The 54174-nt window shown below is 67.8% G+C and carries 60 protein-coding genes (1 of these 60 cut by a window edge); 33 read left to right on the top strand and 27 right to left on the bottom strand.

Going from position 1 to position 54174, the window contains the following annotated elements:
- Positions 1 to 171 precede the first annotated feature (171 nt).
- Positions 172 to 1308, bottom strand: a complete 1137-nt coding sequence (locus D6850_RS07265) for a TIGR03364 family FAD-dependent oxidoreductase (protein WP_166434017.1) — start codon at positions 1306 to 1308, stop codon at positions 172 to 174.
- A 124-nt stretch (positions 1309 to 1432) separates the two neighbouring features.
- Between D6850_RS07265 and ispH the strand changes: the two genes are divergently transcribed.
- From ispH to D6850_RS07240, 5 genes are read left to right on the top strand one after another with little or no spacing between them, the layout of a single operon-like run.
- A complete protein-coding gene (gene ispH / locus D6850_RS07260) occupies positions 1433 to 2383 on the top strand; it encodes a 4-hydroxy-3-methylbut-2-enyl diphosphate reductase (protein ID WP_121165386.1) in 951 nt (316 codons plus the stop codon).
- Entirely contained in the window at positions 2380 to 2829 is a 450-nt protein-coding gene (locus tag D6850_RS07255; RefSeq protein WP_121165384.1) for a DUF3429 domain-containing protein, read from the top strand. Before ispH ends, D6850_RS07255 begins: the two co-directional genes overlap by 4 nt.
- Entirely contained in the window at positions 2826 to 3422 is a 597-nt protein-coding gene (locus D6850_RS07250; protein WP_121165382.1) for a methyltransferase domain-containing protein, read from the top strand. Before D6850_RS07255 ends, D6850_RS07250 begins: the two co-directional genes overlap by 4 nt.
- A complete protein-coding gene (rnhA, locus tag D6850_RS07245; protein ID WP_121165380.1) occupies positions 3415 to 3885 on the top strand; it encodes a ribonuclease HI in 471 nt (156 codons plus the stop codon). The genes D6850_RS07250 and rnhA overlap by 8 nt, the downstream gene beginning before the upstream one ends.
- Entirely contained in the window at positions 3882 to 4523 is a 642-nt protein-coding gene (locus D6850_RS07240; protein WP_121165378.1) for a trimeric intracellular cation channel family protein, read from the top strand. The genes rnhA and D6850_RS07240 overlap by 4 nt, the downstream gene beginning before the upstream one ends.
- A gap of 6 nt (positions 4524 to 4529) precedes the next feature.
- Here the strand turns inward: D6850_RS07240 and D6850_RS07235 are convergent, their stop codons facing one another.
- The 4 genes from D6850_RS07235 to def (D6850_RS07220) form a co-directional block, all read right to left on the bottom strand.
- The gene (locus tag D6850_RS07235) at positions 4530 to 4772 is read right to left on the bottom strand and encodes a hypothetical protein (RefSeq protein ID WP_121165376.1); all 243 of its coding nucleotides are present in this window, start codon (positions 4770 to 4772) and stop codon (positions 4530 to 4532) included.
- 17 nt (positions 4773 to 4789) lie between these two features.
- Entirely contained in the window at positions 4790 to 5695 is a 906-nt protein-coding gene (gene fmt, locus D6850_RS07230) for a methionyl-tRNA formyltransferase (protein WP_121165374.1), read from the bottom strand.
- Between the two features lie 89 nt (positions 5696 to 5784).
- A complete protein-coding gene (gene def / locus D6850_RS07225; protein WP_121165372.1) occupies positions 5785 to 6279 on the bottom strand; it encodes a peptide deformylase in 495 nt (164 codons plus the stop codon).
- 4 nt (positions 6280 to 6283) lie between these two features.
- Complete coding sequence (gene def / locus D6850_RS07220) at positions 6284 to 6802, bottom strand: peptide deformylase (protein ID WP_121165370.1); 519 nt, start codon at positions 6800 to 6802, stop codon at positions 6284 to 6286.
- A gap of 96 nt (positions 6803 to 6898) precedes the next feature.
- On the opposite strand from def (D6850_RS07220), the gene D6850_RS07215 reads away from it, so the two are divergent.
- Complete coding sequence (locus tag D6850_RS07215; protein ID WP_121165368.1) at positions 6899 to 8068, top strand: MalY/PatB family protein; 1170 nt, start codon at positions 6899 to 6901, stop codon at positions 8066 to 8068.
- An 86-nt stretch (positions 8069 to 8154) separates the two neighbouring features.
- On the opposite strand, the gene D6850_RS07210 is transcribed toward D6850_RS07215, so the two are convergent.
- On the bottom strand, positions 8155 to 8508 hold the full coding sequence (locus D6850_RS07210; protein ID WP_121165366.1) for a hypothetical protein: 354 nt from the start codon (positions 8506 to 8508) through the stop codon (positions 8155 to 8157).
- Positions 8509 to 8721: 213 nt separating this feature from the next.
- On the opposite strand from D6850_RS07210, the gene D6850_RS07205 reads away from it, so the two are divergent.
- On the top strand, positions 8722 to 9696 hold the full coding sequence (locus D6850_RS07205) for a glutathione S-transferase family protein (protein ID WP_121165364.1): 975 nt from the start codon (positions 8722 to 8724) through the stop codon (positions 9694 to 9696).
- Positions 9697 to 9708: 12 nt separating this feature from the next.
- On the opposite strand, the gene D6850_RS07200 is transcribed toward D6850_RS07205, so the two are convergent.
- The gene (locus D6850_RS07200; RefSeq protein WP_121165362.1) at positions 9709 to 10077 is read right to left on the bottom strand and encodes a helix-turn-helix domain-containing protein; all 369 of its coding nucleotides are present in this window, start codon (positions 10075 to 10077) and stop codon (positions 9709 to 9711) included.
- A gap of 262 nt (positions 10078 to 10339) precedes the next feature.
- Between D6850_RS07200 and D6850_RS07195 the strand changes: the two genes are divergently transcribed.
- Together D6850_RS07195 and D6850_RS07190 are read left to right on the top strand one after the other, a co-directional pair.
- Positions 10340 to 11515 carry a lytic murein transglycosylase gene (locus D6850_RS07195; RefSeq protein ID WP_121165360.1) on the top strand — a complete coding sequence of 392 codons (1176 nt, stop codon included), beginning with the start codon at positions 10340 to 10342 and terminating at the stop codon, positions 11513 to 11515.
- Positions 11516 to 11654: 139 nt separating this feature from the next.
- Positions 11655 to 12077, top strand: a complete 423-nt coding sequence (locus tag D6850_RS07190; RefSeq protein ID WP_121165358.1) for a CHRD domain-containing protein — start codon at positions 11655 to 11657, stop codon at positions 12075 to 12077.
- A gap of 100 nt (positions 12078 to 12177) precedes the next feature.
- Here the strand turns inward: D6850_RS07190 and smc are convergent, their stop codons facing one another.
- The gene (gene smc / locus D6850_RS07185) at positions 12178 to 15633 is read right to left on the bottom strand and encodes a chromosome segregation protein SMC (protein ID WP_121165356.1); all 3456 of its coding nucleotides are present in this window, start codon (positions 15631 to 15633) and stop codon (positions 12178 to 12180) included.
- Between the two features lie 252 nt (positions 15634 to 15885).
- Here smc and D6850_RS07180 point away from each other — a divergent pair, with 252 nt between their 5' ends.
- The 5 genes from D6850_RS07180 to D6850_RS07160 all read left to right on the top strand — a co-directional run bounded on the left by D6850_RS07180 (position 15886) and on the right by D6850_RS07160 (position 19015).
- The gene (locus D6850_RS07180) at positions 15886 to 17145 is read left to right on the top strand and encodes a D-amino acid dehydrogenase (protein WP_121165354.1); all 1260 of its coding nucleotides are present in this window, start codon (positions 15886 to 15888) and stop codon (positions 17143 to 17145) included.
- Positions 17146 to 17213: 68 nt separating this feature from the next.
- Positions 17214 to 17378, top strand: coding sequence for a CbtB domain-containing protein (locus tag D6850_RS07175; protein ID WP_121165352.1), 165 nt, complete (start codon positions 17214 to 17216; stop codon positions 17376 to 17378).
- A gap of 4 nt (positions 17379 to 17382) precedes the next feature.
- Positions 17383 to 18057: a CbtA family protein gene (locus D6850_RS07170; protein WP_121165350.1), complete on the top strand. Its 675-nt coding sequence runs from the start codon at positions 17383 to 17385 to the stop codon at positions 18055 to 18057.
- 3 nt (positions 18058 to 18060) lie between these two features.
- Positions 18061 to 18534, top strand: coding sequence for a hypothetical protein (locus D6850_RS07165; protein WP_121165348.1), 474 nt, complete (start codon positions 18061 to 18063; stop codon positions 18532 to 18534).
- Between the two features lie 28 nt (positions 18535 to 18562).
- Positions 18563 to 19015: a GNAT family N-acetyltransferase gene (locus D6850_RS07160; protein ID WP_121165346.1), complete on the top strand. Its 453-nt coding sequence runs from the start codon at positions 18563 to 18565 to the stop codon at positions 19013 to 19015.
- 27 nt (positions 19016 to 19042) lie between these two features.
- Here the strand turns inward: D6850_RS07160 and D6850_RS07155 are convergent, their stop codons facing one another.
- Together D6850_RS07155 and D6850_RS07150 are read right to left on the bottom strand one after the other, a co-directional pair.
- On the bottom strand, positions 19043 to 19435 hold the full coding sequence (locus tag D6850_RS07155; protein WP_121165344.1) for a hypothetical protein: 393 nt from the start codon (positions 19433 to 19435) through the stop codon (positions 19043 to 19045).
- Between the two features lie 66 nt (positions 19436 to 19501).
- Positions 19502 to 19999, bottom strand: a complete 498-nt coding sequence (locus D6850_RS07150; RefSeq protein WP_147438873.1) for a translation initiation factor 2 — start codon at positions 19997 to 19999, stop codon at positions 19502 to 19504.
- 234 nt (positions 20000 to 20233) lie between these two features.
- Between D6850_RS07150 and D6850_RS07145 the strand changes: the two genes are divergently transcribed.
- A complete protein-coding gene (locus tag D6850_RS07145) occupies positions 20234 to 21562 on the top strand; it encodes an NAD(P)-dependent oxidoreductase (RefSeq protein ID WP_121166820.1) in 1329 nt (442 codons plus the stop codon).
- Between the two features lie 33 nt (positions 21563 to 21595).
- On the top strand, positions 21596 to 22900 hold the full coding sequence (preA, locus tag D6850_RS07140) for an NAD-dependent dihydropyrimidine dehydrogenase subunit PreA (protein WP_121165340.1): 1305 nt from the start codon (positions 21596 to 21598) through the stop codon (positions 22898 to 22900).
- A 51-nt stretch (positions 22901 to 22951) separates the two neighbouring features.
- Here the strand turns inward: preA and D6850_RS07135 are convergent, their stop codons facing one another.
- Both D6850_RS07135 and D6850_RS07130 read right to left on the bottom strand, forming a co-directional pair.
- On the bottom strand, positions 22952 to 23173 hold the full coding sequence (locus D6850_RS07135) for an N-(5'-phosphoribosyl)anthranilate isomerase (RefSeq protein ID WP_245964125.1): 222 nt from the start codon (positions 23171 to 23173) through the stop codon (positions 22952 to 22954).
- Between the two features lie 41 nt (positions 23174 to 23214).
- A complete protein-coding gene (locus tag D6850_RS07130) occupies positions 23215 to 23835 on the bottom strand; it encodes a TetR family transcriptional regulator C-terminal domain-containing protein (RefSeq protein ID WP_121165336.1) in 621 nt (206 codons plus the stop codon).
- Positions 23836 to 24008: 173 nt separating this feature from the next.
- Here D6850_RS07130 and D6850_RS07125 point away from each other — a divergent pair, with 173 nt between their 5' ends.
- From D6850_RS07125 to D6850_RS07095, 7 genes are all read left to right on the top strand, one after another.
- Positions 24009 to 25265, top strand: coding sequence for a Zn-dependent hydrolase (locus D6850_RS07125; RefSeq protein WP_121165334.1), 1257 nt, complete (start codon positions 24009 to 24011; stop codon positions 25263 to 25265).
- Positions 25266 to 25345: 80 nt separating this feature from the next.
- Complete coding sequence (gene hydA / locus D6850_RS07120; RefSeq protein ID WP_121165332.1) at positions 25346 to 26809, top strand: dihydropyrimidinase; 1464 nt, start codon at positions 25346 to 25348, stop codon at positions 26807 to 26809.
- 5 nt (positions 26810 to 26814) lie between these two features.
- Entirely contained in the window at positions 26815 to 27237 is a 423-nt protein-coding gene (locus tag D6850_RS07115; protein WP_121165330.1) for a VOC family protein, read from the top strand.
- Complete coding sequence (locus D6850_RS07110) at positions 27234 to 28013, top strand: ABC transporter ATP-binding protein (protein ID WP_121165328.1); 780 nt, start codon at positions 27234 to 27236, stop codon at positions 28011 to 28013. Before D6850_RS07115 ends, D6850_RS07110 begins: the two co-directional genes overlap by 4 nt.
- A 267-nt stretch (positions 28014 to 28280) precedes the next feature.
- Complete coding sequence (locus D6850_RS07105; RefSeq protein WP_121165326.1) at positions 28281 to 29156, top strand: ABC transporter permease; 876 nt, start codon at positions 28281 to 28283, stop codon at positions 29154 to 29156.
- Positions 29156 to 30004: an ABC transporter permease gene (locus D6850_RS07100; RefSeq protein ID WP_121165324.1), complete on the top strand. Its 849-nt coding sequence runs from the start codon at positions 29156 to 29158 to the stop codon at positions 30002 to 30004. The genes D6850_RS07105 and D6850_RS07100 overlap by 1 nt, the downstream gene beginning before the upstream one ends.
- 43 nt (positions 30005 to 30047) lie before the next feature.
- Complete coding sequence (locus D6850_RS07095) at positions 30048 to 31046, top strand: ABC transporter substrate-binding protein (protein ID WP_121165322.1); 999 nt, start codon at positions 30048 to 30050, stop codon at positions 31044 to 31046.
- Positions 31047 to 31275: 229 nt separating this feature from the next.
- Here the strand turns inward: D6850_RS07095 and aroA are convergent, their stop codons facing one another.
- The 9 genes from aroA to D6850_RS07050 all read right to left on the bottom strand — a co-directional run bounded on the left by aroA (position 31276) and on the right by D6850_RS07050 (position 38503).
- Positions 31276 to 32625, bottom strand: a complete 1350-nt coding sequence (gene aroA, locus D6850_RS07090) for a 3-phosphoshikimate 1-carboxyvinyltransferase (protein ID WP_121165320.1) — start codon at positions 32623 to 32625, stop codon at positions 31276 to 31278.
- Between the two features lie 83 nt (positions 32626 to 32708).
- Positions 32709 to 33077 carry a RidA family protein gene (locus D6850_RS07085; RefSeq protein WP_121165317.1) on the bottom strand — a complete coding sequence of 123 codons (369 nt, stop codon included), beginning with the start codon at positions 33075 to 33077 and terminating at the stop codon, positions 32709 to 32711.
- Positions 33074 to 34009, bottom strand: coding sequence for a lysophospholipid acyltransferase family protein (locus D6850_RS07080; RefSeq protein ID WP_121165315.1), 936 nt, complete (start codon positions 34007 to 34009; stop codon positions 33074 to 33076). Before D6850_RS07080 ends, D6850_RS07085 begins: the two co-directional genes overlap by 4 nt.
- Before the next feature lie 11 nt (positions 34010 to 34020).
- Positions 34021 to 34299 carry an HPr family phosphocarrier protein gene (locus D6850_RS07075; RefSeq protein WP_206019229.1) on the bottom strand — a complete coding sequence of 93 codons (279 nt, stop codon included), beginning with the start codon at positions 34297 to 34299 and terminating at the stop codon, positions 34021 to 34023.
- Between the two features lie 2 nt (positions 34300 to 34301).
- Positions 34302 to 34694, bottom strand: a complete 393-nt coding sequence (locus tag D6850_RS07070; RefSeq protein ID WP_121165313.1) for a PTS sugar transporter subunit IIA — start codon at positions 34692 to 34694, stop codon at positions 34302 to 34304.
- A gap of 14 nt (positions 34695 to 34708) precedes the next feature.
- The gene (gene rapZ / locus D6850_RS07065) at positions 34709 to 35620 is read right to left on the bottom strand and encodes an RNase adapter RapZ (protein ID WP_121165311.1); all 912 of its coding nucleotides are present in this window, start codon (positions 35618 to 35620) and stop codon (positions 34709 to 34711) included.
- 13 nt (positions 35621 to 35633) lie between these two features.
- Positions 35634 to 36065: an HPr kinase/phosphorylase gene (locus tag D6850_RS07060; protein ID WP_121165309.1), complete on the bottom strand. Its 432-nt coding sequence runs from the start codon at positions 36063 to 36065 to the stop codon at positions 35634 to 35636.
- A gap of 21 nt (positions 36066 to 36086) precedes the next feature.
- The gene (locus D6850_RS07055; RefSeq protein ID WP_121165307.1) at positions 36087 to 37796 is read right to left on the bottom strand and encodes a sensor histidine kinase; all 1710 of its coding nucleotides are present in this window, start codon (positions 37794 to 37796) and stop codon (positions 36087 to 36089) included.
- A 2-nt stretch (positions 37797 to 37798) separates the two neighbouring features.
- The gene (locus tag D6850_RS07050) at positions 37799 to 38503 is read right to left on the bottom strand and encodes a response regulator transcription factor (RefSeq protein WP_121165305.1); all 705 of its coding nucleotides are present in this window, start codon (positions 38501 to 38503) and stop codon (positions 37799 to 37801) included.
- A gap of 375 nt (positions 38504 to 38878) precedes the next feature.
- On the opposite strand from D6850_RS07050, the gene D6850_RS07045 reads away from it, so the two are divergent.
- Entirely contained in the window at positions 38879 to 40477 is a 1599-nt protein-coding gene (locus tag D6850_RS07045) for a phosphoenolpyruvate carboxykinase (RefSeq protein WP_121165303.1), read from the top strand.
- Positions 40478 to 40574: 97 nt separating this feature from the next.
- Here the strand turns inward: D6850_RS07045 and D6850_RS07040 are convergent, their stop codons facing one another.
- The gene (locus D6850_RS07040; protein ID WP_121165301.1) at positions 40575 to 40901 is read right to left on the bottom strand and encodes an AzlD domain-containing protein; all 327 of its coding nucleotides are present in this window, start codon (positions 40899 to 40901) and stop codon (positions 40575 to 40577) included.
- Positions 40898 to 41596 (bottom strand): AzlC family ABC transporter permease, encoded by a 699-nt coding sequence (locus tag D6850_RS07035; protein ID WP_121165299.1) that lies wholly within the window; start codon positions 41594 to 41596, stop codon positions 40898 to 40900. The genes D6850_RS07040 and D6850_RS07035 overlap by 4 nt, the downstream gene beginning before the upstream one ends.
- A 62-nt stretch (positions 41597 to 41658) precedes the next feature.
- Here D6850_RS07035 and D6850_RS07030 point away from each other — a divergent pair, with 62 nt between their 5' ends.
- Genes D6850_RS07030 through D6850_RS07015 form a run of 4 tightly spaced genes read left to right on the top strand, consistent with a single transcriptional unit; the run spans position 41659 to position 45759 of the window.
- Positions 41659 to 42546, top strand: coding sequence for a formate dehydrogenase accessory sulfurtransferase FdhD (locus D6850_RS07030; protein WP_121165297.1), 888 nt, complete (start codon positions 41659 to 41661; stop codon positions 42544 to 42546).
- Positions 42543 to 43142 (top strand): molybdenum cofactor guanylyltransferase MobA, encoded by a 600-nt coding sequence (mobA, locus tag D6850_RS07025; protein WP_121165295.1) that lies wholly within the window; start codon positions 42543 to 42545, stop codon positions 43140 to 43142. Before D6850_RS07030 ends, mobA begins: the two co-directional genes overlap by 4 nt.
- Complete coding sequence (gene mobB / locus D6850_RS07020) at positions 43139 to 43630, top strand: molybdopterin-guanine dinucleotide biosynthesis protein B (RefSeq protein WP_121165293.1); 492 nt, start codon at positions 43139 to 43141, stop codon at positions 43628 to 43630. Before mobA ends, mobB begins: the two co-directional genes overlap by 4 nt.
- Positions 43627 to 45759 (top strand): molybdopterin-binding protein, encoded by a 2133-nt coding sequence (locus D6850_RS07015; protein ID WP_121165291.1) that lies wholly within the window; start codon positions 43627 to 43629, stop codon positions 45757 to 45759. The genes mobB and D6850_RS07015 overlap by 4 nt, the downstream gene beginning before the upstream one ends.
- Before the next feature lie 105 nt (positions 45760 to 45864).
- Here D6850_RS07015 and D6850_RS07010 read toward each other — a convergent pair whose 3' ends face one another.
- Both D6850_RS07010 and greA read right to left on the bottom strand, forming a co-directional pair.
- Positions 45865 to 46884, bottom strand: a complete 1020-nt coding sequence (locus D6850_RS07010) for a hypothetical protein (protein ID WP_121165289.1) — start codon at positions 46882 to 46884, stop codon at positions 45865 to 45867.
- A gap of 13 nt (positions 46885 to 46897) precedes the next feature.
- Positions 46898 to 47368 carry a transcription elongation factor GreA gene (gene greA, locus D6850_RS07005; protein WP_121165287.1) on the bottom strand — a complete coding sequence of 157 codons (471 nt, stop codon included), beginning with the start codon at positions 47366 to 47368 and terminating at the stop codon, positions 46898 to 46900.
- 258 nt (positions 47369 to 47626) lie between these two features.
- On the opposite strand from greA, the gene D6850_RS07000 reads away from it, so the two are divergent.
- The 3 genes from D6850_RS07000 (at position 47627) to D6850_RS06990 (ending at position 51963) form a co-directional block, all read left to right on the top strand.
- Positions 47627 to 49276, top strand: a complete 1650-nt coding sequence (locus D6850_RS07000; RefSeq protein WP_121165282.1) for an electron transfer flavoprotein-ubiquinone oxidoreductase — start codon at positions 47627 to 47629, stop codon at positions 49274 to 49276.
- A gap of 96 nt (positions 49277 to 49372) precedes the next feature.
- Complete coding sequence (locus D6850_RS06995) at positions 49373 to 51094, top strand: tetratricopeptide repeat protein (protein ID WP_121165280.1); 1722 nt, start codon at positions 49373 to 49375, stop codon at positions 51092 to 51094.
- A 5-nt stretch (positions 51095 to 51099) separates the two neighbouring features.
- Positions 51100 to 51963 (top strand): 4-(cytidine 5'-diphospho)-2-C-methyl-D-erythritol kinase, encoded by an 864-nt coding sequence (locus tag D6850_RS06990; protein ID WP_121166816.1) that lies wholly within the window; start codon positions 51100 to 51102, stop codon positions 51961 to 51963.
- A gap of 23 nt (positions 51964 to 51986) precedes the next feature.
- Here D6850_RS06990 and D6850_RS06985 read toward each other — a convergent pair whose 3' ends face one another.
- Positions 51987 to 52988, bottom strand: a complete 1002-nt coding sequence (locus D6850_RS06985) for a polyprenyl synthetase family protein (RefSeq protein WP_121165278.1) — start codon at positions 52986 to 52988, stop codon at positions 51987 to 51989.
- A gap of 54 nt (positions 52989 to 53042) precedes the next feature.
- On the opposite strand from D6850_RS06985, the gene D6850_RS06980 reads away from it, so the two are divergent.
- Positions 53043 to 53264, top strand: a complete 222-nt coding sequence (locus D6850_RS06980) for a putative signal transducing protein (protein ID WP_121165276.1) — start codon at positions 53043 to 53045, stop codon at positions 53262 to 53264.
- Positions 53265 to 53530: 266 nt separating this feature from the next.
- On the top strand, positions 53531 to 53701 hold the full coding sequence (locus D6850_RS06975; RefSeq protein WP_121165274.1) for a YdcH family protein: 171 nt from the start codon (positions 53531 to 53533) through the stop codon (positions 53699 to 53701).
- 63 nt (positions 53702 to 53764) lie between these two features.
- On the opposite strand, the gene yddG is transcribed toward D6850_RS06975, so the two are convergent.
- Positions 53765 to 54174 carry the final stretch of an aromatic amino acid exporter YddG gene (gene yddG / locus D6850_RS06970; RefSeq protein WP_121165272.1) on the bottom strand. Its footprint extends 457 nt past the window's final position, so only the last 410 of its 867 coding nucleotides appear in the window; the start codon falls outside the window, past its right edge; the stop codon is at positions 53765 to 53767.

The following is a 54174-nucleotide window of genomic DNA, read 5'->3' as shown; positions in this document are numbered from 1 at the left end:
CCGTCGCCTGTGCGCCGGGGGCGATCTTTCTTTTCGCGGCCCGAAATTTTTTGATTCCTGACGGACAATTCCGTGACGTGCGCGTGACCGGCGAGCGTGGCATCGGGCACTACCAAAAAAGCCGATAGCCGTGTCGCGTGTCTCGGTCTGGCATCTTCTGAGGCGCGCGAATCACGCCTGCTTCACGATCCCGGCGATCGTCCGCGCGGCGATGGTGAACCCGTGGGTCATCCCCTGACCGTTCGTCACGGTGACCGCCGTGACGCCCTTCGCCGGGGCGAGCGTCAGCACCTCCTGCCCCGGAAGATGCGCGTAACGGCCGACCCAGCGCCGCGCGATGGCGGGTTCCGGCAGGTCCAGCATCCCGCCGAATTCGCGCAGGATGATTTCGTCGACCTCAGCCGGATCGGCCGGCGCGGCGTCCGCGCCGTAATGATGCGAATCGCCCAGCGTGACGCTTCCGTCCTCTTCCTGGGCGGCGATGACATGCACGCCATGCGCCAGCGCATCCGCCTGATGCGCCTGCTGATGCGCGCGCAGCTGGGGCAGGCCGGGGCAATCGGCAAAGGCGTCGTAGCGCGCGAGGCTGAGCCCGCCGAGCACGAACGGCCCGAGCCGCCAGCCCGCCGGCTGCGGCGCGGTGCGCAGCATCTGCAACCGGCAGACGTCGACGCCGCTCTGCGCCCAGGCGTCCGGGAAGAGCGTGGCGAAGTCTTCGCCGCCGCACAGCACGACGTGATCCGCGCCGAAACTGCCGGCGGCCGTCTCGACCCGGCCCTCCCCCGCCGCCAACACCTCGGTTCCGAAATGGAACGCGACGCCGTGGGCGCGCGCCAGCCAGTCCGAGAGCCGGGCCAGCGCGCCCCGCTGATCGAGCTTCCAGGCGTCCGGGCTGTACAGCCCGCCCAGCACCGTGTCCCGCCGCAAACCCGGCGCGCGGGCATGGGCCGCCTCGGCGTCGAGCAGCGTGAAATCATGGCCTTGCGATCCGGCCTGCGCCGCGCCCTCCTCGAGCACCGTCATCTCGGCGTCGTGGCGCGCGACGAACAGGCAGCCCGCCCGGCGCATCGCGATGCCCGCCGCCGCCGCGACCTCCTGCCATGTCGACAGCGCGGCGCGCGCGCTGTCCAGCTGCGCGCCCGGGCGCTGCGCGACAATCGCCAACATGCCGAAGTTGCGCACCGATGCGCCGTCGGCGCGCGCGCCGCGCTCCAACACCGCCACGCGCAGGCCCGCGCGCGCGCCGTGCAACGCGTGCGCCAGCCCCAGGATGCCGCCGCCAACAATGGCCAGGTCGTATCGCTGCATCTTTGCCTCCTTCTGCGCCTGCCGCCCGCCCATCGTTGCGCGGCGAATGCGGGGGACGTCAAGGCGCATCGCCTCTGGACGATAGCGGCCATAGCCCTTACCTCTGCCGCCAAGGAGTGCCGTCATGACCAAGCAACCCCTCACCCTCTACCTCGCGGCGCCGCGCGGCTTCTGCGCCGGCGTGGATCGGGCGATCAAGATCGTGGAAATGGCGATCGGCAAATGGGGGGCGCCGGTCTATGTCCGGCACGAGATCGTGCACAACAAATACGTGGTGGACGACCTGCGGGCCAAGGGCGCGGTGTTTGTCGAGACGCTCGAGGAATGTCCCGACGACCGCCCGGTGATCTTTTCCGCCCACGGCGTGCCCAAGGCCGTTCCGGCCGAGGCCGCGCGGCGCGAGATGGTCTATGTCGACGCCACCTGCCCGCTGGTCTCCAAGGTGCATATCGAGGCGGCGCGCCACCATGAGGCGGGCTTGCAGATCGTGATGATCGGCCATGCCGGCCACCCCGAGACGATCGGCACGATGGGGCAGTTGCCCGAGGGCGCGGTGCTGCTGGTCGAAACGCCCGAGGATGTGGCCACGCTCGAGGTGCGCGACGCAGACGAGCTCGCCTACGTGACGCAGACGACGCTGTCGATCGACGACACCGCCGGGATCGTAGCCGCGCTCAGGGCGCGGTTCCCATCCATCCGCGGGCCGCACAAGGAAGACATCTGCTACGCCACCACCAACCGGCAGGAGGCCGTCAAGGCGATGGCGCCGCATGTCGACGCAATCCTTGTCGTGGGGGCGCCCAATTCGTCCAACTCCCGCCGCCTGGTCGAGGTGGGCGCGCGCGCAGGGTGTTCCTATGCGCAACTGGTGCAGCGCGCCGGCGATATCGACTGGCGCGCGCTTGACGGGATACGCAGCCTCGGGCTGACCGCCGGGGCGTCGGCCCCCGAGGTGCTGGTCAACGAGGTGATCGAGACCGTGCAGGCGCGCTATGACGTGACCGTGACCGAGATCGAGACCGCCACCGAGAACGTCGAGTTCAAGGTGCCCCGCATACTGAGAGAGCCTGCGTGAGCATCCCCCGCGCGCCCCTGCTTCTCGGCCTCGCCGGGCTGATCCCTTTCGTCTGGGGGGCGGTGACGGTGTTGCTGCCCGATCTGGGGATGTGGACCGTCAGAAATATCGGGGCGCGGTTTGCGGGCCCCTACGTCATGTTGTTCTACGGCGCGATCATCCTCGCCTTCATGTCCGGCGTGCTCTGGGGATTCGCGGCGAAGCTGGACGCGGCGCGGGCGCCGACGGGTTACGCGCTCTCGGTGATCCCCGCGCTCTGGGCGTTCCTGATGACCGGGGGCGGGCCAACCGGGGCGGGCATTTCGCTCATGGCCGGGTTCATCGGGCTGCTGGGCCTTGACTGGCTGTTCTGGCGCCACGGCGCGACGCCGCCCTGGTGGATGGAGTTGCGCGTGATGCTGAGCGCGGTCGTGCTGGCCTGCCTCGCCGTCGGGGCCTTTGCATGAGCGCGGATGACGAAACCCTCGCGGTTTACGGCGCGAAGGCCGATGACTACGCCGCGCTGTTCGAGGCGGACGCCGAGACCAACCGCCACCTTGCCCGGTTCATGGCCGCGCTTCCTGCGGGGGGGCGCGCGCTTGACCTCGGCTGCGGCCCCGGCGGAGCGGCGGCGGCGCTGGCCGATGCGGGGTTCCGGGTGGACGCGATCGACGCGGTCGCGGAGATGGTCGCGATGGCGGCGCGCCATCCCGGCGTGACCGCGTGGCGGGCGCGATTCGACGACATCGCGGGCGACGCTCTCTACGACGGGATATGGGCCAATTTCAGCCTGCTGCACGCCGCCCGGGCGGACCTGCCCCGGCATCTGGCGGCGCTGCGGACGGCGCTGAAACCGGGCGGCGTGTTTCACATCGGGATGAAGACCGGCCGCAGCGAACGCCGCGATTCGCTGGGCCGGCTCTATACCTATTACACCGAGGCCGAGCTGCGCGCGCTGTTGCGGGATGCCGGGTTCGTGCCCGGCCCCGGCGTCACTGGCCGCGGCAAGGGGCTTAGCGGCAGCGACGACCCCTGGGTCGTGATCCTCGCGGATGGTTGAACTTGTCGCCTATACCGACGGCGCCTGTTCGGGCAATCCCGGCCCCGGCGGCTGGGGCGTGCTGATGCGGGCGGTCGACGACGGTCGCGTGGTCAAGGAGCGCGAGCTGAGCGGCGGCGCGCCCGAGACGACCAACAACCAGATGGAGCTGATGGCGGCGATTTCCGCGCTGGAAGTGCTCGACCGGCCCAGCACGCTTACCATCGTGACGGACAGCCAATACGTTAAGAACGGCGTCACCGGCTGGATCCACGGCTGGAAGCGCAACGGCTGGCGCACCTCGGCGAAGAAGCCGGTGAAGAACGCCGAGTTGTGGCAGCGCCTTGACGCAGCACAGGCGCGCCATGAGGTGACATGGGAATGGGTCAAGGGGCACGCCGGCCACCCCGAGAACGAGCGCGCGGACGAACTCGCCCGTGCGGGGATGGCGCCGTTCAAGCCCGCCCGGAACCCCGAAACATGAGCGCCCTGCCCGTCTTCGCCTATGCGCAGTATCTCGATTACGCCGCGGTGCTGGTCTTTGCGCTGACCGGCGCGCTGGTGGCCAGCCGCGCGCAGCTCGACCTTGTCGGATTCGCCTTTATCGCCTGTCTCACGGCGGTGGGCGGCGGGACTTTGCGCGACGTGGTGATCCAGCGCGATCCGGTTTTCTGGATCGGTGACCCGACCTATATCCTGATCGCCGTGGCGGCGGCGCTGGTGGTGTTCTTCACCGCGCACCTTGTCGAGAGCCGCAAGCGGTGGCTGATATGGCTGGACAGTTTCGCCCTTGCCGTGGCGGTGCCCGCCGGGGTCGCCGTGGCGCTGGCGATGGCGCAGCCGCCGCTGATCGTGGTCTTGATGGGCATCATGACCGGCTGCATGGGCGGGCTGATGCGCGACGTGGTGGTAGGCGAGGTGCCCCTCGTGCTGCACCAGGGCGAACTCTATGTCAGTGCGGCCTTTGCGGGCGCGCTGCTGGCGGCGCTGCTGGACGGAGGCGGGATCGACCGGGTCGTGGCGCTCGGGGCGTGCGGTCTGGCGACCTGGGCGTTGCGTGCGGGATCGCTGTTGTTCGGCTGGTCCCTGCCGGTCTACAAGGGACGCCCGCCGCGCGCCTGAGCGGCCTCAGCGCCGCCCGCGCCAATGGGTCGGCACGATGATCAACGCGCCGATGGAGGACAGGACCGCGTCGATTCCGGGCGTCCCGAACCTGATGCCGAACATGATCCGCACGAAATAGAACAGAAAAGCGCCGCCCACGCAGATGATGATGGATTGCAGGTAACCATTGCGGGTGAACCCGGTTTTCTCCGAAAGGTAGCCGACGATTCCGGCGATCACCACTGTGCCGATCAAGACTGGAAACATGCCATGTCCTTTCGTGTTCAGATCCGCGCGCCGCGCGGTACGCTCATGCCGCGCAGGAAGGTTTCTGCATCCTGCGCCGCGCGCCCCGCGCGTTGCAGCCGCAAGAGCCGCACCGCCCCCCGCCCGCAGGCGATCGAGAGCTCGTCGTCCAGCACCTCGCCCGGCGCGCCCTCGCCCTCCGCCAGCTTCGAGCCCAGCAGTTTGACCCGCTGGCCATCGATCTCGCACCAGGCGCCCGGGAAGGGTGAAAGGCCGCGGATCAGCCGGTCCACCTCGACCGCATCCCGCGTCCAGTCGACGCGCGCCTCGGCCTTGTCGATCTTGGCGGCATAGGTCACGCCTTCTGCCGGTTGCGGCTCCGGCTCGAGCGTGTCGAACTGCGCCAGCGCTTCCGTGATGAGCCGCGCGCCCATCCCTGAAAGCCTGTCATGCAGCGCGCCGGTCGTCTCTTCCTCCCCGATCGGCGTCGCCTCGCGCAAGAGCACCGGCCCGGTGTCGAGCCCCGCCTCCATCCGCATGATACAAACGCCGGTCTCGGCGTCGCCGGCCAGGATCGCGCGATGGATCGGCGCCGCCCCGCGCCAGCGCGGCAGGAGCGAGGCGTGAATGTTGAGACAGCCATGCGCCGGAGCGTCGAGCACCCCCTGCGGCAGGATCAGCCCGTAGGCCACCACCACCGCGATATCGGCTTCGAGCGCGGCGAATGCCGCCTGCGCCTCGGGCGTCTTCAGCGAAACCGGGTGGCGCACCTGCAGCCCCAGCGCTTCGGCGCGGGCGTGCACCGGGGTCGGGCGATCCTTCTTGCCGCGCCCGGCGGGGCGGGGCGGCTGGCTGTAGACGGCGGCGATCTCGTGCCCGGCCGCGACCAGCGCGTCGAGCGCCGGAACCGCGAAATCCGGCGTTCCCATGAAGATCACCCGCATCACACCCTCCCCGGCGGCCCGCCTGCCGCCCTGTTGCAGTTGAGTATTTGCAGAATACTCGAATCCGGCGTTCGCGACAGGCGCATCGCTCAGCCCTTCTTGCGCGCCCGGCGCAGCAGCATGTCGCGTTTCACGCGGCCCAGCCGGTCGAAAAACATCCGCCCTTCGAGATGGTCGATCTGATGCTGCGCCGAGGTGGCCCGGAGGCCGACGAAGTCGCGCTCCTCGATCTCGCCCGCCGCGTTCAGGAAGCGCAGGGTGACGGCGCGGGGGCGCTCGATTTTGGCCGAGACGCCGGGCAGGTTCGGGCTGGCCTCCTCGTGGCTGCGCAGATGAACGCTTGCGTGCAGGATCTCGGGGTTGGCCATGCACACCGCCTGCCCGCGCGTCTCGCTCGCGTCGATGACCGCAAGGCGCAGCATCACCCCGATCTGCGGCGCGGCGAGGCCGACGCCCGGCATCGCCTCCATCGTGTCGATCATGTCGGCCCAGGTGGCGCGGATCGCGTCGGTGATCGCCTCCACCGGAGGGGCGGGGGTGCGCAGCCGCGCGTCCGGCCAGGGCAGGCAGCGGCGCACGGCCACGAAATCAGGCCCGCGCCTTTTCGCGCTTGAGCTTCTGCATCCGCCGCGTGATCATCTGACGTTTCATCGGGCCGAGGTAATCGATGAAGAGGCGGCCGTCGAGATGGTCGATCTCGTGCTGCACGCAGGTCGCCCAGAGCCCGTCGAACCCCGCGCTCTGCGGCTTGCCGTCCTTGTCGATCCAGCGCACCTCGACCTCGGCCGGGCGGGTGACCTCGGCGAATTCATCGGGGATCGACAGGCAACCTTCCTCGTAGGTGTTGAGCGCATCGGAGCGCGCCGTGACTTCGGGGTTGAACATCACGAGCGGACGCGGCGGCTCACCCTCGTCCTTCACGCAGTCGAGCACGATCAGCCGCGCGTTCACCCCGACCTGCGGCGCGGCGAGCCCGATGCCCGGCGCGGCATACATCGTCTCAAGCATGTTTTCGGCCAGCGCGTTCAGTTCGCCGTCGACGTCGTCGACGGGCGCGCAGGCCTTTTTCAGCCGGGGATCGGGATGGATGAGGATCGGAAGCTTCATGTCGCTCGATGTAGGCCAAGCGGCGCGGGTCTGCAACGCCCTTGCGCTCGGGGCGCGATCGGTTAGCGTGCGGCGCGCACAAGGCTGGAGACCAACATGAATTTCGACGAGATCATCGACCGGGTGGGCACCCATTCCTCCAAGTGGGACATGATGGAGCCGCTATACGGCGTCTCCCCCGAAGACGGGATCGCGATGTGGGTCGCGGACATGGACTTCCGCCCGCCGCAGCGCGTCTCTGACGCGGTGAAGGCGATGCATGATCACGGGATCTATGGCTATTACGGGGATGAGCGCAGCTATCGCGCCGCAATCCAGTGGTGGATGCAGGAGCGCCACGGCTGGCGGATCGAGCCGGAGTGGATCTTCACCACCCACGGCCTTGTCAACGGGACGGCGATGTGCGTGGACGCCTACACCGCCCCGGGCGACGGGGTGGTGCTGATGACCCCCGTTTACCACGCTTTCGCCAGGGTGATCCGCGCCGCCGGGCGCGAAGTGGTGGAATGCCCGCTGGCGCTGCGCGACGGTCGCTACGAGATGGATTTCGACGCCTGGGACGCGCAGATGAAGGGGGGCGAGAGGATGCTGATCCTCTGCTCGCCGCACAATCCGGGCGGGCGGGTCTGGAGCCGCGCCGAATTGCAGGGGGTCGCGGATTTCGCGCGCCGGCACGACCTGGTGCTCGTCTCGGACGAAATCCACCATGACCTGGTGATGCCCGGCCATCAGCATATTCCGATGGCGCATTTCGGCGGCGTCGAGGATCGGCTGGTGATGATGAGCGCGACCACCAAGACCTTCAACATGGCCGGCTCGCATGTCGGGAACGTGATCGTCGCGGACCCCGAACTGCGCGCGCGTTTCGCCACGCGGATGGCCGCGCTGGGGCTGTCGCCCAATTCCTTCGGCATCGTCATGGCCGAGGCGGCCTATTCGCCCGAGGGCGCGGAATGGGTCGATGCGCTGGTCGGCTATCTCGACGGCAACCGGCGGCTGTTCGACGAGGGCGTGAACGCCATTCCGGGGGTTGCGTCGATGCCGCTCGAGGCGACCTACCTGGCGTGGGTGGATTTCGCCGGGACCGGCATGGAGCGCGACGAGGTTCTCCGCCGCGTGCAGGAGGACGCCCGCATCGCCGCCAACCACGGCCCGACCTTCGGCAAGGGCGGCGAAAGCTGGCTGCGCTTCAACCTGGCGACGCCGAGGGCGCGGGTGGCCGAGGCGGTGGAGAGATTGCAGGCGGCGTTTTCGGATTTGCAGTAGCGATCGGCGCGCGTGCCGGACCGGACCGCACGGGGCCGGCGGCCTTCGGCGAGGATATTTTCGCAAGAAACAGCGGCGCGAGGCTGTCAGCCGTCCTTTTCGATCAGGGCGGCGGGCGCATCCGGCGCGCGGTGGAAATCGAGCGGCTGTTCGCCCGAGGCGTCGGTGCTCAGCTTGTAATCAAAGGCGATCTCGCCGTTTTCCTCGCCCAGCGCCACGACGAGGCAGCGCGACAGGTGACGCCCTCCTTCATAAAGATCGACCAGCCCGCGCCGGGGCGGCGCATCGGCCGCATTGAGCGCAAAGCCGCCGGGCCAGGTGCGCAGCACCCGGTAGGCGGTGTCGTCCACCACGACGCGCAGGCGGCCGGATTTACGCGCCGCCAGCTTGCGCGCGGCGTCGAGCCCGGCCTGAACGTCGGCGGGCAGATGGGTGATCATGGCGCGTTCCTTCGTTCGGATTCGCAGCGATGGTGCCCGATCCGGCGTTTCGATCAAGTGAAGTTTAGAAGAAGGTTACGCAACGTCACCCATTTGCCGCCCCTGCCCCGGCAGGGTTGTGCGCGGATGCAGGGACGATGCGCGCGCATCGGGCTGGCCAGCCGGTGCGCCGCGCCCTAGGTCCGGACGCAGGAATACAAGGAGGCCGCAGAGATGGGCAAGCTGGTAGAAGGCGTGTGGCGCGACACCTGGTACGACACCGACAAGACCGGGGGCGCCTTCGTGCGCGACACGTCGGAGTTCCGCAACTGGATCACCCCGGATGGCGCGCCGGGCCCCTCTGGCGAGGGCGGCTTCGCCGCCGAAAGCGGGCGCTATCACCTCTATGTCTCTTATGCCTGCCCGTGGGCGCATCGCACGCTGATCTTCCGCGTGCTGAAGGGCCTCGGCGATCATATCGGCGTATCGGTGGTGCATCCGCACATGCTTGGCGACGGGTGGAGCTTTGATGCGAATTTCCCCGGCGCGACCGGCGACAGGCTCTACGACCTGCCGTTTCTGCGCGATCTCTATGTCAAGACGAAGCCCGACGTGTCCGGCCGGGTGACGGTGCCGGTCCTCTGGGACAGCGCGCGCGAGACGATCGTGTCAAACGAATCCTCCGAGATCATCCGCATGTTCAACAGCGCCTTCGACGATCTCACCGGCAATACCGACGATTACTGGCCCGAGGCGCTGCGCGACGCGATCGAGCCGGTCAACGCGCGCGTCTACGACACCGTCAACAACGGCGTCTACAAGGCCGGTTTCGCCACCTCTCAATCCGCCTATGAAGAGGCGGCGCACGCGCTTTTCGACAGTTTCGACTGGCTCGAGGCGCGGTTGGGCGAATATCGCTACCTGATGGGCGAACACGTGACCGAGGCGGACTGGCGGCTCTTTACCACGTTGATCCGGTTCGACCCGGTCTACCACACGCATTTCAAATGCAACCGGGCGCGAATCGTCGACTATCCCAACCTTTGGAGCTACCTGCGCGAACTCTACCAGTGGGAGGGCGTCGCGCAGACCGTGCATTTCGATCATATCGTGCAGCACTACTACTACAGCCACGACACGATCAATCCGCACCGCATCGTCCCCGTCGGCCCCGTCATGGACCTCACCGCGCCCCATGGGCGCGGCTGAGCGGGCATCGGATCAGGACGGCAGGCGCGCGCCGTAATGCTCAACCATCGCGGTCAGATCCTCGGGCGGGGTGTCGGACTGCACGAAAGCGCGGGTGTTGGCGCTGAGTTGAAAGACCGACCCGTCGGAGAAGAAGGACGTGTCGGTGACGAACACGATCTGCGTATCCGGGTGGCGATAGCTGGCGAAATCCGCGATCGCGAGCGCGCTGCCCCTCTCGATCACGAGGTTGAGCACGATGATGTCATAAGCGTGCGTCTGCAACGCCTTGATCGCGCCGGGCTGCCCCTGTTCAAGCCGCACCTCCATGCCCTGGCGCTGCATGTGACGCTGCCACAGGCCGCCCAGGTTCGGGTTGCTCTCGACGATCAGGACGTTCATTTCAGCTCCAATCCCGTTTCCGGCCTGGCCGCCCGGTGGCGGAGGCGCAAAGCTATGCCGCCTTCCTGTGCGCAATAGGTTAACAATCCCTTAACGGATCCCAGCAATTTTCCGTGAATGAGGCGGATAGGCTTCTCGCGGCTTGTTAGCCGGGCGCAAAGCCGCCCTTGGATTGCTGCGCGGCGCGGGCGCAAATCAGTGATACAGTTCCAGTGCGAAAACCACTAGTGTGCTGGCAAACACCCATTGTCACGAGGTTGCCATGCGTCCGCTTTTCGCCCTGTTCCCCGCCCTTCTCCTGATCCTCGCGCCGCCGGCCGCACGCGCGGAATGCGGCGGATCCTTTGGCGGGTTCGTCCAGAACCTCGCCAACGAGGCGGTGGCGCGGGGGCATGATCCGGCCAAGGTCACGCAGTTCTTCGCCTCCGTGCGCCAGGATCAGAGCGTGATCCGCGCCGACCGCAAGCAGGGCGTCTTTCAAAAGCCGTTCATCGAGTTCGCCCAGCATCTCATCAGTTCGAACCGGCTCAATACCGGGCGGTCCAAGGCGCGGCAATATGACCGCATTTTCGACCGGATCGAGCGCACCTACGGCGTGAACCGGGGCGTGCTGCTGGCCTTTTGGGCGTTCGAGACGGATTTTGGCGGCTTCCAGGGCGATTTCAACACGCTGAACGCGCTTGTCACGCTCAGCCACGACTGCCGGCGGCCACAGCTTTTCCGCCCGCAGGTCTTCGCCGCGCTCGAGCTCTACGAGAAGGGCGATTTCAGCCCGACCCGCACCACCGGCGCCTGGGCGGGCGAGATCGGGATGGTGCAGATGCTGCCGCGCGATATCATCGAGAACGGGGTCGACGGCGACGGCGACGGGCACGTGTCGCTCAAGACCTCGGCCCCCGATGCGCTGATGTCGGGAGGCAAGATGCTGGCCGGCCTTGGTTGGCGCAAGGGTGAGCCGTGGTTGCAGGAGGTGGCGGTTCCCGCCGATTTTGACTGGTCCCAGACCGGGCTACGCACGCGCAAGCGCGCGAGCGAATGGGCCGCGCTCGGCGTGCGGTCGCGCCACGGCACGCTGGCGGGAAACCTCCCGGCAAGCATCCTGCTGCCGCAGGGGCGCAAGGGGCCGGCCTTCATCGCCTATCCCAATTTCAGCGTCTTCTTCGAGTGGAACCAGAGCTTTACCTATGTGCTGACCGCCGCCTATTTCGCCAACCGGCTGAACGGCGCGCCGCCGATGACCCGCGGCGCCCCCGAGCGCGGGCTGTCAGGGAGCCAGATGAAGCAGCTCCAGCAGAAACTGGCGCGGCGCGGCTATGACGTGGGCAAGATCGACGGCATCCTCGGGGCGGGCACGCGCGCGGCGGTGCAGGACATCCAGCAAAAACTGGGCCTGCCGGCGGACGCCTGGCCGACGCGCGCGCTGTTGTCTCGGCTGTAACCGGGAGGCGCGCGGCGCTCCTTGAAGCGGCCATTGCGCGGATTTCCGCCGTGGCCCGGTGGCGACTTGTTCCGCACCGGAACACGCGCCGCCGCGTTTCGTTCACCCCATAGATCGAAACATGAAAGGAACTATCCAGATGTTCGGTATCACACACACCACCGCCACGATTGCCGCATGCGCCATGCTGGCGCTGCCGGCCTATGCGGAACAGATGAACTTCACCGCCGATCTGTCGGGCCAGAACGAAGTGCCCGCCAATGACAGCGCGGCCACCGGCACGGCCGATGTGGCCGTCGACACCGACGCGATGACCGTGTCCTGGACGGTGGACGTGCAGGACCTGAGCGACGACGCCACGGCGGCGCATATCCACGGCCCCGCCGGCGCGGATGAAAACGCCGCACCCGTCATCGACATGTCCGAGGCGATCATGGAAGGCGAGGCCGAGATCACGCAGGACCAGATCGACGCCCTGAAGGACGGCAAGTACTACGTGAACGTCCACACTGAGAAGTTCCCGAAGGGCGAAGTCCGCGGGCAACTCGCACCCGCGCAATAACCGATCGGGGACGATCTTTGGCTCCTGCCTGCGGGCGGGGTCTACCGGCTACCGGCGCCAGCCGGTAGCCGGATTTCGTTCAACAACAGGCGTCGGTCGCTCAGGCGACCATCGCCTCGGCCTTCTGAAGATCGACCGAGACGAGCTGGCTCACCCCCTGCTCGGCCATGGTGACGCCGAACAGGCGGTCCATGCGCGACATCGTCACCGCGTTGTGAGTGATGATGAGAAAGCGCGTGTCGGTGCGGCGGCACATCTCGTCGAGCATGTCGCAGAACCGCGCCACGTTGGCGTCGTCGAGCGGCGCGTCGACCTCGTCGAGCACGCAGATCGGCGCCGGATTGGCGAGGAACACCGCAAATATCAGCGCCAGCGCGGTCAGCGTCTGTTCGCCCCCCGACAGCAGGCTGAGAACGCTCAGCTTCTTGCCCGGCGGCTGGCACATGATCTCGAGCCCCGCCTCGAGCGGATCGTCGCTCTCGACCAGCACGAGGTTCGCCTCGCCCCCGCCGAAAAGATGGCCGAAGAGCAGGGCGAAGTTGCTGTTGACCTGCTCGAACGCCGTCAGCAGACGCTCGCGCCCCTCGCGGTTGAGGCTGGCGATGCCGTGGCGCAGGGCCTTGATCGCCTCTTCGAGATCGGTCTTTTCGGCGGCCAGCGCGGCGTGTTCCTCTTCGACCTCCTTCGCATCCTCCTCGGCGCGCAGGTTGACCGCGCCGAGCGCGTCGCGCTGGCGTTTCAGGCGGTTCACGTCGGCCTCGATCTTCTCGGAGGCGGGCATCTGCGCGGGGTCCGCGTCGAGCGTCTCCAGCAGCGCCTCGGGCGTGGTTTCTGTTTCCTCGCCGATGCGCGCCGCGGCGGCCTCGCGCGCCTCGCGCGCAGCGTCGGTGCGGGCCTCGGCGCGTGCGCGGGCCTCGCGCGCGTCCGAGGCGGCGCGCTCTGCCTCGCGCTCGGCCACGGCGGCGTTGCGCGCGGCCCCCTCGCCCGCCGACAGCGCGTCGCGCGCGGCGGCGACGCGGGTCTCGGCCTGCGTGATCTTGCCGGCAAGCTCGGCGCGGCTCTCTTCGATGCGGTCGGGCACGGCGACGGCCTCGGCCAGATCGGTCTCGGCGGCCACCTTGCGCTCGGCGAGTTCCCCGCCGCGCTTCTCGGCCGTTTCGAGCCGGTGCCGCCAGCCGCTGATCTCCTTCGTGACCTCCTGCGCGCGCCGGGTGCGCGCCTCGCCCTCGCGGCGCAGTTCGTCATGGGCCGAACGGCGCGACATCATGGTGATGCGCGCGGCCTCGACCGTCATCTTGATGTCATCGACGCGGGCGCGCATCGCGTCCAGGTCCCCGAGACCGGCCAGCGTCTCCTCGGCCTCCTTCAATTGCGCGCGCGCCGCCATGGCCTCTTCATCGTGGCGGGTGACGGCAAGGCCAAGGGATTCGAGCTTGGAGGCGGCGAGGTTGCGGTCAGCCTCGGCGCGCGACAGGGCGCGGGCGGCCTCGTTCACGGCGACGTCGGCCGCGCGCCGCGCGCCGCGTGCGTCCTTGTCGGCCTGCACATCCGCGGCCAGTTGCGCGGTCAGCGCCTCATGCGCGGCGCGCGCCCCGTCCGCGCGGGCGGTGGCGTGTTCGAGCAGTTGCTTCAGCTCTTCCAGCCGGTTGAGCTGTTCCAGCCGTAGCGCCGCGGCGGTCGGGGCGTCCTCGGCCCAGGCGCGGAACCCGTCCCAGCGCCAGAGATCGCCCTGAAGGCTCACGAGGCGCTGGCCGGGCAGCAGCAGGGGTTGCAGGTCGGGGCCGTCCTCCTGCTCGATCAGGCCGATCTGGCTCATCCGGCGGGCGAGCACGCCGGGCGCCGTCACATGCCGGGTGAACGGGGTGATCCCGCCGGGGAGCGCCTGCTCGGCCTCGTAGGGCGCGAGCGTCGCCCAGCCGGAAGGACCGTCGCCCCCGACCTCGGGCGCGCGCAGATCGTCCGACAACGCCGCGCCCAGCGCCTTTTCAAAGCCCGGTTCCACCTGGAGCCGGTCGAGGATCTGTCCGCCGTCGCCGGTGTCGCGGTCCACCAGCCGGGCGAGTGCCGAGACCTCGGCGCTGAGCGCGTTGACCTCGCCCTCGGCTTCGGAACGTTCGGCGCGGGCTTCGGCCTCGCGCGCCTGGCTCTCGGCGCGGGCCTCGTCGGCGGCGATCAGCGCGGCCTCGGCGGCCTCGGCGGCCTTCGTCGCCTCGGCCTCGGCCTTCTCGGCCCCGGCGTGGTCCTGTCCCGCGCGCTCGAGCGCGTCGCGCGCGGCGGCGGCGCTGGCGCGGGCGCGCTCGGCCTCCGCCTCGCTCCGGCCGAGCAGCGTGCGGCTGTCGGCCACCAGCCGCTGCGCCGACTGGTGCCGCGCGGCAAGGCGCGCGACGTCCTCGGTCAGCGTGCCGAGATCGCCCTCGCGCTCCTGCAACACGGCGGCCGCGTCATGCGCCTCGGCGGCGGCGGTGGCGAGACGGTCCTCGTGCCCTTCGCCCGCCTTGGCGAGTTCGCCCGCCTCCCATTCCAGCCGCTCGATCGTCTCGCCCGCGTCGCGGTTCAGCCCGGCCTCGCGCTCGATGTCATGCGCAAGCTGCCCGATGCGCGATTGCAGCGTCTCGATCCGCGCGCGCGCCGCCGCCTCCTGGTCGTCGAGCGTGTCGCGCTGCACCTGGAGCCGTTGCAGGATCGCGCCCGCGATCGCCTCTTCCTCGCGCAGCGCCGGCAGGGCCTCGTCCGCCTGCGCATGGGCCTTGGCGGCCTCGCGCGCCGCGGATTCGGCGCGGGCGGCGGCGGTGGTGCGCTCGCGCAACTCCTCCTGCGCGCGGGCGAGCGCCTCGTCCGCCTCCTTCCAGCGACGGTAGAGCAGCAGCCCCTCGGCCTGGCGCAGTTCCTCGCCGATGGCGCGATAGCGCGCCGCATGCCGCGCCTGCCGCGCCAGTTGCGCAAGCTGCGCGGCCAACTGCTCGATCACGTCATCGACGCGGGTGAGGTTGGTCTCGGCCCCCTTCAGCTTCAGCTCGGCCTCGTGCCGGCGCTGGTAGAGGCCGGAAATCCCCGCCGCCTCCTCGAGGATGCGCCGGCGCGCCTTGGGCTTGGCGTTGATCAGTTCCGAGATCTGCCCCTGCCGCACGAGCGCGGGTGAATGCGCGCCGGTCGAGGCGTCGGCAAAGAGCATCTGCACATCCCGCGCGCGCACGTCCTTGCCGTTGGCGTTATAGGCGCTGCCGATGTCGCGGGTGATGCGGCGGGTGATCTCGATCTGGTCGGAATCGTTGAACCCGGCGGGCGCGAGGCGGTCGGAATTGTCGATCTGGAGCGTCACCTCGGCGAAGTTGCGCGCCGGGCGCGACGCGGCGCCGGCAAAGATCACGTCCTCCATCCCGCCGCCGCGCATGGCCGTGGGACGGTTTTCGCCCATCACCCAGCGCAGCGCCTCGAGCAGGTTCGACTTGCCGCAGCCGTTCGGCCCGACCACGCCGGTGCGCCCCTCGGCGATGAGAAGGTCGGTCGGATCGACGAAGCTCTTGAACCCCGTCAGCCTGAGTTTGGAAAAGCGCACGATGCCTGCCCGTGGTGATTCCTCTGCGTGGCACCCAATGTGCAAAGGCGCGGGGGCGGGTGTCAACGCAAAACCCCACGATATGGAAGCGATCAGGCATTTATCCACAAGATATTGCGCAGGACAAGGGCGCCCGGCCCCATGTTTCAGCCAGCGTCACGCGCGCGAGAAGCAGCCCGGCCCGCCGCCGCTTGTAGTCCGCCGGCGATCGCACCATGCTGTGCGAAACCTCGCATGCGGAGACGGCAAGAGATGAAGATCATCGTGATGGGCGCGGGCGTGATCGGTGTCACCACCGCCTACTACCTGGCGAAACAGGGGGCGGAGGTCGTCGTGCTCGACCGGCAGGACGGACCGGGGCGCGAGACGAGCTACGCCAACGCGGGGCAACTGAGCTACGGCATGTCCTCGCCCTGGGCGGCGCCGGGCATCCCGTGGAAGGCGGTGAAGTGGCTCTTCATGAAGCGTCGTCCGCTGTTCATCTGGCCGCTCATCAGTCCGACCATGTGGAAATGGTGCGCGCAGATGCTGCGCAACTGCAACGAGGAAAGCTACCGCGTGAACAAGGGCCGGATGGTGCGCGTCTCGAGCTATTCGCGCGACGTGATGCCGGACCTCGTGGCCGAGACCGGGATCGCGTATGACGGCAAGCGCGAGGGCACGCTCCAGCTTTTCCGCACCGAAAAGCAGGTCAAGGCGTCGAAGGCCGACCAGGAAATCCTCGACGAATACGACTCCCCCTACGAGGTGCTGGACCGCGACGGCTGCATCCGCGTGGAGCCGGGGCTTGCGCAGGTGCGCGAGAAATTCGTCGGCGGGCTCAGGCTCAAGGCGGACGGCACCGGCGATTGCCGGATGTTCACGATCGGCCTGACCGAGAAATGCGTCGAGATGGGGGTGCAGTTCCTCTATGGCCAGCCGATCCGTTCGATCGCGATCGAGGGGGACCGCGTCGTGGGCGTGGATACCGAGATCGCCGGGCGCATCACCGGCGACGCATATGTCTGCGCGATGGGCAGCTACGCGGTGCGGGTGCTGAACCCCATCGGGATCCGCCTGCCGGTCTACCCGGTCAAGGGCTACTCCGTCACGCTTCCGGTCACCGACGACGCGCACGCGCCGCAGTCGACGCTGATGGACGAAACCCACAAGGTCGCGATCACGCGCCTCGGGGATCGCATCCGCGTGGCCGGCACCGCCGAGATCGCGGGCTATTCAGACCGGCTGGGGCCCCATGCGACCGATACCGTGAAACACGTGATCGGCGACCTCTTTCCGCGCGGCGGCGATCTGTCGCGCGCCGAAGGCTGGACCGGGCTGCGCCCGATGACGCCGGACGGCACGCCGGTGCTGGGGCCGTCGCGCTATGACAACCTGTTTCTCAACACCGGACACGGCACGCTGGGCTGGACGATGGCCGCCGGGTCGGGCCGCGCGGTGGCCGACGTGGTGCTGGGCAGGACGCCCGACATCTCGTTCGACGGGCTGACGGCGGAACGCTATGCGCGCTGATCCTGCGCGCAGTGTTGACCCGCGCGCCGCGCAGGGGTCATATCGGCATATGCAAGGGAGATGACGACATGACCGCGCTTGCCCGATCGACCGCGAAATCCACCCTCCTGCCCGCGCTCATGGCGTTTGGCCTCGGGCTTGGCGTCATCACCGTCGCCGGGCATGTCCAGGCGACTGCGCTGCATGACGCGGCCCATGACGCGCGCCACGCCAACGGCTTTCCCTGTCATTGAGGGCATGTTCACGCGTATCCTGAGCAGCGCGCTTCTGGCCGGGTTCTGCGCCGGGTTGGTCGCCGCAGCACTTCAGTTGCTGTTCGTGCAGCCGGTTCTGCTTCATGCCGAACTCTATGAATCGGGCGCGCTCACGCATTTCGGCGCGGCGGGCGCGCCGCCCGGCGCCGGCGGGATCGAGCTGAAGCGCGACGCGCTGTCGGTCCTGTTCATGGCGCTCACCTATGTCGGCCATGCGCTGATTCTCGTCGCGGGGATGAGCGTGGCGGCCGAGAACCGCGTCGCCATCACGCCGCGCGCCGGGATCGTCTGGGGCGTCGCGGGGTTCGCCGCCTCGCAGCTCGCGCCGGCGTTCTCGTTGCCGCCCGAAGTGCCGGGAGTCGCCGCCGCCGACCTGGCCGCGCGCCAGGTCTGGTGGTGGGGAACGGTTGCCGCGGCGGGAGCCGCGCTGGCGCTGATCGCCTTTTCCCGCAAGCCGCTGTTCTGGGCGCTGGCTGTGGCGCTGATCGTCGCGCCACACCTTGTCGGCGCGCCGCAGCCCGACAGCCTGACCGGCCCCGTCCCGCCTGAAATCGCCGCGCTCTTCGCCGCCCGCGCGCTCGGCGTCGGGATGGCGGCCTGGGCGGTGCTGGGGTTGCTCTGCGCGTGGTTCTGGCAGCGCGAAACGGCAGGAGGCTGACGGATGCCCAAGCGGTTCGTCTTCCTGCTGATCGGCCTCTTCTTCGGCGCTGGTTTCGGTTTTCTGCTGGGGGCGTCGCCCGGGGCCGACCGCGCCGGGCACGACCACGGCGCGCATGACCACGGCGGCGGCGACCACATGGGCCACGGCGCGCTGGTCGAGGCCGGAACGCCTGCGCCGACGCTGACGCTGCACGTGCTGCCCGATGGCGCGCAGAGCCGGAACCTGCATCTCGTGACGACGGATTTCACCTTTGCGCCCGAACGTGTGAACGGCCCGCATGTCCCCGGGGAGGGACACGCCCATGTCTACGTGAACGGGGTCAAGCAGCCGCGCGTCTATGCTCCTTACGTCCACCTCGACGCGCTGGCGAGAGGCACGCATGACATCCGCGTTACGCTGAACGCCAACGATCACCGGCTACTGGCGGTGGACGGCGCGCCGATCATGGCCGAGACGAGGATCACGATCCCATGACGCCGCCGCCGCTCAACAGGACCGCGCCATGCTGATCGTGGAACCCGCCCACCCGCTCGATGACGGTCCCCGCGCTTTGCTCGAACAGAGCCATGCGCTGATGGTCTCGTTGTTTCCGCCCGAGGACAATTACTTCCTGGGACTCGACGCGCTCTGCGCCCCCGAGGTGCATTTCATCATCGCCCGGATCGGCGCCGAGATCCTCGGCGCCGCAGCGCTGGTCGACAAGGGCGCCTATGGCGAGATCAAGTCGATGTTCACCAGCCCCGCCGCGCGCGGGAGGGGCGTCGGCGCGGCGCTGCTCCGCGCGCTCGAAGATCATGCGCGCGACAATGGCTTGGCGGTGCTCAAGCTCGAAACCGCGCGGGAACTGCCCGAGGCAATCCGCCTCTACGAGCGCCACGGCTTTACCAGTTGCGACCGTTTCGGCGAATATGCACCCAACGAAACATCCTATTTCATGCAAAAGCCGCTCGAGTGAAAGTGTCTTTCAATGTTCCGAGAATACTCAATAAACCGGATCGCAGATGAACTCGGCAGAGCCCTCATCGAGGTCCACTGACCCGCAATCGAGGTATTTCGGCCGCTCCGGCGGCAGCGGGCGCGGCGCGCCGCCGCAATCCAGATCGGCCGTCATCATCGCCTGGTCGCCGCGCAGGCGCCGCACCTTGCAGCGCGACACGCGCTCGATCGCCGCAACGCCGCCCGGAGCGGTCGCCGCGAGGCGCGGCGCCCATTCACCATTGACGCGGATTGCTTCCGCCCGCGCGCCGCTGACCCGGACGTCGAACCGGCTCAGCCCGATCTCGACGCGATGGGGCGCGATTCCGCGAAATTCAGGCGACGGCGCATCGCAGCCCGCAAGAACCATGACGAGAATCAGGAGAACAACCCGGATCATGCGGAGCAGCTTGCGCGCCGAGAGTTAACAAATCCCTTCCCCCGGCAGCGCGCAGAGGTCGCGGCGTCAGCTATTGGGCGAGCGCCCCGGCTTGGCCGCCTTGCGTGTTTCGGCATGTTCCTTCGCACTGGCCTTGGTGATCGCCCTGGCGTTGGCCTCGGCAGCGGCCTGGGCCTGGGATTGCGGTCTCGAGAAGTCGGCATGCACCGGGTTCGGCAAATGATCGAGCGTGGCGCCGGTCGAAGCGTCGACGGCGACCCCGATCAGCCCGCCGATGATAACGTTGCCCGCACCCGTGGCGATCCCCGCGCCGGCGACCCGGCTGTGAACGCGGATGGTCCGGCTGTCCCGGCCGTGCCTGAAGACAGCGGTAAAGGCTTGTTTACGCTTGATATCCAGAGTGCATGGCGTGGTGCAGGTCAGCCCGATCGATGTCTCGAGCTTCGCGCCGGGCGGCGCGGAGGTAAAGGTCACATCCTCGGAATTGCCGCGCGTGACGGTGGCGCAGGCGCTTGTCGCGAGGGCGAGGGCGGTCATCGCGACCGGTAGGGAAAAACGTGGCATTCTTTACTCTCACTTCAATGAGGCCGCGCGTTGCGAGCCGGTCGGACGCAGCCAGAGGGGAATCGCGTGACCGGGCATGGACTGAATGGCAGAGGGACGTTTCGAACGGGTAAAGACGCGCCCGACGCCATCGGCGCGAAGTCATTTTTTGACCATTTGATAAAATAATTTTGAGATTATCGTTTTCTGTGAGATAGTCGTTGCGACATATTATTGCAGCCGGAGGCCACAGACGTGTCACGAAATGCCCTTACCCCCGGAATCGCCGCCGGGCGGCTCGCGCCGCAGGACTATGCCGAGAACTTCTCGGATCTTCATCCTAAGCTTGACGATCACGAGGCGCTGGTCGCCGCCGACCGCTGCTATTTCTGCCACGACGCGCCCTGCGTCACCGCCTGCCCGACGGATATCGACATCCCGCTCTTCATCCGCCAGATCGCGACCGGCACGCCCGAGGCGGCGGCGCGCACGATCTTCACGCAGAACATCATGGGCGGCATGTGCGCCCGCGTCTGCCCGGTCGAAACCCTGTGCGAGGAGGCCTGCGTGCGCGAGGCCGCCGAGGGCAAGCCGGTCATAATCGGTCAGTTGCAACGCTACGCCACCGACACGCTGATGGAGAAGGGCGTCCACCCGTTCACGCGCGCGCCCGAGACCGGCAAGCGCGTGGCCGTCGTCGGCGCCGGACCGGCGGGGCTCGCCTGCGCGCACCGGCTCGCGATGCACGGGCATGACGTGACCGTGTTCGATGCGCGGGAGAAGCCCGGCGGGCTTAACGAATACGGCATCGCCAGCTACAAGACGGTGGACGATTTCGCCGCGCGCGAGGTCGACTGGCTGCTCGGGATCGGCGGCATCACGATCGAGACCGGCAAGGCGCTGGGGCGGGATGTGACGCTCGACGCGCTGCGCGAAGGGTTCGACGCGGTCTTCCTCGGGATCGGGCTAGGTGATGTGAACGCGCTCGGCCTTGAAGGCGAGAACCGCGATGGGCTGCGCGACGCGGTCGATTTCATCGCGGACCTGCGCCAGGCGGGCGATCTGGAGAATGTCCCCATCGGGCGCGAGGTGGTGGTGATCGGCGGCGGCATGACGGCGGTGGACGCCGCGGTGCAGGCGAAGCTGCTGGGCGCGCTCAACGTCAGCCTCGTCTATCGCCGTGGCCGCGAGCGGATGAACGCGAGCGTCTATGAACAGGATCTCGCCGCCTCGCACGGAGTGCGCATCATCACCAACGCAAGCCCCGTCGCGATCCACGGCAACGGCGCCCTGCGCGAGATCGAGTTCGAATATACCGATGACGATCTGACCCCCACCGGCCAGACCTTCCGCCTGCCCGCCGACCAGGTGTTCCGCGCCATCGGGCAGACGCTGACCGGCGACGACCTGCCTCGGCTCGACGGTCGCAAGATCGCCGTGAGCGGCGCCGGGCGCACCTCGGTCGAAGGGGTCTGGGCCGGCGGGGACTGCACCGGCGATGGCGAGGATTTGACCGTGACGGCGGTGGCGCAGGGCCGCGATGCCGCCGAGGACATTCATGAAAGTCTGACGAAGACGGGCTGAGGCCCGATACGCAAGACGACAGGGAGAGAAAAGATGGCTGACCTCACAAGCGACTTCATCGGGATCAAGTCCCCCAACCCGTTCTGGCTGGCCTCTGCGCCGCCCACGGACAAGGAATACAACGTCCGCCGCGCCTTTGACGCCGGCTGGGGCGGCGTCGTCTGGAAAACGCTGGGCGAGGCCGGGCCGCCGGTCGTCAACGTGAACGGCCCGCGCTACGGCGTGATCTACGGCGCCGACCGGCGGGTGCTGGGGATCAACAACATCGAGCTCATTACCGACCGCCCGCTCGAGGTGAACCTCGAGGAGATGACGCGGGTGAAGAGGGATTATCCCGATCACGCGCTGATCGCCTCGCTGATGGTGCCGGTGAACGAGGACGCGTGGCGCGATATCCTGCACCGGGTCGAGGACACCGGCTGCGACGGGGTGGAGCTCAACTTCGGCTGCCCCCACGGGATGAGCGAGCGCGGCATGGGCTCTGCCGTGGGCCAGGTGCCGGAATACATCGGCCAGATCGCGCATTGGTGCAAGAAACACAGCGACCTGCCGGTGATCGTGAAGCTCACGCCGAACATCACCGACATCCGCAAGCCGGCGCAAGCGGCGAAGGACGGCGGCGCGGACGCGGTGAGCCTCATCAACACGATCAACTCGATCACTTCGGTCGATCTCGACCTCTTCGCGCCTGAGCCGACGATTGACGGACAGGGCGCGCATGGCGGCTATTGCGGGCCGGCGGTCAAACCCATCGCGCTCAACATGGTCGCGGAAATCGCGCGCGATCCGGCGACGGCGGATCTGCCCATCAGCGGCATCGGCGGCGTCACCACCTGGCGCGACGCGGCGGAGTTCATGGCGCTTGGCGCCGGCAACGTGCAGGTCTGCACGGCGGCGATGACCTATGGCTTCAAGATCGTGCAGGAGATGATCTCGGGCCTGTCGCAATGGATGGATGAGAAGGGGCTGACCGACACCGGGCAGATCGTCGGGCGCGCGGTGCCCAACACGGTGAACTGGCAGGATCTCAACCTCAACTACGTCACCAAGGCGGTGATCGACCAGGACGCCTGCATCAAGTGCGGGCGCTGCTATGCCGCCTGCGAGGACACGTCGCACCAGGCGATTTCCATGTCCGAGGACCGCGTGTTCGAGGTGATCGACGAGGAATGCGTCGCCTGCAACCTCTGCGTCAATGTCTGCCCGGTCGAGGGCTGCATCACGATGGAGCAAATGGCCCCTGGCGCGGTCGATCCCCGCACCGGCAAGGTGGTCGAGAAGGAATACGCCAACTGGACCACGCATCCGAACAACCCAGGCGCCTGCGCCGCGGAGTGAAAGCGGAGATTTTTCGCGAAAAATCTGTAGACAGAAAATTCGCGAATTTTCTCAGAAAAGGATCCGGATCGGATCGTTGTGGCACACCACGAGGATCTGATCCGCGCTTTCGATCATGTGAAACCCACGCCGCCGCACCTCGAGTTCGAAACGATCAAACCCAACCTCTCGATCAATCCACGCACGCGATCTGCGCAGAACTCCACCGGTTTGCGCAGCCTTCGCGGCGAACATCTGATCGAGCCAGCATTCGGGGTCGGTGATACGGGTCATCTGCATGGCGTCAGTTTAGGCAGCACACGGTTAACACCCTTCTAAGGCGTGAGCAGCCGCCGGAAGAGCGCCTCGAGATGCGCGTCCGCCCCCTCCGGCACGCCGTCGGCGCCCGTCAGCACGCCGATCTGCGCTTCGAAATCCGCGTAATGTTGCGTCGTAGCCCATATCGAGAAGATCAGGTGCATCGGATCGACCGGCGCGAGCCTTCCGGCGTCCACCCAGCCCTGGATCAGCCCGGCCGCCCAATCCACCAGCGGGCGCAGATCGCTTTCGAGATGCGGCCCGATTCGCGGCGCCCCTTGCAGGATTTCATTCGCGAAAAGCCGGCTCTCGCGCGGGTAGTCCCGGCTCATCTCGAGCTTGCGATGCACGTAGTGCAGCAACTCCTCGAGCGGCTCGCCCGCGGGGTCCACCTCGCGCAGGGGCGCGAGCCAGCGATCCATCAACTGCCCGAGCAGGGTGACGTGAATATCCTCCTTGCCGTCGAAATAGTAGAGGATGTTGGGCTTGCTCAGCCCCGAGGCCGCCGCGATCTGGTCAAGCGTCGCCCCCCGGAACCCATGCGCCGAGAACACCTCGAGCGCGGCGTCGAGAATCAGGGCGCGATTGCGCAGCTGGATGCGGCTGAACCGGCTCTCGTCCTGCGCCGCATGCTCCATCTTCGCCCTCCCCGATCGCGTCCTGCGCCATTGCCCGCGAGAGAAGCCTAGACAGTCGCGCCCATATCCCCAAGACTAAACTTGACAGGTGAGGGCCGGAGCGCAATCGTATCTTGACCAAATGGTCAAAAGCCGGCCGCCCGGCTGACGAACCGCACAGGAAGGAAACGATCATGTCTGCATCCGCCCCCGGAGAAAACCTCAAGATCGACGGCGACCGTCTCTGGGAAAGCCTGATGGAGATGGCGAAGATCGGGCCCGGCGTGGCCGGCGGCAACAACCGTCAAACCCTCACGGACGAGGACGCCGAGGGGCGCGCCCTGTTCCGGAAATGGTGCGAGGACGCGGGCCTCGCGATGGGGCTCGACACGATGGGCAACATGTTCGCCCGCCGCGAAGGCGCCGACCCCGACGCGCTGCCGGTCTATGTCGGCTCTCATCTCGACACGCAGCCCACGGGCGGCAAGTATGACGGCGTGCTCGGCGTGCTGGCCGGGCTGGAACTGGTGCGCACGCTCAATGATCTCGACATCCGCACGAAGCACCCGATCGTCGTCACCAACTGGACCAACGAGGAAGGCACGCGCTTTGCGCCCGCGATGCTGGCCTCCGGCGTCTTCGCCGGCGTCCACGAGGAGGACTGGGCCAAGGCCCGCGAGGATGCCGAAGGCAAGAACTTCGGCGACGAGCTCGAGCGCATCGGCTGGAAAGGGGATGAGCCGGTGGGCGCGCGCAAGATGCACGCCTTCTTTGAGCTGCATATCGAACAGGGCCCGATACTGGAGGCCGAGGGCAAGGATATCGGCGTGGTCACGCATGGCCAGGGCCTCAGCTGGACGCAGGTGACCATCACCGGCAAGGACAGCCATACGGGGTCGACACCGATGCCCATGCGCCGGAACGCGGGGCTCGGCATGGCGCGCGTTCTGGAAAAGGTCGAGGAGATCGCGCTGTCCCACGCCCCCGACGCGGTGGGGGCGGCGGGCCATATCGACATCTACCCCAACTCGCGCAACGTGATCCCCGGCAAGGCGGTCTTCACCGTCGATTTCCGCTCGCCCGACAAGGCGGTGATCGAGGACATGGTCGCCCGCATGAAAGCCGCCGCGCAGGAGATTTGCGACGACATGGACCTTGGCGTCGAATTCGAGGTCGCCGGCGGCTTCGACCCGGTCGAGTTCGACGAGGGCTGCGTCACCGCCGTGCGCAACGCGGCCGAACGGCTGGGGTACTCGCATCGCAACCTCGTCTCGGGCGCCGGCCACGACGCCTGCTGGATCAACCGCGTCGCGCCGACCGCGATGGTGATGTGCCCCTGCGTCGACGGGCTGAGCCACAACGAGGCCGAGGAGATATCGAAGGAATGGGCCACGGCCGGCGCCGAGGTGCTGATGCACGCGGTGGTCGAGACGGCGGGGATCGAGGGGTAACTCGGGGGCCAGCCCCCAAACCCCCGGGATATTTCCGGCAAGAAGATGAGCCGGTCGGGACAGATACAGGGAGAAACCTAATGACCACCAAAGTCATCAAGAACGGCACCGTCTGCACCGCGGACCGCGCGTGGAAGGCGGACGTCCTGATCGAGGACGAAAAGATCAAGCGCATCGGCGAAGACCTCAAGGGGGACGAGGTGATCGACGCGGAGGGCGCCTATGTCATTCCCGGCGGGATCGACCCGCACACGCATATGGAAATGCCCTTCATGGGCACCACCGCCGCCGAAACCTTCGAGACCGGCACCTGGGCCGCGGCCTGCGGCGGCACCACGATGCTGGTGGATTTCTGCCTGCCGGGCGAGGATGGCAGCATCAAGAACGCCATCAACGAATGGCACCGCAAGTCCGCGCCCCAGATCTGCACCGATATCGGCTATCACATGGCGATCACCGGCTGGAACGAGAGTATCTTCAATGAAATGAAGGACGCCGTCGACATGGGCGTCAATTCCTTCAAGCATTTCATGGCCTACAAGGGCGCGCTGATGATCGAGGATGACGAGATGTTCGCCTCGTTCAAACGCTGCGCCGAGCTGGGCGCGCTGCCGATGGTGCATGCCGAGAACGGCGACATCGTGGCCGACCTTCAGGAACAGATGATCGAAAAGGGCATCACCGGCCCCGAAGGCCATGCCTATTCGCGCCCGCCCGAGGTCGAGGGCGAAGCGGCCAACCGCGCCATCATGATCGCGGACGCCGCCGGCGTGCCGCTCTATATCGTGCATGTCAGTTGCGAGCAGACCCACGAGGCGATCCGCCGCGCGCGCCAGAAGGGAATGCGCGTCTATGGAGAGCCGCTGGCGCAGTTCCTGACGCTGGATGAATCGGTCTATTTCAACACCGACTGGGACTATGCCGCGCAGCGCGTCATGTCCCCGCCGTTCCGCTCGAAGGAACACCAGGACGGACTCTGGGCCGGGCTTCAGGCCGGATCGTTGCAGGTGGTGGCCACCGACCACGCGGCGTTCTCCTCCGAGCAGAAGCGCCGCGGCCGCGACGATTTCCGCATCATCCCGAACGGGTCCAACGGGCTCGAGGAGCGGATGCCGGTGCTCTGGACGCATGGCGTGGAAACCGGGCGGCTCACACCCAGCGAATTCGTCGCCGTGACCTCGACCAACGTGGCCAAGATATTGAATATTTATCCGAAAAAGGGCGCCATCGTCGAAGGTGCGGATGCCGATATCGTGGTCTGGGATCCGAAGATCTCCAAGACGATTTCGGCCTCGAACCACCATTCGATCCTTGATTACAACGTGTTCGAGGGTTTCGAAGTCACCGCCAACGCGCGCTACACCCTCTCGCGCGGCGAGGTCATCTGGGCCTGGGGCCAGAACTCGCAACCCCAGCCGGGGCGCGGCCGCTTCGTCCCGCGCCCGGCCTTCCCGTCGGCGCACCAGGCACTGTCAAAGTGGAAGGCGCTGACCGCGCCGAAGATGATCGAGCGCGATCCCCTGAACATCCCGGCGGGGGTTTGAGCGACATGGCGACGGCGCCGTCGCTGCCCGGCATCCTGGAAACCGCGCTTTACGTCGACGATCTCGACGCGGCGGCGGCGTTCTACCGCGACGTGATCGGCCTGGCCGAGCATGTCCGCGTCGAAGGAAGGCACGTCTTCATGCGGTGCGCCGACTCGATGCTGCTGCTATTCAATCCCGACGCGACGCAAGAGGCGGCGGGGGGCAAGTTCCCCGTGCCTCCGCACGGCGCGCAGGGCCCCGGTCACATGTGCTTTCGCGTGGCGCCGGGAGAGACGCAGGGCTGGGCCGACCACCTTACCGCGCTCGGCATCCCGATCGAGGCCGATTTCGAATGGCCGAACGGAACCCGCTCGATCTATGTCCGCGACCCGGCGCAGAACTCGGTCGAGTTCGCCGAGGCCAGCCTCTGGGGGTTCGAGACGTGAGCGCCCCCGTCATCTCTGCCCGCGATCTGTCGTTGACCTTCCAGACCAATGACGGCCCGGTTCATGCGCTCAAGGACGTGAGCCTCGACGTGGCCAAGGGCGATTTCGTGAGCTTCATCGGTCCCTCGGGCTGCGGCAAGACGACCTTTCTGCGCTGCATGGCCGATCTCGAACATCCGACGGGCGGCACGATCACCGTCAACGGCGTGAGCGCCGAGGAAGCCCGGCGCAACCGCGCCTATGGCTACGTTTTCCAGGCCGCGGGCCTCTACCCGTGGCGCACCATCGGCGGCAACATCCGCCTGCCGCTCGAGATCATGGGGTATGACAAGGCGGACCAGGCCGAGCGCGTGAAGCGCGTGCTGGACCTGGTTGAACTTGGCGGGTTCGAGAAGAAATTTCCCTGGCAGCTCTCGGGCGGGATGCAGCAGCGCGCGTCGATCGCGCGCGCGCTGGCCTTCGATGCGGACATCCTGCTGATGGACGAACCCTTCGGCGCGCTCGACGAGATCGTGCGCGACCACCTGAACGAGCAGTTGCTGAACCTCTGGGGCAGGACGGAAAAGACCATCTGCTTCGTCACCCACTCGATCCCCGAAGCGGTCTATCTCAGCACCCGGATCGTCGTCATGTCGCCCCGGCCGGGGAGGATCGCGGACGTGATCGAAAGCCCCCTGCCCGTTGAGCGCCCCCTCGACATCCGCGACACGCCGGAATTCATCGAGGTGGCCCACCGCGTCCGCGACGGCCTGCGCGCGGGGTCGGAAGATGCGTAACGCAGCTCCCTTCGCGCCGGGCCTGCCCCGGCCCGTGACCTGTCAGGCCCGACGAGTCCCCGGGTCAGGCCCGGGGCGGGGTGCGGATGCGTCCGCCCGTTTGACGGGGCGGAGGGCTTGCAACGTTCACGGTCATCGGCTCTCCAGCCTGTACCGCATGGACAGATCACCACCAATTCCTTTCAACGTTCTTAGAATACTCGAAAAACCACGCCTGCCGCAGGCCGGGCGATCGAGTATTCTTGGAACATCGAAAGCAGGGAGGGCATGATGCGCAGCGTCGTGCCGATCCTCACCGTCGTGGCGGCGATCATCCTGCTCTGGTATGGTGCGTCCATCGCGCTCAACGCGGACTGGGCGCGGGACAAGGCGACACGCGCCGGGACGCAGCTGACGTTCACCGAACTGGTCGCCGACACCTGGAACCAGCGCAAGCCCAAGCTGCCCGCCCCGCACCAGGTGGGCGCGGAGATCTGGAAGACGACCGGCGAGATGGTGCTGAAGGGGCGCGGGTTTTCCAAGCGGTCGCTGATCTACCATTCCTGGGTCACGTTCAGCGCGACGGTGCTGGGCTTCCTGCTGGGGACGGCGCTCGGCACGCTCCTGGCGGTTGGGATCGTGCACAACCGCACCATGGACATGAGCGTGATGCCCTGGGTGATCGCCAGCCAGACCATTCCGATCCTCGCCATCGCGCCGATGATCATCGTGGTTCTGAACGCGGTCGGGGTCTCGGGGCTGCTGCCCAAGGCAATGATTTCCATGTATCTTTCGTTCTTCCCGGTCGCGGTCGGCATGGTCAAGGGGCTGCGCAGCCCCGACGCGATGCAGCTCGACCAGATGCGCACCTGGAACGCCAGCCGCTTTCAGACCTTCTTCAAGCTGCGGCTGCCGGCCTCGATGCCGTATTTCTTCACCTCGCTCAAGGTGGCGATGGCGGCGAGCCTCGTGGGCACGATCATCGGCGAACTGCCCACCGGCGCGGTCGCGGGCCTTGGCGCGCGGCTGCTCGCGGGGAGCTATTACGGCCAGACGATCCAGATCTGGAGCGCGCTCATCATGGCGGCGGTGCTGGCGGCGGTTCTCGTCGGCTGCATCGGGGTGTTGCAACGCCTCACGCTGAACCGGATGGGGATGGCGTGATGGGCTGGCTGGTCTTCGGTTTCGTCTTCTGGATCGGCGGCTGGCAGTTGAACGCCTGGCTGGCGCGCCGGCGTCCGGCGACGCCCATGATCCGGTTCATCGTTCCGGTGATCTTCGGCGTCACGCTGATCGTCGTCTGGGAATGTGCGGTGCGTGGGCTTGGCGTCTCAAAGGTTCTGCTGCCCGCGCCTTCGGATATCGGACACGCGCTTGCCCGCTCGACCGCGATCCTCTGGATGGATTTCGTGCAGACCGTGATCAAGGGCGCGATGTCGGGCTACATCCTCGGCTGCGGCAGCGCCGTGGCGGTCGCGATCGCCGTGGACCGGTTCGATTTTCTCAAGCGCGGGCTGCTGCCGGTGGGCAATTTCGTGGCCGCGCTGCCGATCATCGGCATGGCGCCGATCATGGTGATGTGGTTCGATTTCGGCTGGGAATCCAAGGCGGCCGTGGTCGTCGTCATGGTGTTCTTCCCAATGCTCGTGAACACCGTGCAGGGCTTGCAGGACACCGGGGCGATGCAGCGGGACCTCATGCGCACTTACGGCGCGAGCTACTGGCAGACGCTGCTGAAGCTGCGGCTTCCGGCGGCGATGCCCTTCATCTTCAACGGGCTCAAGATCGCTTCGACGCTGGCGCTGATCGGCGCCATCGTGGCCGAGTTCTTCGGCTCGCCCGTCAAGGGCATGGGCTTTCGCATCTCGACCTCGGTCGGGCAACTGGCGATGGACCTGGTCTGGGCCGAGATCGTCGTCGCCGCCATCGCCGGCAGCGCCTTCTACGGCGGGGTTGCCTTGGTCGAGAAAGCAATGACATTCTGGCACCCATCGCAAAGGGGCCGCACATGACCGGTCTTGACCAATCAAACGACTGCAACAGGGAGAGAAAGCAATGAAGAAACTCACAGCCACCCTCGGAGCCGCGGCACTGGGGCTCAGCGCCGCCGCCGCGCAGGCCGCCGACGACGTCACGCTGCAACTGAAATGGGTCACCCAGGGCCAGTTCGCCGGCTATTACGTGGCCAAGGACAAGGGGTTCTACGAGGACGAGGATCTCAACGTCACGATCAAGCCGGGCGGCCCGGACATCGCCCCCGCGCAGGTCATCGCCGGGGGCGGCGCGGATGTCATCGTCGACTGGATGCCCTCCGCGCTGGCCAGCCGCGAAAAGGGCCTGCCGCTCGTCAACATCGCGCAGCCGTTCAAGAAATCGGGCATGATGCTGACCTGCCGCAACGACAGCGGCGTCACCAGCCCCGAGGACTTTCCGGGCGAGACGCTGGGCGTCTGGTTCTTCGGCAACGAATACCCGTTCCTCAGCTGGATGAGCAAGCTCGGCATCCCGACCGATGGCGGCGAGGACGGCGTGACGGTGCTCAAGCAGGGCTTCAACGTCGATCCGCTCTTGCAGAAACAGGCGGCCTGCATCTCGACCATGACCTATAACGAATACTGGCAGGTTCTGGACGCGGGTCTGACCGAGGATGAACTTACCGTGTTCAAATACGAGGACCAGGGCGTCGCCACGCTCGAGGACGGGCTTTACGTGCTCGAGGACAACCTCGACGACCCCGAATTCGTCGACAAGATGGCCCGCTTCGTGCGCGCCTCGATGAAGGGCTGGGAATGGGCGCGTGAAAACCCCGAAGACGCCGCGATGATCGTGCTGGACAATGACGCCAGCGGCGCGCAGATCGAAGAGCACCAGATCCACATGACCAGCGAGGTCGCCAAGCTGACCGCCGGCACCGACGGCGAACTGGACCCGGCGGATTTCGAGCACACGGTGGAATCGCTGCTCTCGGGCGGCTCGGACCCGGTGATCAGCAAACACCCAGGTGAGGGCGCCTGGACCCACGTCGTCACCGACAAGGCGCTGAACAAGAACTGAGCGGGCGACAGCCGGCTTTGACGACGAGGGCCGCGCGTTCCGAATGGGATGCGCGGCCCACTTGTTTTAAAGCGGTGAAACGCATCGCCGGCTTGCCTCCTCGCCCTCCTCTTCATCCACCGCGCAGGCGGTGGACGATTGCGTTTCCGGCCCTCGGTCTTTGCGAGGGGTGCCGTCGGCCCAGACGCCGGGCTCGCCCGCTGAAAATACCCGGTTCCCGCCGCCCGCCTCAGCGCTCGCGTTCGATCTTCGCGCCAAGGTCCGCCATGAGCGGTCCGAACACCGGGAAGGACGTGGCGATCGGGCCGCCGTCGTCGACGCGCACGGGCGCCGCCGCGGCCATGCCGAGCACCAGGAAGGACATGGCGATCCGGTGGTCGAGATGGCTTGCGCAGGTCGCGCCGCCCGGCACGCCGCCGGGGCCGCGCCCGGTGACGATCCACCAGTCCTCGCCCTCCTCCACCTCGACCCCGCAGGCGCGCAGGCCGGTTGCCATCGCGTCGATCCGATCGCTTTCCTTCACCCGCAGTTCGCGCACTCCGCGCATCACCGTGCGCCCGGTCGCGTTGGCGGCGACCGCCGACAGCACGGGATATTCGTCGATCATGCTGGCCGCGCGGGCCGGGTCGACCTCGATCCCCTGCATGTCGGGCGAATAGCGCGCGCGCAGGTCGGCGACCGGCTCGCCCCCCTCGGTGCGCTCGTTCTCATAAGTGAGGTCCGCGCCCATCTCGCGCAGCGTGGCGAAGAGGCCCGCGCGCGTCGGGTTGAGCCCGATCCCCGGCACGAGCACGTCCGAGCCCGGCACGATCAGCGCGGCGCAAACCGGGAAGGCGGCGCTTGACGGGTCGCGCGGCACGGCGATGTCCTGCGGGCTGAGCTCGGGCTGGCCGGTGAGCGTGATGACCCGACCCTCGTCGGTTTCCTCGGTCGCGATCTCGGCGCCAAAGCCGGCGAGCATCCGTTCGGAATGATCGCGCGTCGCCTCGCGCTCGATCACCACGGTCTGCCCCGGCGCGTTCAGCCCCGCAAGCAGCACCGCGGACTTCACCTGGGCCGAGGGCACCGGCGCCGCGTAGCGCACCGGGACCGGGTTCGCCGCGCCCTGGATCGTCATCGGCAGCCGCCCGCCGCTGCGCCCCGTCGCGCGCGCGCCGAACAGCGCGAGCGGATCCGTCACCCGCGCCATCGGGCGACCGTTGAGCGAGGAGTCCCCGGTGAACGTCACGCTGATCGGAGAGGTCGCGACCGCCCCCATCAACAGGCGCACCCCGGTGCCCGAATTGCCGCAGTCGATCACCTGGTCGGGCTCGGCGAACCCGCCCGTGCCGACGCCGTGGACCGACCACGAGCCGCCGCCGTGATCGGTGACCTCCGCGCCCAGCATCCGCATCGCCCGCGCGGTGTCGAGCACGTCCTCCCCTTCCAGCAGGCCGGTGATGCGCGTCTCGCCCACCGCCATCGCGCCGAGGATCAGCGCGCGGTGCGAGATCGACTTGTCCCCCGGAACCTCCGCGATTCCCGCAAGCGGGCCGCAGGGATGCGATGTCATGGGAACGGGTGTGGCGTGGCCGGACATGGCGCGCGCTCCTTCATCTGGATGTGCGGACGGGCGCGCACAACCTGCCGCCGCGCGCGCCCGTCAGGATATGTGCGACGCTCTCAGCGGCCCTCGGAAGACGGGTCGCAGGCCGCGATCACCATCACCTCGACGGCGAGGTCGGGCGTGGCGAGCTTCGCTTCGCCGCAGGCGCGCGCCGGCGCGTGACCCTCGGGAACCCAGGCGTCCCAGACCTCGTTCATCTCTGCGAAATCGCCCATGTCCGCCAGCCAGATCGTCGTTTGCAGGATGCGCGCCTTGTCCGTTCCGGCCTCGGCCAGCAGCTTGTCCACCTTCTCGAGGCAGCTGCGGGTCTGATCGGCGACGCTGTCGCCCTCCTCGCCGACCTGCCCGGCAAGATACACGGTCTCCCCGTGCTTCACGATCTGGCTCATGCGCTTGCCGGAGTGGCTGCGGGTGATCTTGGTCATCTTTCATCTCCTTCGGGTTTGGCCGGGCCGGTTTGTCCCAGCGACAGTGTATGCGCGCGCAGCCATGTCATGAAGCCGCGCGGGTCGTTCTCGAGCATTTCCATCCGCTCCGCGCCGATGGGCGCGCCGACGACGGGTTTCTGCGGGCGGTTGCAGCTGTGCACCACCTCGTGCAGCAGCAGCCCCTGGCGCAGCGTCGCCGACAGGCGGTTGGCGACCTGGTACCAGCGGCTGTTGGCGCCGGGAAAGTAGATCGGCACCACCGCGGCGCCCGAGCGGCGGATCATCTGCGCGGTGAAGACGTTCCATTCCCGCTCGATCGCCGGGCCGAACAGCGTGTCCGAGGACGCCACCACGCCCGAGGGAAACACGCTGATGAGCCCGCCCTCGCGCAGATGGGCCATCGCCTTGGCGCGCATCTCGACCGATTTGCGCTGCGCGTCGGGCTCGTGCGGAAAGGGCACCGGGATCATGTAGCTCGCCGCGACCTCGTCGATGCCGGTCAGCAGGGCGCGGGTGAGGATCTTGTAATCGGTCCGCCGCCGCCCGATCAGATCGGCGAGGATCATCCCGTCGACAAGCCCGTGCGGATGGTTCGCCACCGCCACCACCGGCCCCTCGGCCGGGATGTTGCGAAGCTCCTCGTCGGGGGTCAGCAGATCGATGCCCATCGTGCCCAGCGCCGCGCGCCAGAACGGCTGGCCGGTGGGCGCGCCGCGTTTCTCGAATTCGCGGATCATGCGAATGATCGCCAGCTTGCCGGTGAACCATTCGATCGTGCGGATGGCGCGCGCGGTCAGCGGACGATCGAAAGAGTTGGCATAGGTGAGACTGCGGCGATCATACTTGGTGAACGTCACCGTCTCGGCGTGCGCCAGCTCGCCCGAATCGTCCTTATCCTCTGCCAACTGGACCGTCCCACCTCGTGCCATGTTCCGGGCGCTTACATGTCCTCGCCGAAGCGGCCCGCGACGAGGGCCGCGATCGCGTCGGCCAGCGCATCGGCGTCGGGGCCGCGCGTCTCGACGTCAATAGTGGTTCCCTTCGCGGCTGCCAACATCAAAAGCCCCATGATGCTGTCGGCGCTGGCGGTCTGGCCGTTCTGGGACACTTCGGCGGTGGCGTCGAATCCTTCGGCCACTTCGACCAGCTTGGCCGCCGCGCGGGCGTGCAGGCCCTTGACGTTGACGATTTCAAGCTGACGTCTCTTCACGTCGGACATGGTCAATCCACCGATATGTTCTGGCTGTCTATGTACTTGCGTCCCGCGTCAAGCGCGTCGCGAACCGCCTCGGAGACCCTCTTGCCCCGGCTTTTCGTCAATTTTATCAGCAATGGCAAGTTGGCGCCGTAGACGATACGCCGGTCGTCGGGCTGGCAGGCCTTGAGCGACAGGTTGGAGGGCGAGCCGCCGAACATGTCGGTGACGACCACGACGCCCGCGCCGGTATCCACGTCATCGGCCGCCGCGCAGATCTCGGCCTGCTTGGCGGCGCGGTCGTGATCCGCGCAGAAGGTGACGGCGCGCATGTTCGGCTGCGCGCCCAGCACGTGTTCGACCGCCGCCATGTATTCCCGCGCGAGGCCCCCATGTGCCACGATGACGATCCCGATCAAGGCGCTCGTTCCCCTTACAGCCGGGCGACGTCGATTCCCTCTCCCGCGGACCCCGCGGCGCGACGTTCCAGTTCCCGGTGCCTAGTTGACACCCGCCAGCCCGCATCCGCAAGGGCCGCCGCCAAAGATTCCGCCACCGCCACTGACCTGTGCTGCCCGCCGGTGCAGCCCAGCGCGATCGACAGGTATGCCTTGCCCTCGTTGACATAGGCCGGCAGCAGCATCTCGACCATGTCGCGCAGCCGTTCCTGGAACGGGCCGCTCAGCGGATCCTGCGCGATATAGGCCGCAACCGCCGCGTCGCGCCCGTCGAGCGCGCGCAACTCGGGCTCCCAGTAGGGGTTTTGCAGGAACCGGCAATCGAACACCATGTCCGCGCCGCGCGGCAGGCCGCGCTTGTAGGAAAACGAATGCACCGACACCGCAAGGGTCGCGCCAGATTCAGGCGCGAACCAGCGGGCCACCTCCGCGCGCAGGTCATGCGGCGTCATCTCGGAGGTGTCGATCAGGATGTTGGCGCGCACCCGGATCGGCCCCAGCAGGTCGAGTTCGCGCTCGATCCCGGTCCGCGCGCTCTCGTCCGGGGCCAGCGGGTGACGCCGGCGCGTTTCGGAGAAGCGGCGCTGCAGCACATCCGGCGCGCAATCCAGGTAGAGCAGTTGCGCCGGCATGACGGTGACTTCGTTCAGCCGATCGATGGCCTCGATCAGCGTCTGGGTCGAGAAATCGCGGTTGCGCGTGTCCACGCCAAGCGCCATCGGACGATGCGGGGCCGGGCCGGCAAGCAGCCGCGGCAGCAGCGACAGCGGCAGGTTGTCGATCGCCTCGTAGCCCATGTCCTCGAGCGCGCGGATCGCCGTCGTGCGCCCGGCCCCCGACGGCCCGGTCACCAGGACCAGCGGCGGTGCGACTTGGGGCTCGGTCATGGCGGGCTCTTCCTCAGGCGATCCGGCCGCTCCGCAGGTAGAGGCACAGCGCGGCGGGAAAATGGGGGGCATCGATCATTCCGATATCCGGAAGGCTGACCCCGAGGATATCGGCGCGCTGTTCCTTCGGCAAGCGGCGCGTCGCGCGCCGGTCCATCGCGACGACCGCGACCAGCGGCGCGGGCGCGGCGGCGGGCGCGGACAGGATGCCGATCCCGCGCGCCTCAATCTGGCCCCTGATCGCGTCCGGGGCGCTGGCGATCACCTTGTCGCCCACGCGCCGCAGACAGGTGCGGTCATCCGCGATCAGCCCGGCCCCGAGCGCGATCATCTGCAAGGCGAGCGCCGACTTGCCGCTGCCCGACGCGCCCCGGATCAACAGCGCCCGCCCCTCGAGCGCGACGCAGGTCGCATGCAGCGTCACGGTGTCGGGGGCATCGCTCATGCGGCGGCGTTCGGGCGGCGCTCAGACCGGCAGGCCGACGACAAAGCGCGCGCCAAGCGGGTCCGAGGTGATGTCGGCGTCGGTGGGGCGGATGTTCTCGGCCCAGATCACGCCGCCATGCGCCTCCACGATCTGCTTGGAGATGGCGAGGCCAAGACCCGAATTGTTGCCGAAATCCGTCTCGCTGCGCTGCGAATAGAACCGCTGGAAGATCTTGGTCAGCGCCTCGTCCGGGATGCCGGGGCCGGTGTCCTCGACCACCACCAGCACGCGGTTCTCGCGCCGGCGCGCCCAGACGCGGATCGCGTCGCCGTCCTCGCAGAAGCTGGTGGCGTTGGAGATCAGGTTGACGAAGACCTGCGCAAGCCGCGCCTCCAGCCCGTTGATGATGATCGGATCGTCGGGGAAATCGGTGATGAAGTCGATCCCCTTGCCGCGGGCGTCCTGGCCGAGATATTCGCCGAGGTTGCGCAGCATGGTGAGCAGGTCGAACGGCTCTTCCTCTTCCTTGACCAGTTCGGAATCCAGCCGCGAGGCGTTCGAGATATCGCTCACCAGCCGGTCGAGCCGGCGCACGTCATGCTCGATCACCTCGAGCAGCTTCTCGCGCTGGTCCTCGCGCTTGGCCACGCGCATGGTCCCGACGGCGCTGCGCAGCGAGGCGAGCGGGTTCTTGATCTCGTGGGCGACGTCTGCGGCGAATTGTTCGTTGCTGTCGATCCGGTTGTAGAGCGCGCCGACCATGCCGCGCAGCGCGCCGGACAGGCGCCCGATCTCGTCGGGCCGCGCGGTCAGGTCGGGGATGCGGATGCGCCCCTGCCCATGCTTGCCGCGGTTGCGCGCGCCGCCGACCTCGGCGGCGGCGGCCAGGTCGGCCAGCGGATGCGCGATGGTGGAGGCGAGGATCAGGCTGAGCCCGATGGAGACCAGCGTGGCGATGATGAACATCTGCAACACGCGCTCGCGCTCGGCCATGACCATGCGGTCGATCTCGCCCGAGGCGCTGACAAGGGCGACGACACCGATCGCGCGGCCGTCCTGCTCGATCGGGGTGGCCACGGAGAACACAGCGCCGCCCGCGGCCTCGCCGGTCGTGACCTGCGCGCCCCCGGCCAGCACGTCGGGCACCTGCGCGCGCGCGGTTTCCTCGACGCTGGGACGCGCCGCGGCGCTATCCGACACGAATGGCGAGGACAGCCACCGCCAGAGCGCGCTGAGCGCGTCGGTGATGATGGTCGGCTGGCTATCGGGTTCCTCGGCGCCGCGCGGCCTGCTGCCGATCGCGTGTCCCGCGAGCACGCCGTTCTCGTCGAAGACGAAGATCTCGGCGCCGTCGCCGATATCCAGCCCCGCCAGGGTTGCGGCGACATCGATGCCGTCCCCGGTCACGAGGTTGACCGGCGCGGCGGCGGGGAGTTGCGCCTCGAACACGTCGGCGACCAGCTCCGCCTCCCCTGCGAGGCCGTTGGCGCGCTGCAGCGCCAGCCCGTCGCGCGACGAGTTGAGATAAAGCAGCCCGGCCACGAGAATGTTGAGCGCGATCAGGTTGAAGGTGATGATCTTGCGCGTCAGGGGCGAGTTGCGCAGGGACGCCAGCCCGCGCCGCGCCCGGCGGGCGCGCACCTCGTCCTCGACGATATTGTCGGGAGCGACGAAATCATCCCCCAGAACCACATCGCCGTGCTGCCTCGATGGCGCGTCGCGCACGCTGATCCCCTCGACCAAGGCCACGGTCAGTCTTCGTTGTATCTGTAGCCGATCCCGTAGAGCGTCTCAATCGCCGAGAACTCCGGATCGACCGAGCGCAGCTTCTTGCGCAGGCGCTTGATATGGCTGTCGATGGTGCGGTCGTCGACATAGACCTGGTCGTCATAGGCCACGTCCATCAGCTGATCGCGGCTCTTGACGAAGCCGGGGCGCTGCGCGAGCGCCTGCAGGAGCAGGAATTCGGTCACGGTCAGCGACACGTCCTGGCCCTTCCACGATACGGCGTGGCGCAGCGGGTCCATCCGCAGATCGCCGCGTTCGATCACCTTGCCCTCGTCCTCCTCGGTGGCGGCGACCGTGCCGTCCAGCGCCTCCTGCCGCCGCAGAAGCGCGCGGATGCGTTCGACCAGCAGACGCTGAGAGAAGGGTTTCTTGACGTAGTCGTCCGCGCCCATGCGCAGGCCGAGCACCTCGTCGATCTCGTCGTCCTTGGAGGTCAGGAAGATCACCGGCATCTGCGATTTCTGGCGCAGCCGCTGAAGCAGGTCCATCCCGTCCATGCGCGGCATCTTGATGTCCAGCACGGCCATGTCCGGCAGTTTCTTGTTGAAGGCGTCAAAGGCCTGCTGGCCGTCGTTATAGGTCTCGACCTCGAAACCTTCGGCCTCGAGGGTCATGGAAACGGATGTAAGAATATTCCTGTCATCGTCCACAAGGGCGATCTTAGACATTTGTTCTGTCCTTATACTGCTCAAGTTGCCTGTTTTTTTCAGACACTATGCGCCCCTTTCCTCTTTGCAATCAATCCAAAACTGCGAATCAGCCATGCGAGCCGCCCCATTTCGGGCAAAAAAACTTCAGAAATGGCTAAAATGCCGCGGCGAGATGCCTCGCTTTTTCCACATTCCGGCGCCGCGCTGCCGACCTGGTCGCGTGGTTGCGCTAACGGTCCGGTGGTTGCGCTAACGCCCGAGAAGCGACCTGTTCATTCGCGCAGGCCCCATGCTAAGACCCGGCCAACGGGCACATGGAGGACCGCACGGGGCGGCCCGGGCGCCCCGGCTCCGCCCGCTCCGGACGGCGCCCCAGACTTGGAGAAGACAGGCATGACATTCGGACGGGTGAACCCGAATTTCCAACTCGAGGACCAGGGGATCGACGGGCTGGGGGACGTTCAGTACAACCTGATCGAATCCGCGCTGGTCGAAGCGGCGCTGAAGAACGGCGAAGGCACGCTGGGCCGCGGCGGCGCGTTCCTGGTCACCACGGGCAAGTTCACCGGCCGCTCCCCCAAGGACAAGCATATCGTCAGGACCGACAGCGTCGCCGATCAAGTCTGGTGGGAAAACAACGCCGAGATGTCGCCGGAAGGGTTCGACGCGCTCTATGACGACATGATCGCGCATATGCAGGGCGGGCGCTACTACGTGCAGGATCTCGTCGGCGGCGCGGACCCGGCCCATTCGATCAAGGTGCGCATGATCACCGAGCTTGCCTGGCACGGCCTCTTCATCCGCCACCTCCTGCGCCGCCCCGACCGCGAGTCGCTGGAAAACTTCACCGCCGATTTCACTGTCATCAACTGCCCCAGCTTTAAATCCGACCCGGAAAAGCACGACTGCCGCTCGGACACCGTCATCGCGATGAATTTCGACCGCAAGATCATCCTGATCGGCGGCACGGAATACGCGGGCGAGAACAAGAAATCGGTCTTCACCCTGCTGAACTACCTGCTGCCGCAAAAGGGCGTCATGCCGATGCACTGCTCGGCCAACCACGCCGAGGGAAACCCGGTCGACACCGCGATCTTCTTCGGCCTCAGCGGCACCGGCAAGACGACGCTTTCGGCCGATCCCGAACGCATCCTCATCGGCGACGACGAACACGGCTGGTCGGATCGCGGCACGTTCAACTTCGAAGGCGGCTGCTACGCCAAGACCATCCATCTCGACCCCGAGGCCGAGCCCGAGATCCACGCCACGACCGAGAAATTCGGCACCGTGATCGAGAACATGGTCTTCGATCCCGAAACCCGCGAGCTCGACTTCGAGGACGACTCGCTCACCGCCAACATGCGCTGCGCCTACCCGCTGGAATACATCTCGAACGCCTCCGAGTCGGCGATGGGGGGTCATCCCAAGAACATCATCATGCTGACCTGCGACGCATTCGGCGTGCTGCCCCCCATCGCGCGGCTGACGCCCGCGCAGGCGATGTATCACTTCCTTTCGGGCTTCACCTCCAAGGTAGCGGGCACCGAGCGCGGCGTGACCGAGCCCGAGCCGACCTTCTCGACCTGCTTCGGCGCGCCCTTCATGCCGCGCCGCCCCGAGGTCTACGGCAACCTTCTCAAGGCCAAGATCGCCAAGCACGGCGCGACCTGCTGGCTGGTGAACACCGGCTGGACGGGGGGCGCCTACGGCACCGGCGCGCGCATGCCGATCAAGGCCACGCGCGCGCTGCTGACCGCCGCGCTTGACGGCTCGCTCAGCAATGTGGGGTTCCGCAAGGACGCCAATTTCGGCTTCGAGGTGCCCAAGGACGCGCCGGGCGTGCCGACCGTGCTGCTCGATCCGCGCCGCACCTGGGACCGGCCCGACAGCTATGACCGCCAGGCGGCCAAGCTGGTCAGGATGTTCTCGGAAAACTTCGAGCAATACCTGCCGTATATCGACGAGGACGTGAAGGCCGCCGCCATCGGCTGACCCCGCGCCCCTGCCCCGCCCGAACGCCGGGCGGGGACCACCTGCTCTCAATGTTGCGAAAATACTCGAGCGCACGGCCCGCGCCCGGCCACGGCGCTCACCCGACCAGCCACAGCCCGAGGTAAAGCGTCCCGCCCCCGGCGAGGATGGAGCCGATCACGCTATGCGTCCTCCACGCCACGGCGGTCGCGGCGGCGGCTGCTGCGAGGCGCGGCAAATCGATCGCGCCGCCGGTCGCGGGCGGCCACAGCACCATCGGCGCGATCAGCGCCGGCAGCACCGCCACGGCCGTGTAGCGCAGGTGCCGCAGTAGCCACGCGGGCATCGGCCGGTCGCCCACCAGCCCGATGAACACGAACCGCAACAGGTAGCTCCCCGCCCCGAGCGCGAGAACCGTCAGCCAGATATCGCCCTTGTCGATCATGCCGCCGCACCGCGCCGCTCGACCTCGGCGCCGACGATCATGCCGATCACGCCGGCCACGATGATTCCCAGCGAATAGGGCAGCCAGGTCAGCGACAGCGACGCGACGATCCCCGCCAGCGCCGCCGCCCGGTGCGCGCCGGTCCGCATCATCGGCATCACCAGCGCGATAAAGGTGATCGGGATCGCGAAGTCGAGCGCCAGCGCGTCCGGGATCGCCTCGCCCACCAGCGCGCCGATGAAGGTGAAGACGATCCAGTTCGGCATCAAAGGCGTCGAAACCCCGAAGTAGAAGGCGATCCGGTCGCGCAGGGTCCAGTGCGCGTGTGTCTCGTAGGCCGCGACCGAACAGGCGTAGGTCTGGTCGACCACGCAATACGCGATCAACGCGCGCATCGGCGCCGACGCCTGCCCCAGATAGGGCGTCAGCGCCGCCGAATACATCGCCAGCCGCAGGTTGACCGTCAGCGCGGCGGCGATGACGATCACGGTCGGCGCCTGTTCGCTCAGCAATTGCACGGCGGTGAATTGCGCCGCTCCCGCCACGGTGATCGCGGACATGAAGACGGCCTCGAACATGCTCAGCCCGGCCTCGGCGGCGACGACGCCGAAGAGCAGGCCGAACGGCGCCAGGATGACGATGAACGGAAGCCCCGCGCGCACGCCTTGCCAGTAGGGGGAATTGGTGGTTTGCATGGTGCCGCCGTTCCGGATCGAAGATCAACCCTCCGCCTACCGGGAAACGACAGGAGACACAATTGCCCCAAGACGCGCCGCCCGATCCCGGCTACCTGATCGCCCCGGACCCCTCCGCGCCGGGCCTCACCCGCGCGGTCAGCGGCATCGACCACACCGGCGCCGCGCAGACCATCGACGTGGTCGAGGAACGCCCGCTCACGATCTTTCTCAACGGGAACGAGATCGTCACCGCGATGACCATCGGGGATTATCCCGAATACCTCGCGCTTGGCTTCCTGCGCAACCAGGGGATGCTGCGCGACGGCGAAAAGGTGCTGCGCGTCGATTACGATGACGACCTTGAAACCGTTGTGGTGCGCACGGACGGGCAGACCAGCTACGAGGACAAGCTCAGGAAGAAGACCCGCACCAGCGGCTGCGCCGTCGGCACCGTCTTTGGCGACATGATGGAGGGGCTGGAGGGATTGCGCCTGCCCGACGCCACCGTCAGGACGTCCGATCTCTACAACCTCGCGCATGTCATCAACCGCACCCCGTCGCTCTACCTCGCCGCGGGGGCGATCCACGGCACCGTGCTCTGCGAGGGCGCGCGCCCGCTCGTCTACATGGAGGACGTGGGCCGGCACAACGCGGTCGACAAGATTGCGGGCTGGATGCTCTCCGAAGGGGTCGGCCCCGCGGGAAAGCTGCTCTACACCACCGGGCGGCTGACGTCGGAGATGGTGATCAAGACCGCGCTGATGGGCATCCCGGTTCTCGCCTCGCGTTCGGGCTTCACCGCCTGGGGGGTCGAGATCGCCCGCTCCGTCAACCTCACCCTTATCGGGCGGATGCGCGGGCAGCGGTTCATCTGCCTTGCGGGCGACGAACGCCTGCTGCGCGACATCGACCCCGCGCAGGCGCCCGAGGAGGAGCGCAAGCACCGCCGCAAGGGGGCGACGCGATGAAGCAACCCTTGGGCATCATCCTCGCGGGCGGGCGCGCCACGCGCATGGGCGGCGGCGACAAGGGGCTGCTGCGCCTGGGCGACGGCACGCTGCTCGACCAGGTGATCGCACGGATCGCGCCGCAGGTGGGGGCGCTCGCGCTCAACGCCAACGGCGATCCCGCGCGCTTTGCGCATCTCGGGCTGCCGGTGCTGTCCGACCCGGTCGGGGGTTTTCCCGGCCCGCTCGCCGGGGTTCTCGCCGGGCTCGACTGGGCCGCCGAGCGGGGGGCGGACGCGGTGGTGAGCGTCGCCGCCGACACGCCCTTCTTTCCCTGCGATCTTGTCCCGCGCCTGGTGCTGGCCGCCGAGGGCATGGCCGCGCCTCTCGCGCTCGCCGTCACGCCGGACGGCCGCCAGCCGACCTTCGGCCTCTGGCCGGTGGCGCTGCGCGACGATCTGCGCGCCGCGCTCGGCGCGGGCTTGCGCAAGATCGTCATGTGGACCGACCGGCATGGCGGGCAGGCGGCCCTCTTCGATGAAGCCGGAGAGCCGTTCTTCAACGTCAATACGCCCGAGGACCTGGCGCACGCGCGCGCCCGATTGGAAGAGGCATGAAACTCTACGGCGTCACCGGCTGGAAGAACGCGGGCAAGACCGGACTCGTGGAGCGGCTGGTGGCCGAGTTCACGGCGCGCGGCCTTACCGTGTCGACGGTGAAACACGCGCATCAGAGCTTCGACGTGGATCGCCCCGGCGCCGACAGCGACCGCCACCGCGCTGCGGGCGCGCACGAGGTGCTGCTGGCCTCGTCCAATCGCGTCGCGCTGCTGACGGAGCTTCGAGGCGCGCCCGAACCGCCGCTGGCGGAGCTGCTGACGCGACTGGCGCCCGCCGACCTCGTGCTGATCGAGGGCTACAAGCGCGACGCGCACCCCAAGATCGAGGCCCACCGCGCCGCCGCCGGCAATCCCCTGATCGCCCCCGACGATCCCACCATCCGCGCGGTCGCAAGCGATGCGCCGCTCGCCCTCGAGCGCCCGGTCTTCGATCTCGACGACACCAACGCCATCGCCGATTTCATCGCCGCGGAGCTTGGCCTGTGAGGGGGTTCGACAGCGTCCTCGTCACCGACTGGTCCGCCGCCAGCGCGCCCGCTCCCAAACGCCCGTCAAAGGACGCGATCTGGATCGGCCTCAGCCGGGACGGCGTCGAGCATGAGCCGCTCTACTGCCGCACCCGCCACGAGGCCGAGGCGCGGCTCGCCACGCTCATCGACGAGGAACGCGCCGCCGGACGCCGCCTGCTCGCCGCGTTCGATTTCCCCTTCGGCTATCCGGCGGGCTTTGCCCGGCGCGTGACCGGGTCGGACGATCCGCTCGCCCTCTGGGACTGGCTCGAGACGCGGATCGAGGATGACGAGAGCGGGCGCAACAACCGCTTCGAGGTGGCCGAGACGCTCAACGCGCTCTTCGACGGGCCCGGGCCGTTCTGGGGCAAGACCCATCGCGACCGCTGGCCGGGCATCCCTTACGCGAAGCGCGGCGTCAGCTTTGACGCGGTGGCCGAGAAACGCGCCTGCGACCGCGCGGCGCGCGCGGCGTCGAGCTGTTTCCAGCTCTGCTATCACCCGACCGTGGGCAGCCAGGCGCTGATGGGCCTGCCGATGCTGGCGCGCCTGCGCCGCCGCCCCGGCGTGGCGGTCTGGCCGTTTGGCGATTGGCAGGACGCCCCGGTCGTGCTGGCCGAATGCTGGCCCGGCCTGATCGAGCGCGCGGTGCGCCACGCGCAAACCGGCGGCGAGGAGATCCGCGACCGCGCGCAGGTCCGCCTGCTTGCCCGCGCCTTGGCGCGTTTGCCCGTCCCCGAACTGCAGGCGATGATGACCGGCCTGCCGCCCGAAGCGCGGGAGGAGGCGTGGATCCTCGCCGCCGGTCACGGCCCGCGCCTCTGCGCGCTGGCCGCCGATGACGCCCCGCTTGACCCGCCGCCGCTGCGCGACGACTGCTTCGCCCTGCCCGCCGGCGTGCACTGGACCCCGGTGGACGAGGCGCTGACCGCGCTGCGCGCCGGGCTGCACCGGGTCGTGGGCGCGGAAAACCTGCCGCTTGACGCGGCGGCGGGGCGGGTTCTGGCCGAAGACGTGCGCGCGCGGCGCTCCAACCCGCCGGCCCCCAACTCGGCGGTGGACGGCTACGGCTTCGCCTTCGCGAGCCTTCCGGACTCGCCGCATCACGTCCTGCCGCTCTGCGACGGGCGCGCGGCGGCCGGGAGCGCATATCGCGGCGCTGTGCCGCCCGGCCATGCGCTGCGCATTCTGACCGGCGCAATCATCCCCGAGGGCGTCGATACCGTCGTGCTGGAAGAGGATGTGCGCCGCGACGCGCGGCGGATCGCATTCCGCAGCGGCGTGCGCAAGGGCGCCAACACCCGCAAGGCGGGCGAGGATGTCATGGCGGACGAGGCGATCGCGGCGAAGGGGCGGGTTCTGACCCCGGCCGACCTCGCGCTGCTGGCCGCGACGGGAACTGCCGAGGTGCGCGTGTATCGCCGTCTGCGCGTCGCGATCCTGTCGACCGGGGACGAAATCCGCGCGCCGGGCGAGGCGACGCTTCCCGAGCATATCCATGACGCCAACCGCCCGATGCTGGGCGCGCTGATGGCCGGCATGGGGATTGACGTGGTGGATATCGGACGCATCCCTGACGACCGCGAAGCCCTGCGCGCCGCGCTCGACCGGGCGGCTTTGGAGGCGGACGCGATCCTCACCTCGGGCGGCGCGTCGGCGGGGGACGAGGATCACGTCTCGGCGCTGCTGCGCGAGGCGGGCGCGATGCGGACCTGGCGCATCGCGCTCAAGCCGGGGCGCCCGCTGGCGCTGGCGCTCTGGGAGGGCAAGCCGGTCTTCGGCCTGCCCGGCAACCCGGTCGCGGCGCTGGTCTGCACACTGATCTTCGCCCGCCCCGCGCTGGCGACGCTGGCCGGCGCGGCCTGGACCGAGCCGCAAGGCTTCGACGTCCCCGCCGCCTTCGCCAAGCGCAAGAAGCCGGGCCGGCGCGAATACCTGCGCGCGCGCATCCGCGGCGGCCGCGCCGAGGTCTTCGGCTCCGAGGGTTCGGGGCGGGTCAGCGGGCTGAGCTGGGCCGAGGGGCTGGTCGAACTGCCCGACGGCGCGGCCGAGATCGCCCCCGGCGACCCGGTGCGCTATATCCCCTTCACCAGTTTCGGGTTGTAGGCGTGGGATACAAGTCTTTTCGGAACGTCGAGAGACGGCTTGGAGAAATCGCCGCAACCGGGGCCTTTTCCTGATACCCGAGATCGACGGCGGCCGCAGGCGCGGTCAGTCGAAAGTGCCTGCGATGCGGCCCAGCAGCATGAAGGCGCGGGCGGTGCGCGTGTCCGAGAATTCGGTAATGTCGGCGTCGCTCGCGGTTTCGGCGAAGCTGCTGAACATCCGGTCGAAGCGACGGAGGAAGTGGTGCGCCGCGTCGCGGAAGATCGGGTCGGATTTCATGCGCGCGGCGGCAAGCGCAAGCGACGAGCGATCCCGTATGCCGCCCAGCGCGGCGATCTCGCGCCCGCGCGCGCCCGCGCCGAACCGGCGCCAGACCTCGGGGCGGGCCATTTCCGGGCGCAGGTCGTCCATGTAGATGCCGTCCTGGCTGAGCAGCGTCAGGATATCCTGCGCCGCCTGGATCAACAGCGCGGTGGGCCGGTCCTTGAGCGCGCGGCGCAGGGCGGCGAAGCCGGGCTTGTCCTCGGCGGTTTCGGGAAAGTTGAGCGCGCGGATGAAATCCTCGGTCGAAAGCGGCGGGCGGATCTCCTCGGCCGGGGTGCCGAGCGGCAGCGCGACCTGGTCGCCGCCGCCCGCCGGGGCGGCCTGCTGCGCGGGCGCGGGACGCGCGCCCCCCTGCCGCGAGGATGAAAACGTCGCCAGCGCGGTCTCATGCTTGCGCTGCGCCGCCGCGATCTCGTCAAGCTTGCGCGCGACCGAGGGTTCGTTCGCGGCGCGCGCGCCCGACTGGCTCTGGATCACGTAGGCCTGGCGGATCGCGTCGATCGCGGCCTGTAGGCGCTGGCTCTCTTCCCGCATGACCTTGGCCGCGCGCGCGGCGGTGGCGCCGACCCAGATCATTGCGACCGGCATGAACACCACCAGCAGGATCAGCATGAAGTTGAGAACGCCGCCCGTACCCCCCATCACGCCGTTCGGCGCCAGAACCAGGAAGAACAGCGCCGATCCGACCAGCCACAGTCCCGCCAGTATCAGCGCCGCCACCTCGATGCCGGTGATCGGGGGGTTGGCGGCCTTGTCGTATATCCCCAGCGACGTGGGCCGGGCCGGCTTGGGGTCGGGCATGCGCTGTATCCTGTCAGATATAGGCGATCTTGAGCACTTCGTAGGAACGTTCGCCGCCGGGGGTGCGAACCTCGACGCTGTCGCCCTCCTCCTTGCCGATCAGAGCGCGGGCGATGGGCGACTTGATGTTCAGCAGACCCTTTTCGATGTTGGCCTCGTGTTCGCCGACGATCTGCCAGGTCCGCTCTTCCTCGGTGTCCTCGTCCACCAGCGTCACGGTCGCGCCGAACTTGATCGGGCCGCTGAGCTTGGCGGGGTCGAACACCTCGGCCAGGCCGAGTACGCCCTCCAGCTCCTTGATGCGCCCCTCGATGAAGCTCTGCTTCTCGCGGGCCGAGTGATATTCGGCATTCTCGGACAGATCGCCATGTTCGCGCGCCTCGGCGATGGCGCGGATGATGGCCGGGCGTTCGACCGACTTGAGCTGTTTCAGCTCGGCCTCGAGCGCCGCGTGGCCCGTGCGGGTCATCGGTACCTTGTCCATAGTTACAATCCTCTTCCGACAGGCGCGCCAACGCGCGCCCGTCCTGTCATTTTACAGGTCGCGTCAGACTGACCCGACCGCGCCGAGGATTGCAATAGGCCATGCGCCGGAGTGGCGCAATCATGCGCGATCCGCGCCTTTGTCCGCCTCGCGACGTCGTGTTTCAATTGACGCCCGCCCGCCCCTCGCGATAGGCACATCTGCGACCCCGAGACCGGCCCTGCGTGACACGCGGCCCACTGAATAAAGGATGGACCCATGTCCGATACGACGCGCGAGACTATGGAATACGATGTGGTGATCGTGGGCGCCGGACCCGCGGGCCTCAGCGCCGCGATCCGGCTCAAGCAGCTCGATCCCGACCGCGAGGTCGTGGTGCTGGAAAAGGGCAGCGAGGTGGGCGCGCATATCCTGTCGGGCGCGGTGCTCGACCCATGCGGGCTCGACGCGCTCATCCCCGACTGGAAGGAAAAGGGCGCGCCGCTGAACGTGCCGGTCAAGGACGACAGCTTCTACATGCTGGGCGAAGCGGGCCGCCTGCGGGTGCCCAACTTCCCGATGCCGCCGCTGATGAACAACCACGGCAATTACGTCGTCTCGATGGGCAATGTCTGCCGCTGGATGGCCGAACAGGCCGAGGAACTGGGCGTCGAGGTGTTCCCCGGCATGGCCTGCTCGGAGCTGGTCTTTGACGAGGACGGGCGCGTCAAGGGCGTGGTCGCGGGCGAGTTCGGCATCGCGCCCGACGGCTCCAAGGGCCCGAATTACGAGCCGGGCATGGAACTGCACGGCAAGTATGTCTTTCTCGGCGAAGGCGTGCGCGGCTCGCTCTCCAAGCAGGTGATCGAGAAATTCGACCTCGCCCAGGGCAAGGAGCCGCAGAAATACGGCCTCGGCATGAAGGAAATCTGGGAAATCGACCCGGACAAGCACCGTCCCGGCAGCGTGACGCACACGATGGGCTGGCCTCTGGGCAAGAACGCCGGCGGCGGCAGCTTTATCTATCACCTTGACAACAATCAGGTTTACGTGGGCTTCGTGGTTCACCTGAACTACAAGAACCCCTACCTCTATCCCTACATGGAATTCCAGCGATTCAAGCATCACCCGATCGTGGCCGAGCTTCTGGAAGGCGGCAAGCGCGTGGCCTACGGCGCGCGCGCCATCTCCGAGGGCGGCTGGCAGTCGATGCCGAAACTGGTCGCGCCCGGCGTGGCGCTGCTGGGATGTTCCGCGGGCATGGTCAACGTGCCGCGCATCAAGGGCAATCACAACGCCATGCTCTCGGGCAAGGCCGCGGCCGAAGCCGCCCATGCCGCGATCGAGAACGGGCGCGCGGGCGATGAACTCGCCGCCTACGAGGACGACGTGCGCAACGGCCCAATCGGCAGCGACCTGCGAAAGGTGCGCAACGTCAAGCCGCTCTGGTCAAAATACGGCCTGATGGCGAGCCTCGGACTCGGCGGGTTCGACATGTGGACCAACACGATCGGGCTTTCGCTGCTGGGCACGCTGAAACACGGCAAGACAGACGCCGAAGCGACCGAGGAGGCCGCCAAGCACAAGGAAATCGCCTATCCCAAGCCCGACGGCAAGCTGAGCTTCGACCGGCTGACCAACGTGAGCTTCTCGATGACCAACCATGACGAGAACCAGCCGGCGCACCTGAAGCTGAAGGATCCGGACGTTCCCGTAAAAGTGAACCTGCCGAAATACGCCGGCCCTTCGGCGCGCTACTGCCCGGCAGGGGTCTATGAATTCATCCAGGAGGACGGCAAGGAGCCGCGGTTCCAGATCAACTTCCAGAACTGCGTGCATTGCAAGACCTGCGACATCAAGGATCCGCCGCAGAACATCAACTGGACAACGCCGCAGGGCGGGGACGGGCCGAACTATCCCAACATGTGAACCGGCGCCTGCGCGGCGGCGGACCGCCGGGCGGCATTGCGTTGGCGCGCCGCGAGGACTAGGTTATGCACCAATGAGGCCAACAACAAACCGAGCATGCGCGTGATCCTTCGCCCCCTGACCGCCCTCGCCCTTGGCGCGGCCCTCCTGCTGCCGCCCGCGACGACCCAAGCCGACGAGTCGGTCGGCGCTTACCTCGCCGCGCGGCAGGCGCGTTTCAACAGTGATTACGAGGCCGCCGCGCTCTATCTGACGCGGGCGATGGCCGAAGATCCGGCGAATCCGGAGATCATGGAATACGCCATCGCCGCGCAGGTGTCGCTGGGCAAGATCGACCGCGCGCTGCCCATCGCGCGGCAGATGGAGGAACAGGGCTTCGGCAGTCAGATCGCGCGGATGGTCCTGCTCGCCGACGAGGTCAAGCGCGAGGAATACGGCGCCGTGCTGGCCCGGATCGAGGCCGAGAACGGCGTGGGACCGCTGGCCGACGGGCTGATCGCGGCCTGGGCCACGCTCGGTGAGGGGGACATGGCCACCGCGCTCACCCTTTTTGACAAGATCGCCGAGGAAGCCGGACTGCGCAGCTTCGCCATCTATCACAAAGCGCTCGCGCTGGCCTCGGTCGGGGATTACGAATCCGCCGACGCGATCTATGCCGGCAAGAGCGACGGCCCGATGCAGACCACCCGGCGCGGCACCATCGCTTGGGCCGAGGTGCTGAGCCAGCTCGAGCGCAACGAGGACGCGATCAAGGTCATCGACGAGGCTTTCGGCAGCGATCTCGACCCGCAGATCGCCGACTTGCGCGCGCGGCTGGAATCCGGCGAGCGGATCAGTTTCGGCCGCGTCGGCACGCCGCGCGAAGGGATCGCCGAGGTGTTCTATTCGCTGGGCCGCGCCCTGCTGGCGGACACCGGCGAGGATTACGTGCTGCTCTATTCGCGGATCGCGGAGTATCTCGACGAGAATCACATCGACGCGCGCATCATGACCGCCGAGCTTCTGGAAAACATCGGCCAATACGACCTCGCGACCGAGGCTTACAAGCGGGTGCCGCCCGACAATCCCGCCTTCCACGTCGCGGAACTGGGCCGCGCGGAGACGCTGCGCCGCGCGGGCCGGCTCGACGCCGCGGCCGAAGTGCTCGAACAGCTGCGCCGCTCGCATCCCGACCTCGCCATCGCCCATGCTTCGGCGGGCGATCTCTACCGGCAGCGCGAACAGTTCGACAAGGCGATCGCCGCCTACGACCAGGCGGTCGATCTCTACAAGGCGCGCGACAACGAACAATGGTTCGTCTATTACGCCCGCGCCATCAGTCACGAGCGCCGCGATCACTGGAACAAGGCCGAGGCCGATTTCCGCCAGGCGCTCGAACTGAACCCGGATCAGCCGCAGGTTCTCAACTATCTCGGCTATTCGCTGGTCGAACAGCACGCCAAGCTCGACGAGGCGCTCGAGATGATCGAACGCGCCGTCGAACTCAATCCCGGCAGCGGCTACATCGTCGACAGCCTCGGCTGGGCGCTCTATCGCCTCGGCCGCTACGAAGAGGCCATCGGTCACATGGAGCGCGCCGCCGAATTGATGCCGGTCGATCCGGTGGTCAACGACCACCTGGGCGACGTGCTCTGGGCGGTGGGCCGGCAAACCGAGGCGCGCTTTCAGTGGAAACGGGCGCTTTCCTTCGTGGATAAGGAAAACCCGTCGCCGGACGTGAAACCCGAGCGCATCCGCCGCAAGCTCGAGGTCGGGCTGGACCAGGTCCTGCGCGAAGAGGGCGCCCCGCCGCTGGAACTGGCCAATGACAAAGGATGACGCAGATGGGTGATACGCTTGAGCACGGAACCAGGGCCCGCGTGGTCGAAGCCTTCGCCCCCGCCAAGGTCAACCTGACGCTGCATGTCACCGGCCAGCGCGAGGACGGCTATCACACGCTCGATTCGCTGGTGATGTTCGCGGATGTGGGCGATCACGTCCGCGTCTCGAAGGCGGCGAAGACCACGCTGCGCATGGTCGGCCCCACGGCCCATAACGTGCCCAAGGGCGGCGACAACCTCGTGCTTCGGGCGGCCGCGTTGATGGGCGCGACCGCATCCATCACGCTGGAGAAACACCTGCCCATGTCGGCGGGGCTCGGGGGCGGCTCGGCGGACGCGGTCGCGACCATCCGCGCCCTCGCCGAGCTTACCGGTCAGCCGGCGCCGGCGGACCTGCTGCCGCTGGGCGCCGACGCGCCCGTCTGCGCCGCTGACGCCGGGGCCGCGCGGATGCGCGGCATCGGCGAACAGGTGACGGCGGTGCACGGGCTGCCGACCCTCGACGCGGTCCTCGTGAACCCCAAGATCCCCGTGCTCACCGACGAGGTGTTCCGCCGCCTGCGCAACCGCGACAACACGCCGCTGCCTGACCCCATCCCCACCGGAGAGGACGCCGCCGCATTGATCGAATGGCTGAAAGGCACGCGCAACGACCTCGAGGAACCGGCCATCGAATGCGAACCGGTGATCGCGCAGGTCTTCTCGACGCTCGAGGTGACGCCCGGCTGCCTGCTGACGCGGATGTCGGGATCGGGCGGCACCTGTTTTGGCCTCTATGCCGACGCCGAAACCGCCGCCTCCGCTGCGGGGCGCCTGTCGGAAAGCCACCCGAACTGGTGGGTGACGGCGACGCAGCTCAACGCCTGAAGACGCGCCCGCGGCGCGGTTGTTCAGGCCACCCGCGCGACCACGTAATCGGCGAGATCCGACAGCATATCGCGCACCGGGTGCGCCGGCAGCGCCTCAAGCGCCGCCTTGGCGCGCGCGATCCAAGCCCGCGCCTCGGCCTCGGTCGCCTCGAACGCGCCATGCGCGCGCATCAGTTCGAGCGCCCGGTCGAGATCGCCGTCGCGCTGGTCGCCCTTCTCGATCGTGCGCGCCCAGAACGCGCGTTCCTCCGCATCCGCCGCCGCGGCCGCCTTGATGATCGGCAGGGTCAGTTTGCGCTCGCGGAAATCGTCGCCCGGGTTCTTGCCGGTCGCCGCCGCGTCGCCCCGGAAATCGAGCAGGTCGTCCGCGATCTGGAACCCGATCCCGAGCGCGTCGCCATACTCGAACAGCGCGGCGGTCTGCGCATCGGACGCCCCCGCGATGACGCCGCCTACCTCGGTCGCCGCGGAAAACAGCGCCGCCGTCTTGCCGCGCACCACTTGCAGGTAAATGTCCTCGGTCGTCGCCAGATCGCGCGCGGCGGTGAGCTGCAGCACCTCGCCCTCGGCGATCGTGGCCGACGCGTTGGCAAGGATGTCGAGCACCCGCAGGCTCCCGGTTTCCACCATGAGCTGAAAGGCGCGCGAAAAGAGGTAGTCGCCGACCAGCACGCTGGATTTGTTGTCCCACAGCAGGTTCGCCGTCGCCCGGCCACGGCGCTGCGCGCTTTCGTCGACCACATCGTCATGCAGCAGCGTCGCGGTGTGGATGAATTCGACCGTCGCGGCGAGACGCACGTCGTGATCGCCGACGTAGCCGCTCAGGTCCGCCGCCGCCAGCGTCAGCATCGGGCGCAGCCTCTTGCCCCCCGCTTCGACCAGGTGCGCCGTCACCTCGGGGATGCGCGGCGCGTGGCGGGATTCCATGCGCTCGCGGATCAGCGCGCTCACCGAGGCGAGCTTGCCCTCGAACCGGGCGTTCATGCGCTCATGCGGCTTGGTGGCGGCGTGGTCCAATCCCATCACACTCTCCGGTGGCGGCTCGACAACCGGGGCCGCCGTGCTTAGATCTTCAGCATGAAACTGTTGTTGCGAACCCCCGACATGTCGATCATCGCGTTCGCCCAGGCCCTGCTTCAGGGCGAGGGTATAGACTGCTTTGAAATGGACGTAAACATGAGCGTCATGGAGGGCGGGATCGGGATTTTCCCCCGCCGCCTGATGGTCGCGGAACGTGATTACGCCGCCGCGGCGCGCGCGATGCGCGACAACGGGATCGAGGTTTATGACGGCCCCTGACCCGAGACGCGCCTCCCGTCGCGGCGGAGTTTCGCTGGCGCAGCCCCAAGGATCTTCCTGCCGGGTCCACCGATGCAGCGGATCGCGAAAATCGCGCCGGTGACGGTATTTATGTGCTGCGACATCCTGCCGCACCTCTCTTCTGCGACTGAATCCAGACAATTATTATCAGTATTGCAGCGCGATGCTGCGCCCGCAGCGTGACAGAGGCCGGTATTTGTGCTGCACTCGTACCGTTACCGAAACCCAGCAGAGAGGAGACGCATATGAGCTTGAGTTCGCATGTCGAGGAGTTGAAACGGAAACACCAGGCCCTCTCCGAACAGGTGGACGCCGCGCAACGCGCGCCGGGCGCAGACGATCTGCACATCGCCGAGATGAAGAAGCAGAAGCTGCGCCTGAAAGAAGAAATCACGCGCCTCACGGCCCCGGCCTGAGCGCGCCCACAGCCAACCCCAGGGAGGGCGGTCGATCGCGACCGCCCCCGCCTCGCTCATGAGTCACGTCCGGCGTGGCCCCGCCTTCGCCGCGAGAAGGGCGCCGCCCGCGATCAGAATCGCCGCGATCACGAGCGTTGCGCTCGGCTCGGCTATCCCTGCTCCGATCAGGATCAGCGTCGATAGCAGCGGCGCGGCGTAGGACGCCACGCCGAGCAGCTGGATGTCCCCACGCTTTACCCCGATATCCCAGACATAGAACGCAAGCCCGACCGGCCCGAGCCCAAGCGCGGCGACCGAGGCCCAGCCGATCCAGCCCGCCGGCCAGACCGTTTCCTCGAACAGCAGATGCGCGATGAGCGACAGCGCCGCCGTCCCGGCGCAGAACACCGCGACCGAGTTGGTCGGCACCGCCCCCAGTCGCCGCGACAGCACCGAATACCCCGACCAGGTAAGCGCGCACAGCCCCGCGG

The sequence above is a fragment of the Roseovarius spongiae genome, assembly GCF_003651245.1.
GTDB lineage: Bacteria > Pseudomonadota > Alphaproteobacteria > Rhodobacterales > Rhodobacteraceae > Roseovarius > Roseovarius spongiae.
Note: the sequence above shows the minus strand (reverse complement) of the source record. Positions and strands in the feature narration are given on the sequence as shown.

Coding starts and splice junctions, on each gene's coding strand:
- D6850_RS07265 (WP_166434017.1), bottom strand. CDS start 1,308: ATGCAGCGATACGACCTGGCCATTGTTGGCGGCGGCATCCTGGGGCTG.
- ispH (WP_121165386.1), top strand. CDS start 1,433: ATGACCAAGCAACCCCTCACCCTCTACCTCGCGGCGCCGCGCGGCTTC.
- D6850_RS07250 (WP_121165382.1), top strand. CDS start 2,826: ATGAGCGCGGATGACGAAACCCTCGCGGTTTACGGCGCGAAGGCCGAT.
- rnhA (WP_121165380.1), top strand. CDS start 3,415: ATGGTTGAACTTGTCGCCTATACCGACGGCGCCTGTTCGGGCAATCCC.
- D6850_RS07240 (WP_121165378.1), top strand. CDS start 3,882: ATGAGCGCCCTGCCCGTCTTCGCCTATGCGCAGTATCTCGATTACGCC.
- D6850_RS07235 (WP_121165376.1), bottom strand. CDS start 4,772: ATGTTTCCAGTCTTGATCGGCACAGTGGTGATCGCCGGAATCGTCGGC.
- fmt (WP_121165374.1), bottom strand. CDS start 5,695: ATGCGGGTGATCTTCATGGGAACGCCGGATTTCGCGGTTCCGGCGCTC.
- def (WP_121165370.1), bottom strand. CDS start 6,802: ATGAAGCTTCCGATCCTCATCCATCCCGATCCCCGGCTGAAAAAGGCC.
- D6850_RS07215 (WP_121165368.1), top strand. CDS start 6,899: ATGAATTTCGACGAGATCATCGACCGGGTGGGCACCCATTCCTCCAAG.
- D6850_RS07210 (WP_121165366.1), bottom strand. CDS start 8,508: ATGATCACCCATCTGCCCGCCGACGTTCAGGCCGGGCTCGACGCCGCG.
- D6850_RS07205 (WP_121165364.1), top strand. CDS start 8,722: ATGGGCAAGCTGGTAGAAGGCGTGTGGCGCGACACCTGGTACGACACC.
- D6850_RS07200 (WP_121165362.1), bottom strand. CDS start 10,077: ATGAACGTCCTGATCGTCGAGAGCAACCCGAACCTGGGCGGCCTGTGG.
- D6850_RS07195 (WP_121165360.1), top strand. CDS start 10,340: ATGCGTCCGCTTTTCGCCCTGTTCCCCGCCCTTCTCCTGATCCTCGCG.
- D6850_RS07190 (WP_121165358.1), top strand. CDS start 11,655: ATGTTCGGTATCACACACACCACCGCCACGATTGCCGCATGCGCCATG.
- D6850_RS07180 (WP_121165354.1), top strand. CDS start 15,886: ATGAAGATCATCGTGATGGGCGCGGGCGTGATCGGTGTCACCACCGCC.
- D6850_RS07175 (WP_121165352.1), top strand. CDS start 17,214: ATGACCGCGCTTGCCCGATCGACCGCGAAATCCACCCTCCTGCCCGCG.
- D6850_RS07170 (WP_121165350.1), top strand. CDS start 17,383: ATGTTCACGCGTATCCTGAGCAGCGCGCTTCTGGCCGGGTTCTGCGCC.
- D6850_RS07165 (WP_121165348.1), top strand. CDS start 18,061: ATGCCCAAGCGGTTCGTCTTCCTGCTGATCGGCCTCTTCTTCGGCGCT.
- D6850_RS07160 (WP_121165346.1), top strand. CDS start 18,563: ATGCTGATCGTGGAACCCGCCCACCCGCTCGATGACGGTCCCCGCGCT.
- D6850_RS07155 (WP_121165344.1), bottom strand. CDS start 19,435: ATGATCCGGGTTGTTCTCCTGATTCTCGTCATGGTTCTTGCGGGCTGC.
- D6850_RS07150 (WP_147438873.1), bottom strand. CDS start 19,999: ATGCCACGTTTTTCCCTACCGGTCGCGATGACCGCCCTCGCCCTCGCG.
- preA (WP_121165340.1), top strand. CDS start 21,596: ATGGCTGACCTCACAAGCGACTTCATCGGGATCAAGTCCCCCAACCCG.
- D6850_RS07135 (WP_245964125.1), bottom strand. CDS start 23,173: ATGACCCGTATCACCGACCCCGAATGCTGGCTCGATCAGATGTTCGCC.
- D6850_RS07130 (WP_121165336.1), bottom strand. CDS start 23,835: ATGGAGCATGCGGCGCAGGACGAGAGCCGGTTCAGCCGCATCCAGCTG.
- D6850_RS07125 (WP_121165334.1), top strand. CDS start 24,009: ATGTCTGCATCCGCCCCCGGAGAAAACCTCAAGATCGACGGCGACCGT.
- hydA (WP_121165332.1), top strand. CDS start 25,346: ATGACCACCAAAGTCATCAAGAACGGCACCGTCTGCACCGCGGACCGC.
- D6850_RS07115 (WP_121165330.1), top strand. CDS start 26,815: ATGGCGACGGCGCCGTCGCTGCCCGGCATCCTGGAAACCGCGCTTTAC.
- D6850_RS07105 (WP_121165326.1), top strand. CDS start 28,281: ATGATGCGCAGCGTCGTGCCGATCCTCACCGTCGTGGCGGCGATCATC.
- D6850_RS07100 (WP_121165324.1), top strand. CDS start 29,156: ATGGGCTGGCTGGTCTTCGGTTTCGTCTTCTGGATCGGCGGCTGGCAG.
- D6850_RS07095 (WP_121165322.1), top strand. CDS start 30,048: ATGAAGAAACTCACAGCCACCCTCGGAGCCGCGGCACTGGGGCTCAGC.
- aroA (WP_121165320.1), bottom strand. CDS start 32,625: ATGTCCGGCCACGCCACACCCGTTCCCATGACATCGCATCCCTGCGGC.
- D6850_RS07085 (WP_121165317.1), bottom strand. CDS start 33,077: ATGACCAAGATCACCCGCAGCCACTCCGGCAAGCGCATGAGCCAGATC.
- D6850_RS07080 (WP_121165315.1), bottom strand. CDS start 34,009: ATGGCACGAGGTGGGACGGTCCAGTTGGCAGAGGATAAGGACGATTCG.
- D6850_RS07075 (WP_206019229.1), bottom strand. CDS start 34,299: ATGTCCGACGTGAAGAGACGTCAGCTTGAAATCGTCAACGTCAAGGGC.
- rapZ (WP_121165311.1), bottom strand. CDS start 35,620: ATGACCGAGCCCCAAGTCGCACCGCCGCTGGTCCTGGTGACCGGGCCG.
- D6850_RS07060 (WP_121165309.1), bottom strand. CDS start 36,065: ATGAGCGATGCCCCCGACACCGTGACGCTGCATGCGACCTGCGTCGCG.
- D6850_RS07050 (WP_121165305.1), bottom strand. CDS start 38,503: ATGTCTAAGATCGCCCTTGTGGACGATGACAGGAATATTCTTACATCC.
- D6850_RS07045 (WP_121165303.1), top strand. CDS start 38,879: ATGACATTCGGACGGGTGAACCCGAATTTCCAACTCGAGGACCAGGGG.
- D6850_RS07040 (WP_121165301.1), bottom strand. CDS start 40,901: ATGATCGACAAGGGCGATATCTGGCTGACGGTTCTCGCGCTCGGGGCG.
- D6850_RS07035 (WP_121165299.1), bottom strand. CDS start 41,596: ATGCAAACCACCAATTCCCCCTACTGGCAAGGCGTGCGCGCGGGGCTT.
- mobA (WP_121165295.1), top strand. CDS start 42,543: ATGAAGCAACCCTTGGGCATCATCCTCGCGGGCGGGCGCGCCACGCGC.
- mobB (WP_121165293.1), top strand. CDS start 43,139: ATGAAACTCTACGGCGTCACCGGCTGGAAGAACGCGGGCAAGACCGGA.
- D6850_RS07010 (WP_121165289.1), bottom strand. CDS start 46,884: ATGCCCGACCCCAAGCCGGCCCGGCCCACGTCGCTGGGGATATACGAC.
- greA (WP_121165287.1), bottom strand. CDS start 47,368: ATGGACAAGGTACCGATGACCCGCACGGGCCACGCGGCGCTCGAGGCC.
- D6850_RS07000 (WP_121165282.1), top strand. CDS start 47,627: ATGTCCGATACGACGCGCGAGACTATGGAATACGATGTGGTGATCGTG.
- D6850_RS06995 (WP_121165280.1), top strand. CDS start 49,373: ATGCGCGTGATCCTTCGCCCCCTGACCGCCCTCGCCCTTGGCGCGGCC.
- D6850_RS06990 (WP_121166816.1), top strand. CDS start 51,100: ATGGGTGATACGCTTGAGCACGGAACCAGGGCCCGCGTGGTCGAAGCC.
- D6850_RS06985 (WP_121165278.1), bottom strand. CDS start 52,988: ATGGGATTGGACCACGCCGCCACCAAGCCGCATGAGCGCATGAACGCC.
- D6850_RS06980 (WP_121165276.1), top strand. CDS start 53,043: ATGAAACTGTTGTTGCGAACCCCCGACATGTCGATCATCGCGTTCGCC.
- D6850_RS06975 (WP_121165274.1), top strand. CDS start 53,531: ATGAGCTTGAGTTCGCATGTCGAGGAGTTGAAACGGAAACACCAGGCC.